We start from the raw sequence: 53264 nt of genomic DNA, 5'->3' as shown, positions 1-53264 counted from the left end.
AGAGGGCGTATGCTTTTTCAGCTTGCTCCTGCACTGATACAGGGAGTTGATTGAGCCGCTTACGGAAAGTTTTAGTGACGCTCGATTTCATTGCTTAGTCGGAAAAACTTCATCAAGTGGAACTATTTCGCCATCAGCAATTTCTTGCCGTACTGCATCAGCTAGACGATCCCACTGTTCGTCTGTTGTGGCTGCAAAGCGAACCGTCCATGCTTGTTCGTCTTTTAGTTCAGACAATAGACGAGATGCGATCGCGTCCTGCTGATCTGCGGGAAGTTTTTTGATTTCTGCAATGACCTGTTGAAGAAGTTCAGTCATAGTTCTAGAAAATAAAGATAGTGACGAATATGCATCCTCATTCTATCTGACAGGATCTTGTTACACTTAGGAGCTATGAAGGTTTGCGTTTCTCCAGAAGACTAGACGGGCGATCGTCACAGATCAAGTCACTTCAGACACGATTCGCAAAGTTTTACAATTTGTCAGGTCAAAAAAACTTGGATCTGGACAGCGGTGAACCATTCCCAGGCGGGCATTCTCGCTTGGGTGGTGGGAGATCACAGCGCGGAGACGTTCAAACCTTTGTGGCAGATCGTCTATTGCTGACATTGCTACTTCTATGTCACCGATGGGTGGAAGGCTTACACTGGCTTTATTGAGGAGGGAGATCATTTTGTCATCAAGACATACATGACGAGAACCGAAGGCGAGAATGCCCGATTACGCCACTACTCAGCCCGACTGCACCGCAAGACCTTGTGTTACTCCAAGTCGGTCGAAATGCGGAAGCATTCACTTCGCTTGCTCCTCCACTACTTAAAGTATTGGTCAATACCCGTATTCATATGATTCATCCCTTTTGTCAGCAACGCCTTCAAGAGAAACCCAGGCTATTTCCACAAAGAAGGAATCTACATTCAACCGCTGTTCATCCCCATTAATCTCACATAGGAATTCCCCATCGTAAGAAATAGTCATTTCACGTGATTCATCAGGTTTAAGTAAATTAGGGGCGAACGATATGAGAATCTTTGCCATGCTTACTTCGTTTTCCTCCTCATCAAAAGCAATAACATTAAGCATCATTTCCTTCAAAGGTTGCTGGCTATTGCTTTTAACGTCGAACCAGATTGAAAGACTATATGGAGAACAGTCAAGTTCTTCCACCTCAAAGTCAATAATCTCAAATTCTTCCACGTTCTTTTTCATTTGCCATAAAATTCTCTCTACCATTGCTTCCTCATCTTTTCGCTCAAAGCATTCAATCTCGCTCGATATATCTCGGAGTACATCTTGTATTTTGTGTAGTTGATCACTGGATATACAGGCAGCAAACAGACACTTATTGTTTTCGTTGAAAACGTACACGAAATTGCTTTGCCACTTGGTTGGAGATATGAACAAACCTATAAGCTCACTCGCAACTGGCACATAAATACCTTCGCTCCTAACGTATTGTTTAAGGCAACCACTGCCATCTTTAAATGTGATCCAATGCGATGCATTTTTTGCTTCAATGCTTTCTAAAGGCGCGTTCTTGACAATAGAGCGCTTCTTATTTATGAGTGAGAACAGGTGAGTAATAATATCCTGTGAAAATGACTTCATACAACAGTTCTCCAATGAGTTTACTCAAAGGTTCCCCATTGAGAGCGCCAACATACAAGTCTCTAATCTAAGTTTTTGTGCCTGTACAGTCTACAAGCCACCTAACTAAGCATCAGCATAAATACCAACTCAACTATCTGACTCGTCCGGTAGCGCAAAGAAATCTTCTTGTTCTTGTACAGAGGTTTCTAGTAGATCGGTGGTGCCTAGTCTGACGCTTTCGTGATAGAGGTAAGCAATATCCAATGCTTCGAGGGTGGCGCGAATGTGGGTGCGGATCGGCTGACTGCCGATCGTTCCCACCAGTTCCAATACATCCAGTTCTGCATCCCAGGCGTAGGCGGTGCCGTGGAGTTTCACTAGTCGTTCGAGTAGGGTTGCCAGATTTGCAGTTTCGAGCGGACGAATTGTCGGACAGTTGGAGCCGATCGCCGTGTCAAAAAAGTCTCGCATCACAATTCCCGCATCTGCCCCAAACTTCTCAACCGCAACTTCAGGAATTTGAGTGCGATCGTTCTTGGCGCTGGGCGTACTGGTGCCGCTAAACCAGACATCGTTTCTCAAACTAGAAGCGACTACGCCAAATGTATAGATGGGATAGGGATTTCGGCAAAACAGTTCATGTTCGCCGTCTCGACGCACGTCGCGATTTGACCAATTCAACAACCAATTGAGATTGCGATACGCCTGAAGTCGGCCAATCTTGCCCAATCGTCCAATCAGTTCCACTTCATCCAACAGCAGCACCCAACCTTTGTAACCACAGAGCGCGATCGCATCCGCCATGACTCCAAAATAGGCACTACCATGCTGAGTTGCGCGAAAATTCGTCTCAAATTTGGGCAACGGTTCGCCCCGTGCGGCTCGATGAATTCGCTTGAGTTCGGGACTGCTGAGACGAGTGCCTGTCAGGTCGCCATAGAGCAACTCTTGTTCTTCGCCTGACGTGAAAAAGTAGTCTTCAAGCACGATCGCCGGGAGTGGATGACTGTAGCGATCGCGATCGGCAATTGGACTATTCAACAAATCGCCAGCTTTGCGAGAATTCAACGCCTTGGTCAAGCCTGCCATTTTAGAATCGGGCGTGCGAATCACCGAAGCCACCCGTCCATAAAAATTCAGTAGATGGTGACAGGACACTTCTCGACTCAAAGAAACGCGGCTGACTGCATAGCCCATATCCAGTGCCACATGCTCAACTGTGGTCAGGGCATGAGTTTTACCTTGTCCATAGGGCCCCCAGGCGAGACGACCGAGCGACCGCTGTCCTTGAGAAAATTGTTCTAAATCCTGGCGAATCAGATTGGTGAGGGACGATCGCAAATCAGGCAGTTCTCTCGTCGAGACGCGCGTCGGAATGCCAGCTCTTAGCGTTTCAACAACGGCGATCGACTTTCTACGATTTGCGTCATATCTTTCCATTGGCGTTCACCTTATTGATCTATTGAGTTTAGTCGCGACCCGCTTATCCTCCCTATTTTGCTGCTTTACGCAAACGATAATCGCCCTTTAGGTTCTGGGATAGGTCGCCCTAATTCTTGAGCCGTTTCAATCCATTCTTGAATGATCACTTCTACATTTTGCACAGCCTCCTGATAAGTTTCACCATCAGCCGCACATCCGGGCAGTTCTGGCACTTCGACAATAAAGCATTGATCAACTTCACTCCAGTAGATAATGAGTTCGTACTTAATTTTCATCTTGTCCTCCAAGTTGATATTTCAAAATCACAGTGCGAACTTGTTTAACTTGGTACGCCTTTGCTTTTCCCTGCTTGGGCTGAAGATTTAGAATGTCTTCTACGCTTTCTTTAGAGAAGATATGATGGCTGCCTCGGATGCGTTCTTCAAAACCAAGGGCAGATAAAAGTTGACAGAGTGGCTCAAAGGGAATGTTGGTATCCGAGGCTCCTGACAGAATTTTGACTAGTAGCTTATCTCGCTGACTCATCTCTTCTATGGGTCTCTTTTTTCACACAGTTCTTTAAATTCATTACACTTCATCCAGCGCCATTAGCGTTGTTTCAATCACTTTGGCTTGTAGTTGACTGTATTCATAGAGATCAGGAGGTTCTCGATCGCTCACTTCATATCCTGCCTCCTCAAATAGCACTTTTAATCGAGCTTGCACTTGATCAGGAAAACTTCTGCCCTGCGCGACTAGATGAATGTCGGTATCTACAATGTCGGCCAGTGGATTGAAGCGATCGATGGGCAACAGTCCCGTTTGCAGCCGCATCCAGAGCGCTTCGTAACTTTTGAACCCACGACGATCGTCGTCGATCATGTCGCGTCGTCCTGCTAACAACAGTAGAAAGTGATCCAATAGTTCTACATCATCAATGATTTGACGAAATAGTTCGCAGGTGTCTTTGATCGCATTGGCAGTGTATTTAAAGCGGCGAGTTTCAGGATGGCGTTCGGTCATGGCTTCAAGGTCGTCGATCGCCACCACTAATCCGGTCATGCCTGCAAGGTGAAGGAGTCGGATCAGGGAATTTAACCAATAGCGCGCATTTGATTTTTGCAGTCGTTCATATAACAATGTCGCTTGTTTTTGATGACGCTCTAACTTCTCGCCAGCAAGCCATTTCAGTCCTACCTTAATGCTGTCTTCGTTACCATTGACTAACCGATTGCTGATCACATGATGGGCAAAGGCTCGAAAAGAAGATCCGAAGTCAACATCGCGCAATGTCATCCCGATCGCTCGTCTAATCTCATGCACGGCTAAGTCACGAGTCAATCCTTGATCTTCAATTAAAATTGAGAGAATGTTATCGCTATCATCATATTGTCCATATCCCAACTTTTTGATCACCAGTTGACATAAGCCACTGACTAACTTTTGTTTGTCAAGTTGTTGAACGATCGCTCGATAAAATCCAGTTAAATCATTCAACCGATATTCTCGTGCAGAGAGATAGACCGTTTGATAGCCGATCGCTTGAGCATCTTGTAATACACATCGCAATAGATGAGTTTTGCCCGTTCCCGTACCGCCAACTAGAACTTTGACCTTGCTGCCCCCATCGGCAATGTAATTGGCTAGATAATGATCGCGTAAGTGATTGAGCCAGCGATCGCGCCCCAACGTCATTGCCGCCAGCAGTTCTTCATGAACGGGAGGCTTGCCCGACAGCATGGTTTCAATATCTAACTCATCAATTTGCATCGACGCAAAATCACCCTTCAATTAAGTGAATAGCTAACGTCCCAACTCGGCTTTCTTGTCCTTGACTATTGATTAGCAATAAAGTCTTGGCCGTTTCGCGAGAAGGTTCTAAATCAAACTGGTAGCGATCGTAGCGAATTTGAGGTTGTTCTTTCAATCGCGCCAGATCGTAAGTAAATAGCGGTTCGGGATAGTCTTGTCTCACAGATTGCTTCAGCGTCAAGAGCCAATAAATCTCTTTCAGCGAAACGGAGTGTCCCCAGAGCACCTCATTGTTTTGCAGCGCCAGACGATTGAGCGTTTCATAGGCACTCAACAGCTCCCGACAGAACCGAGTCGAGTCAAATTTGCTGTTGATCACGCGGCTATATTGTCCGGAAACCCAGGTCGCAAGTTGATCAGGCGCAAAGGCTTTGGTCTGCTGCGATCGCCGTCCCATGCTCAATTTCACCACACCCTGATCGCGGCTGAAGGTTAGCTTGAAGGGCGGAAATTCATAGACGGGAAACTCACCTCTAACAGGCACTCCCGCCGCTTTGAGGGCGTTCTCAACCTCGGCTGGATACGTCTCCGACTGCACAATGTCTTGATCCGCTTGCAGGGCGTTTTGAATCACCGCTTGTTGGTCTTGCCAACGATCGTCCAGCCGAGTCAACTCCTCTGTCAGCACTTCTAAAGTTTGCGAGGAGGTTTTAAAGTCCCATTCCTTGCGAGATTTTTTGACCGCAGACCAGACTTTTACCAGTCGTTTGAAAGTGGCATCCAGTTCAGCGATCGTTGTTTTTTCTGCCTCGTCCAACGGTTCCATAATCTGAGACGGTGAGATTGAATGTCCATCATCGTATCTCAAATTGTTAATGTGCAAACGTTTTGCCTCTTCTGTCTCTGGAACTCTCAAAGCTGGGAAATCGGTGTCTTTCGACATTGCAACGACGACAACAAAGAAATTTAGGAAATGAGTAGACGGTTTTACCAATCCTGTCCTATACTGTTGGACTGTGGCTAAAATTCTGAAAGTGCGATTTCTAAGAGGAAGCAGCCAAGTTTGAGTGATAAGCGTAAGTTTGAAGCTCACAATTTGCAAGGTTTTTCGTCTCGTATGAGGGAAATTGCGAAAGAAACTTCGGGCAAAGAGGCGAAAAGTTTTCCCCGGGAATTTGTTCCCAGCCTAAGCGTTTCAACCCAACCTCAAAGCGGATACTGATTGGTTTACCTCTCAAGTCCGGGTTGGAGTAAGTACCAGAGCCAGCGTGTTCTCTAAGGTGCTTTGCCAAAACGCCCAAGTTTCCTAAAAACGCGGAATCCGCTGCCTTTCAAAACGCCGAAAGGTATGATTCTTCTGGTCTTCCGACCGTAGAATCCGTTCTGGAAAAGCGAAGCTGCGATCCAAAATCGCGGTTTTGACATGTTCAAACGGAAGTGCTGAACGGACGATCGATCGAGAAATGAACGAAGAGCTTCCGTCTCCCCTTTCATCCCTCATCCCTCATCCCTCATCCTTCCAGATGTGTAGAAAAGGAGACCAGTCAAGTGGCTGTCGGTATTCTCGGCACAAAACTCGGCATGACCCAAGTTTTTGACGACACAGGAAAAGCCATTCCTGTCACCGTTATTCAAGCTGGCCCATGCCCCATTACCCAGGTCAAAACTCCCGAAACAGATGGCTATTCAGCCCTGCAAATCGGATTCGGTGAAACCAAAGTCAAAGCCCTCAGCAAGCCCGAACTCGGACACCTTGCTAAGTCAAATTCTGCGCCCCTGCGCCATCTGATCGAACTGCGCCTCGACGCACCTCCGACCGACTACGAACTCGGTCAAGCTCTGAAAGCAGACCTGTTTGAAGCGGGCCAAATCGTTGATGTGATCGGCACCAGCATTGGGAAAGGATTTGCAGGCTACCAAAAGCGCCACAACTTCAAACGCGGGCCGATGGCTCACGGTTCCAAAAACCACCGCGCTCCCGGATCGACTGGAGCAGGCACCACCCCTGGACGAGTCTATCCTGGTAAGCGGATGGCGGGTCAGATGGGCAACGAGCAAGTCACGATTCGCAAATTGACCGTGGTGCGCGTGGATGTCGATCGCAACCTGATCTTGATCAAAGGAGCGGTACCCGGTAAGCCCGGCGCTCTGGTGCAAATTATGCCCGCTAAGAAAGTGGGTCGCTAGGGCAGGAAGGAGAAAAGACAATGGTTGATTGTGTAGTAAAAGACTGGCAGGGAGCCGAATCGGGGCAGGCCTCGATCGACCTCAAGGTTGCTAAAGCAGAAACCGCCAAAGGGGTAGTTCATAGAGCCTTGGTGCGTCAATTGGCAAACCAGCGTCAGGGTACCGCTTCCACCAAAACTCGCGCAGAAGTGAGAGGCGGCGGTCGCAAACCCTGGAGACAAAAAGGAACGGGACGCGCTCGTGCAGGTTCCAATCGTTCTCCCTTGTGGCGGGGCGGCGGTGTGATCTTTGGGCCAAAGCCTAGAGATTACACGATTAAAATGAATCGCAAAGAGCGACGGTTGGCGCTGCGGACGGCGTTTCAAAGTCGGGTTGAAGACTTAATTGTGGTGCAGGATTTTGCCGACCAGCTTTCTCGTCCCAAGACGAAAGAAATGACTCAGGCCCTGACGCGCTGGGGAGTCGAACCCGATTCTAAAGTGCTGCTGATTGTGGCTGAAAGAAACGAAACAGTTTATCTGTCTGCCCGCAATATTGAGAAGCTGAGAATGATTTCAGCGAACAACCTCAATGTTTTTGACGTGTTGAACGCAGACAAAATCGTGGCTACGGCTTCTGCTATCACGATGATTCAGGAGGTATACGGTGAGTGACTTTAACCCCCGCTATCTAGCGGATCTGATTCGTCGCCCAATTATCACAGAGAAAGCGACCCGTCTGCTGGAAGACAACCAATACACCTTTGAGGTTGCTCCCAGAGCGTCAAAGCCCGAAATCAAAGCGGCTGTCGAATTTCTCTTCGATGTCAAAGTCGTCGGAATCAACACCCTGATGCCCCCTCGCAAAGCGCGTCGCGTCGGTAAGTTTGCAGGTCATAAGCCTCAATACAAACGCGCGATCGTCACCCTGGCATCTGGGGACTCGATCACACTGTTCCCAGAAGTTTAGAATCCCTGAGAGTAGCAAGTTATGGGCATCCGAATTTATCGTCCCTATACCCCTGGCACCCGTCAGCGCACGATCCCCGATTTTGCAGAAATCACCAAAACTGAGCCTGAAAAGTCTCTAACGACTTCTAAGCACAGAGATAAGGGACGCAATAACCGGGGCGTAATCACCTGTCGTCACCGCGGGGGCGGACACAAGAAGCTTTATCGAATTGTCGATTTTCGTCGCGACAAGCTCAACGTTCCGGCACGAGTAGCCGCGATCGAATACGATCCCAACCGCAACGCTCGTCTGGCTCTGCTGTTTTATCAAGATGGTGAGAAGCGCTATATTCTTCATCCCCACACCTTGAAAGTTGGCACGGTGATTCGGGCTGGGGCAGATGCGCCGATCGAAGTGGGCAATTCTCTTCCGTTAGAAAACATTCCTCTGGGTACGATCGTTCACAATATCGAACTCGTTCCCGGCAAAGGGGGGCAGATGGCCAGAGCCGCAGGTGCTTCTGCTCAAGTGGCTGCTAAAGAGGGCGACTATGTAACGCTGAAGCTGCCTTCGACTGAAGTTCGCATGGTTCGCAAAGAGTGCTACGCGACGATCGGACAAGTTGGCAACATCGATGCAAGAAACGTCAGCCTGGGTAAAGCGGGTCGCACTCGTCACAAAGGCCGTCGTCCCCAAGTGCGCGGTAGTGTGATGAACCCAGTGGATCACCCTCATGGTGGTGGAGAAGGTCGGGCCCCGATCGGTCGTCCCGGCCCGGTGACACCTTGGGGTAAGCCAGCCCTGGGGCGCAAAACTCGCAACAAGAAGAAGGCAAGCAGTTCTCTGATTGTGCGTCGTCGTCGTAAGTCTTCCAAGCGGGGACGCGGCGGACGGGAATCGTAATTCACTTAGGGAGACCTACATATGGCACGTTCACTTAAAAAAGGCCCCTTTGTTGCCGACCATCTGATGAGCAAGATCGAAGCGCTCAATGCCAGAGGCGACAAACAAATGATCAAAACCTGGTCACGAGCTTCGACCATTTTGCCTCAGATGATTGGACATACGATCGCCGTTCACAACGGTCGAACTCACGTCCCCGTCTACGTCTCTGAACAAATGGTGGGTCACAAGCTGGGCGAATTTGCACCCACTCGGACATTCCGAGGTCATGCGGGTGGCGATAAAAAGGCACGTCGATAGGAGAAAGGCGGTTAGCGAACGGTCAATGACTGATCCGCTAACTGCTCAAGGAGAAAACTATGGCTACTGATACGACTGAAATTAAAGCGATCGCACGTTACATCCGCATGTCACCCCACAAGGTGCGCCGAGTGTTGGATCAGATTCGGGGCCGCTCCTATCGAGAAGCGCTGATCATTCTGGAATTCATGCCTTATCGCGCCTGTGATCCGGTTTTGAAGGTACTGCGATCAGCCGCGGCTAATGCGGAACACAATGAAGGACTCGATCGAGCAAGTTTGGTGGTGAGCCAAGCTTTTGCAGATGCCGGCCCTTCACTCAAGCGATTCAGACCGAGAGCGCAAGGACGGGCTTACCAAATTCGCAAGCCGACTTGTCATATCACGGTCGCGGTGGCTCCGGGTGCCGACTCCTAGTTCGCTTCCCGACTGACGACTTAAACTGCTTTTAGAGGAACGTATGGGACAGAAAATTCATCCAAATGGATTTCGGCTAGGAGTCATCAAGGAGCATGGTTCTCGTTGGTATGCTGACTTCGCCCGCTATCCTGATCTGCTCAAAGAAGATGCCAAGATTCGCCATTTCTTCATCAAGAATCCGAAAAATCTTGACAACTTGAAGAAGCCGGGAATTTCGGAAATTCGGATTGAGCGCAAAGCCGATCAGATTGACTTAGAAATTCGCACAGCTCGTCCTGGGGTCGTGGTTGGTCGCGGTGGCGCTGGGATCGAAACGCTAAGAACTGGACTGCAAGACGCTTTGGGAAATAGCGATCGCCAGATCCGCATCAATGTGGTCGAGGTGGCTCGCGTCGATGCCGATGCTGCCCTGATTGGGGAATACATTGCTGAACAGCTAGAACGTCGGGTTTCCTTCCGGCGGGTCGTGCGTCAGGCGATTCAACGCGCTCAACGGGCTGGCATTGAAGGCATCAAGATTCAAGTGAGCGGTCGCTTAAATGGGGCTGAAATTGCTCGCCCCGAATGGACTCGTGAAGGTCGTGTTCCACTCCACACGTTGAGAGCCGATATTGACTACGCCTACGTCACCGCTCAAACGATTTACGGAACGTTGGGGATTAAAATCTGGGTCTTCAAGGGTGAAATCATTCCTGGACAAGATCGCGAAATCGAGGCCGCCCCGACCAACCAACCCCGTCGTCGTCAACAGCGTCGTCGCCAACAATTTGAAGACCGATCGAACGAGGGTTAAAGGACACAGGATGAGGGATGAACCAATCCTTCTCGCTCCTCACTCCTCACTCCTCACTCCTCACTCCATAGGTACTGAGTCATGTTAAGCCCAAGAAGAACAAAATTCCGCAAACAGCAGCGCGGACGAATGAGAGGAATGGCGACTCGTGGAGCCGACCTGAACTTTGGTGATTTTGGTTTACAGGCTTTAGAGCCAAGCTGGATCACCTCTCGTCAGATTGAAGCCAGTCGTCGAGCAATGACCCGCTACATCCGTCGGGGTGGCAAAATCTATATTCGGATTTTCCCAGACAAGCCGATCACGATGCGTCCCGCAGAAACTCGGATGGGTTCTGGTAAAGGTGCGCCCGAATTTTGGGTGGCAGTAGTTAAACCCGGTCGGATCTTGTTTGAGATCGCAGGCGTTCCCGAAGCGACGGCTCGTGAGGCCATGCGTCTAGCATCCTTCAAGCTGCCGATCAAAACGAAGTTCATCACACGCGAAGCCTCGGAGGAGTCCTAAATTATGCCTCTTCCCAAATTTGAAGACGCTAAAAACTTGAGTGACCAGGAATTGGCAGATCAGATCGTTGCAGTTAAACGGCAATTATTTGACCTGAGAATGCAAAAGGGCACTCGCCAATTAGAAAAGCCTCACCAGTTCAAGCACGCAAAACATCAGCTTTCTCAATTGCTGACCGTTGAGCGAGAACGGCAGTTGAAACCGACTGAAAGCTAGAAGGCTGAACCTGAAATCATTCCCATTCATCCTTCATTATTTCAACTGGAGTATCTCAATGGCAGTAAAGGAAAGAGTTGGCTTAGTTGTCAGCGACAAGATGGACAAAACGGTGGTTGTGGCGGTTGAAAACCGATCGGCTCACCCTAAATACGGCAAGATCGTGGTGCGAACCCAGCGGTACAAAGCCCACGATGAAGAAAATAAGTGCAAGGAAGGCGATCGCGTTCGCATTCAGGAAACTCGACCCCTCAGCCGCACTAAGCGATGGGTTGTGTCTGAAATCCTGAGTACTGCCTTTAAAGGTTAAACACGAGGGACTTAGACATGATTCAACAAGAAAGTTATCTCAACGTAGCGGACAACAGTGGCGCACGTAAGCTGATGTGTATCCGTGTGATTGGTGGCGGTAATCGTCGCTATGGCGGAGTCGGTGACGTGATCATTGCGGTCGTTAAAGATGCCATTCCAAACATGGCGGTCAAAAAGTCTGATGTGGTTCGGGCGGTGATTGTCCGTACCAGACACACGATGCGTCGGGACAGCGGCATGAGTATTCGGTTTGATGACAACGCCGCCGTGATCATCAACGCGGATGGCAATCCTAGAGGCACTCGCGTCTTTGGCCCGGTAGCTCGTGAATTGCGCGACAAGAGCTTTACCAAAATCGTTTCCCTCGCTCCGGAGGTTCTGTAATGGCGACTAAACAAAAACCCGCTGTTCGTTACAAAATGCACGTCAAGAAAGGCGACACCGTTCAGGTGATTGCTGGAAGCGACAAGGGCAAAGTGGGCGAAATCCTGCAAACGATTTCTAAGACGAGCAAAGTCATTGTCAAAGGTGTAAACCTTCGCACCAAGCACGTCAAGCCTCAGCAAGAAGGTGAATCGGGTCAGATTGTGGTTCAAGAAGCCCCAATTCATAGCTCCAACGTCATGCTTTATTCCGAAAAGCAAAAAGTCGCCAGCCGCGTTTGCCACACGATCAACTCGGACGGCAAGAAAGTGCGGATGTTGAAGAAAACAGGCGAAATCATCGACTAAAGAGTTTTGAGTTCCAACGTTTAGGTTCTTTAACCTCAGCGCTCGAAACTCAAAACTCGAAACTATATCCCTGACCAAGCCCAGGGCAAGGACTCGAAACTATGGCACAACGATTAAAAGATCAGTATCAAGAAAAAATTGTCCCGAAACTCACGGAGCAATTCAACTACACGAACGTCCACCAAGTTCCGAAGGTGGCCAAAATCACGATCAACCGGGGATTGGGCGAAGCGTCACAGAATGCCAAGGCGCTAGAAGCTTCTATCAATGAGATCGCGACGATCGCCGGACAAAAACCCGTCGTGACTCGTGCCAAAAAAGCAATCGCAGGCTTCAAAATCCGAGAAGGAATGCCCGTTGGGGTGATGGTGACGCTGAGAGGCGATCGCATGTTCGCGTTTCTCGATCGCTTGATCAACCTTTCACTTCCTCGCATTCGTGACTTCCGAGGCATTAGCCCCAAAAGCTTTGACGGACGTGGCAACTACACCCTCGGTCTGAGAGAGCAACTGATCTTTCCAGAGATCGAGTACGACAGCATTGATCAGATTCGCGGGATGGACATTTCAATCATCACAACTGCAAACACCGACGAAGAAGGTCGCGCCCTGCTTAAAGAAATGGGTATGCCTTTTCGAGAAAATTGATGCAGTTTCATTAAGAGGGAACTATGGCGGCTAACGACACAATTTCAGACATGCTGACGCGCATCCGCAACGCAAGTTTGGCGCGGCATCAAACCACGGAAGTCCTATGTACCAAAATGACTCACAGCATTGCCAAAGTGCTACAGGCTGAAGGGTTTATTTCGGGCTATGAAGAATCGGGCGAAGGGGTCGATCGACGGCTCGTTCTATCCTTAAAATACAAAGGTAAAAACCGCAAACCGATTATCACAGCCTTGAAACGAGTCAGCAAACCCGGTCTGCGCGTCTATGTCAACCGGAAGGAACTGCCCCGTGTGCTGGGTGGAATTGGCATTGCAATTGTCTCGACTTCTAGCGGCATTATGACCGATCGGGAAGCTCGACGGACTGGAGTCGGCGGTGAGGTTCTTTGCTACGTCTGGTAAGTCTGGATATTATTCGTTGCTGTTTGGCTCACAGCGAATTGGACTCTAGATCTCAGGCATTAGACGTTGGACTGGATCAAGCTAAAAATCACGATCAAAGGCTAGAGTCTCAAGTCTCAAGTCCGCCGCTAACAGCTAAACGCTTCTATCAATAAAGGTAATTCAGCTATGTCTCGGATTGGTAAACGTCTCATTGATATTCCCGCCAAGGTGACGGTCAAGATCGATGGTCAGCATGTGGCGGTCAAAGGCCCCAAGGGTGAGCTTTCACGAGTGCTTCCCCCAGAAGTGATTGTGGAACAGGAAGGGACAACGGTCGAAGTCAAGCGTCGGGATGAGTCTCGTGCGGCTCGTCAGCGTCATGGTCTGTGCCGCACGCTTGTGGCCAATATGGTCGAGGGCGTATCCACGGGATTCCAGCGTCGTCTGGAGATTCAAGGCGTGGGCTATCGGGCCCAAGTGCAGGGAAGAAACCTGATCCTCAACGTCGGATACAGTAAGCCTGTTGATATTCCGCCTCCAGACGGGATTCAGCTTGCAGTGGAAGGCAACACAAACGTGATTGTCAGCGGAATTGATAAAGAAATTGTCGGCAATACAGCAGCCAAAATTCGCGCCGTTCGCCCTCCCGAACCCTACAAAGGGAAGGGAATTCGCTATGCAGGCGAAGCGGTCAGACGCAAGGTTGGTAAGTCCGGTGGTAAAGGGAAGAAATAAGCCATGAAACTGAATCGTAAAGACTCCACTCGCCGTCGTCACACTCGCATTCGTAAGCGCGTCGAAGGTACTTCAGAACGCCCTCGTCTCGCAGTGTTTCGATCAAATCAGCACATCTATGCTCAAGTGATCGATGACACGGCTCAACATACGCTGGCTTCGGCTTCGACCCTTGATCCCGAACTGAAAGAAAAGCTCGAATCATTCGCAAATCAGGAAGCTTCGGCAGAAGTGGGTAAGCTGGTAGCGCAACGCGCGATCGCCAAGGGCATTCAGTCGGTGGTCTTCGATCGCGGTGGCAATCTCTATCATGGTCGGGTCAAATCATTGGCAGACGCTGCCCGTGAAGCTGGTTTGAATTTCTAGGAGAAACTCATGGCAAAAGGTCGTAAAAGTAACAAGCCTCGTGAAGAGAAATCGGACTGGCAAGAGCGGGTGGTTCAGATTCGCCGGGTGACGAAGGTCGTCAAGGGCGGTAAAAAACTGAGCTTCCGGGCGATCGTCGTCGTCGGTAACGAGCGGGGTCAAGTCGGGGTCGGCGTTGGTAAGGCCAGCGATGTCATCGGCGCGGTTAAGAAAGGCGTTGCGGATGGCAAGAAGCATCTTGTAGAAGTCCCTTTGACCAAATCCAATTCAATTCCTCATCCAACCAATGGCAGCGGTGGCGGCGCAAAAGTAATGATGCGTCCAGCGGCTCCAGGGACTGGGGTAATTGCTGGGGGAGCCGTTCGGACGGTTCTCGAACTTGCGGGCGTGAAGAACATTCTGGCCAAACAGCTTGGTTCTGGCAATCCGCTCAACAATGCACGGGCGGCGGTCAGTGCGCTGGATGGACTGCGAACCTTCGCGGAAGTGGCTGAAGAACGGGGTGTTCCAGTCGAAAACCTCTACGCTTAGTCTCTCAAGATTGAGTCGAGAGATTAGGTCAAGAAACTTTCATTAGCACTGACTAAACACTATGAGAATCGATGATGTAGCGCCTCAACAAGGTGCAACCAAACGTGGCCGTCGAGTCGGTCGAGGCATTGCTGCTGGACAAGGTGCAAGCTGCGGCTTTGGAATGCGGGGTCAAAAGTCTCGTTCCGGTCGCCCGACTCGCCCAGGCTTTGAAGGCGGACAAACGCCTCTGTATCGCCGACTACCCAAACGCAAGTATTTCACTGTGATCAATCGGCAAAACTACACTGTGATCAATGTGGGCGACCTGGCGGAGCTTGCTGCTAACACAGGGGTTAATCTGGCTTCCTTGATGGAAGTGGGCATTGTCACTCAAGATGACGGTCCGCTGAAAATTTTGGGTGACGGAGACTTGTCTGTAGCTCTGAACGTCCAAGCGACCAGCTTTACAGAGGGTGCCCGCGCTAAAATCGAAGCAGCTGGCGGCACCTGTGAAGTCTTGGAACCCAAACCAACCTGGCATCGTGCCCCCAAGGTGAAAGCATAGCCGTTTCAACAGATCACTAAACGTCATCCTTGCCGGGGTGGCGCTTTCTAGTCTCAAAATAAGCACCTTCTGGAACTGGGCAAATCGGTCTGCTAGGCTACGAATATATGTACGAGGTGTTCTTTTATGGTCGTTAGTCGAGATAAAGCTCCAACCGCTCAGGAAACCTTTTCTCAGATGGCTCAAGCTGCCGGACTTAGAGGGCGTTTGCTCTTGACGATCGGCTTACTGATTCTGGTTCGCCTGGGGATTTATATTCCGCTACCGGGGATCGATCGGGCCGCTTTTGCTGCCAACATTTCGGGAAACTCGGCTCTCAGTTTTGTTGACTTGTTTGCTGGCGGTGGTCTGAGAACCCTGGGGATTTTTGCACTGGGGATTTTGCCGTTTATCAACGCCTCGATTATTTTGCAATTACTGACTACGGCAATCCCACAGTTAGAAGACTTGCAGAAGAATGAAGGAGAAGCCGGACGGCGCAAGATTTCTCAAATCACTCGCTATGTGGCGTTAGGGTTAGCAATTGTTCAAAGTTCGCTGTTGGCGATCGGGCTACTTCGTCCTTTTGCGCTGGATGCAGGCCCCCTATTTGTTGCTGAAACGGCATTGGCGCTGTCTGCGGGTTCAATGTTTGTGATGTGGGTTGGTGAAGTCATTACGGAGCGAGGCATTGGAAACGGGGCCTCCTTGCTGATTTTCTTAAACATCGTTTCAACCTTGCCGACTTCGTTAGGAAAAACATTTGAGTTAGCGCAGAGTGGCGATCGCAGCGTTGTGGGTGGTGTTGTGATTCTACTGCTTGTGTTCCTGGCGATGGTGATTGGAATTGTTTTTGTTCAAGAGGGCACTCGTCGAATTCCGATCATTTCAGCCCGCCGTCAGGTTGGTCGTCGCCAGTATCTAGAAAGAAGCAGCTATCTACCGCTCCGCCTTAACCAGGGTGGGGTCATGCCGATCATTTTCGCCTCTACGGTTCTGACTCTTCCGGCGCTGGTTGCTCAGGCGCTCCAAAATGCGTCCGTCAGCCAGTTTCTTGGAACTTATTTGGGGCCGACTTCTTGGGCACACAATCTTGTCTATCTTGTGTTGATTCTCTTCTTCAGCTACTTTTATGCTTCGCTTGTGGTTCAGCCCGATGAGATGTCAAAGAACTTGAAGAAGATGGGTGCAAGTATTCCAGGAATTCGTCCCGGAAAGGCGACGACTGAGTACATTGAGCGAGTCTTAAATCGGTTGACATTTCTGGGTGCGATCTTTCTAGGAGTGGTCGCGATCGTCCCTACGATCGTGGAGAGCGCAACTAGGGTTCCAACCTTTCAGGGGTTAGGCGCAACTTCACTCCTAATTCTGGTTGGGGTCGCGATTGACACGGCGAAACAAATTCAAACTTACGTCATCTCCCAGAGATACGAAGGAATGGTGAAACAGTAGTGGCTCGACTCATCTTTCTAGGCCCACCCGGAGCAGGCAAAGGTACCCAGGCAATGGTCTTGGCTTCCCTTAAACAGATCCCTCATATTTCCACAGGCGAAATTTTACGAGCGGCGGTTGCTGGGCAGACAACCCTAGGAGTCAAAGCCAAGGGATACATGGATCGGGGAGAACTTGTTCCGGATCAGCTTGTGATTGACCTGATTCGAGAACGATTGGGAGAGTCGGATGCTGAGGCTGGCTGGATTCTAGACGGATACCCGCGTAATGTAGCCCAAGCCGACTCTCTAGCAGAATTAGTCACGGAACTGGGTCAGACCCTTGATCGCGTCGTCAATTTAGACGTTCCAGACGAAACCCTGGTAGAGCGTTTGTTGAGTCGCGGACGCAAGGACGATAGCGAGAAAGTGATTCGCCGTCGCTTAGAGGTTTACCGGGAGCAAACCGCACCCCTGATCAAATACTACGAAGCTCACCAGAATTTGACCACGGTTGACGGCGATCGCCCACTGGAAGAAGTCACGACTGCCCTAAAAGAGATTGTTTAGCACAAGACTTAATGAGTCGGCCCGCTCCCAATTTCTTAGCTGCGGTGGGTTCTACCCCTTGTTTTCTGATATGGTCACCTTCCTGATATGCAGAAAGCAAATTTAATGCTCTAAACTGGAAAAGATGGTGTAAACTCTCTTGACTCCAAAAATGTTTTGTTGTAACGGAGGAAAACAGTTTGTCTAAACAAGATTTGATTGAAATGGAAGGGACGGTGGTTGACTCCCTGCCGAATGCAATGTTTCGCGTCGATTTGGATAACGGCTTTAACGTTCTTGCTCATATTTCTGGCAAGATTCGTCGCAACTACATTAAGATTTTGCCGGGCGATCGCGTCAAGGTTGAACTTACGCCCTACGACTTGACCAAGGGCAGAATTACCTATCGCTTGCGAAACAAAAAATAAAAATGGTTTTAAAAGGCTGTAGCGGAATCTACCTTTGACAAAAACTATAAAAAATTGTTAGGATGTTGTGTTTGTTGCAGTGTTGCCAAGGTTAAGGCATGAAAGTTCGAGCGTCAGTCAAGAAGATTTGTGAAAAGTGCCGCGTCATCCGCCGTCGGGGTCGTGTGATGGTGATTTGTGAAAATCCTAAGCACAAACAGCGCCAAGGTTAGTTGGTAGACTTGCCTCAGAGGAAGGGGACTTCTAGGCAAGCAGGGTAATATCTACATCCTCAAGCAATTCAGTATAGGGAGAGAGAAGCGTGGCACGGATTGCCGGAGTAGACCTTCCCCGCGATAAGCGCGTTGAGATTGGTCTGACATACATTTACGGAATTGGACTCACCAGAGCAAAAGAAGTGATCGCCAAAACAGGCGTGAACCCGGATACTCGCGTTAGAGATTTGAGCGATGCGGATGTTTCGGCCCTTCGAGAAGCGGTCGAAAGTGGTTATCAAGTCGAAGGTGACTTACGACGATTTGACAACCTGAACGTCAAACGGTTGATGGATATCGGCTGCTATCGCGGTCGTCGTCATCGTCTTGGCTTACCCGTTCGCGGACAACGAACTCGCACCAACGCCCGGACTCGTCGCGGTGGTCGTCGAACTGTGGCCGGTAAGAAGAAAGCGCCCGGTAAGAAATAAGTAGACTCCAGACTCTAGACCTGAGATTTTGGATTCGTCCAAAGTCCATCGTTTAGAGTCTGAAGTCCCTTCTCAGCACTCATTTAGAACCTTAGATCAGAGTTTAGACATGGCGAGACAACCAACCAGAAAGACTGGCCCCCGTAAGCAAAAGAAAAACGTCCCCAGCGGCGTGGCTTACATTTCATCAACGTTTAACAACACGATCGTCACCATCTCTGATACAGGTGGCGAAGTCATCTCGTGGGCCTCTGCTGGCTCCAGTGGATTCAAGGGTGCGAAGAAAGGAACACCTTTTGCGGCTCAAACTGCGGCAGAAAGTGCAGCCCGTCGCGCAATGGATCAAGGAATGCGTCAGTTAGAAGTGATGGTCAGCGGGCCGGGAGCCGGTCGAGAGACCGCGATTCGGGCACTACAAGGGGCAGGGTTAGAAATTACTCTGATTCGTGATATCACTCCGATTCCTCACAATGGCTGCCGTCCACCCAAGCGTCGTCGAGTCTAAGCGTTTGGGTTGTGTTTGCCAGCTATCCAGAAAAGGTTCGGGTTTGAGTCAAATGAGGGAAAGCCCTCACGATCAAGGAGAAGGGAGGTCACTCCGTGGCACAGTTTCAGGTTGAATGTGTAGAGTCCACAACGGACAAAGACCAGAGCCAGTACAGCAAGTTTATTTTAGAGACGCTAGAGCGGGGTCAAGGCACGACCGTTGGCAACGCTTTGCGGCGGGTTTTGCTGTCAAACCTGGAAGGAACCGCAGCAACGGCTGTTCGGATTGCGGGCGTTTCTCACGAGTTTGCCACCATTCCAGGGGTACGCGAGGATGTTCTAGACATTCTTCTCAACATGAAGAAGGTGGTCTTTAAGAGCTATTCTGCTCAACCTCAGATTGGTCGATTGCTGGTGCAAGGGCCTGCGACGGTGACGGCCGAGCAGTTCGATCTCCCGGCTGAGGTGGAGCTAGTCGATCCCGATCAATATATTGCAACGCTTTCGGCGGGTTCTACGCTGGAAATGGAGTTCAGAATTGAGAAAGGCAAAGGTTACCGAGCGGTTGACAAAAATCGTGAGGAAACCGCAGCGCTGGACTTTTTGCAGATTGATTCTGTGTTCATGCCCGTTCGGAAGGTGAATTACAGTGTTGAAGATGCGAGAGGCGGCGGTGCGACTGAGAAAGACCGTCTACTGATGGAGATTTGGACAAATGGCAGCTTAACGCCTCAAGAAGCGTTGAGTCAGGCTGCTAACATCTTGGTTGATTTGTTCAATCCCCTTAAAGACATTCCTTCTGAACCTGCCGATGATGATTTCACTGGAGAGGACGGGCCAGAAAGTCAGATTCCGATCGAAGAGCTTCAACTCTCGGTTCGCGCTTACAACTGCTTGAAGCGGGCGCAAATTAACTCAGTTGCTGACCTGCTCGACTACAGCCAGGAAGACCTGCTTGAAATAAAGAATTTCGGGCAAAAGTCGGCCGAAGAAGTGGTCGAAGCCTTACAGCAACGGTTAGGAATTACTCTGCCTCAAGAGAAATCCCAAAAGTCCAACTAAAATCCGTTTTGAGTTCTGGGTTGAGTCATTAGCCTGGAACTTAGAATTTGGAACGAAGTCCCTCTACTTATAAACTTGTTATGCGTCATCGTTGCAGAGTTCCCATGCTTGGAAAACCTGCGGATCAGCGTAAAGCGCTCTTGCGATCGCTTACCACTGAACTGATCCGCAACGGTCGAATCAAGACGACCAAAGTTCGCGCCAAGGCCATGCGCCCTGAAGTCGAAAAGATGATTACCCTCGCTAAAGACGGTTCCCTCTCGGCCCGTCGTCAAGCCATGGGATACATCTTCGACAAACAACTGGTTCACGCCCTGTTTGAGCAAGCTCCAGAACGGTACGCCGATCGCCAAGGTGGCTACACCCGGATTATCCGAACTGTTCCCCGACGCGGCGACAACGCAGAAATGGCGTACATCGAATTGACTTAACCTCATGCTCGCTGCTCAACCCCAACCAACTCAACGCATTGCCTTAGTTATTCAATACTTGGGCACTCGTTTTCATGGGTGGCAGCGTCAGCCGAATCAGCGAACCGTTCAGGAAGAAATTGAGACGGCGCTGCGATCGGTTCTTAACCGCCCAGTGGTGATTCACGCAGCAGGAAGAACTGATACAGGCGTTCACGCAGCCGCCCAAGTCGTCCATTTTGATGCCGAAACTCTGATTCCGGCTCATCGTTGGGCAGATGTTTTAAATTCTCGTTTGCCTGACGATATTCTGATTCGCGCCTCGACTTCAGTTCATTCGACCTGGCACGCTCGATTTTCTGCGGTGTGGAGACGTTACCGTTACACGCTATTTACGGATGCCCGTCCCAATCTGTTTGTCGCGCCTTACGCTTGGCACTATTACTATGAGCCGTTGGATGAGACGCTGATTCAGAAGGCGCTGAATCCGATGCTGGGTCGGCATCATTTGGCAGCCTTTCATCGTGCGGGATCGAGTCGTCCGCATTCCTGGGTGGATGTTCAGGCGGCAGAGTGTCAGCGTCAGGGAGCCTTTTTGTACATTGAAGTTCAGGCCAGCGGCTTTTTGTATGGAATGATGCGGCTGTTGGTGGGATTGCTGGTGCAGGTGGGGCGAGGAGAGCGATCGCCCGATGACTTCACCCAACTCTGGACGGCGGAACGTCGAGAAGAAGTGAAATACGCTGCCCCGTCTCAAGGCTTGTGTTTGTTGAGGGTTGGCTATCCTGACTCGCCCTTCTCGCCCGATGTCTGGTTTGATAGCCAGCCGAGGCTAGTTCTGCCAAGTCCGACCGATTTAGAGTATTGCTTGAGTTAGCTCGATCGCAAAATTTTACAAGACTGAAGAAATCATGGAAAAGACCTATCTCCCTCCTGTCGATTCTCTAGAACGCAATTGGTACGTCATTGATGCAGCCAATCAGCGCTTGGGACGACTCTCCACTGAAATCGCGATGATTTTACGCGGTAAGAACAAGCCTACTTATACCCCTTCGATGGATACAGGCGATTTTGTAATCGTCATCAATGCTGAGAAAGTGGATGTGACCGGGAAAAAACGCTTTCAGAAGATCTATCGCCGCAACTCTGGGCGTCCTGGTGGAATGAAAACCGAGACGTTTGACAAACTGCAAGCTCGAATTCCAGAGCGAATCATCGAACATGCGGTGAAAGGAATGCTGCCCAAAAATTCTCTGGGTCGCCAACTATTTACCAAGCTGAAAGTTTATGCGGGAGCGGCTCATCCCCATGCCGCCCAACAGCCTCAAGTTCTACAAATCAATACCATTCCCGGAGAAGATAGCTAATGCAAGCCACTGAAGGTCGTGTCGTTTATCTTGGCACAGGTCGCCGTAAGTCTGCGGTGGCCAGAGTTCGTCTGGTTCCGGGTGATGGAACGCTGACAGTGAACGGTAAAGCTGGAGATCTGTATCTTCAATTCAATCCTGAGTATATTTCAGCGGCAAAAGCTCCCCTGGAAACCTTGGGACTCGAAGGTGAGTATGACATTCTCGTGAATGCTCACGGGGGCGGATTGACGGGACAAGCGGATGCGATTCGTCTCGGTGTGGCTCGTGCCCTGTGTCAGCTTGACCCTGAAAACCGTAAGCCTTTGAAGACGGAAGGCTACCTGACTCGTGATCCCCGTGCCAAAGAGCGGAAGAAATACGGTCTGCGGAAAGCGCGTAAGGCTCCTCAGTTCTCGAAACGGTAGGAAGCTGGCTCACAGCAGACTGCTAAAAGCTAAAATAGATCTAGAAAGATTGGAGAAATTTCGATGCCCAAACCTGACATTCATCCCAAGTGGTACCCAGAGGCAAAAGTCTACTGTAATGGCGAAGTCGTCATGACCATCGGTTCCACCAAGCCCGAACTGCATGTTGACGTGTGGTCTGGCAATCACCCATTCTTTACCGGGACGCAAAAGATTATTGATACCGAGGGTCGTGTGGAACGATTCTTGCGGAAGTATGGCATGACGGACGACTCAGCCGGACAAGCAAAGTAGCCAAGCTAGGCGGTTTGGATTTTAGAGTTTGGATTGATGTCCGACTTCTGGATTCAATCTCTCCGATGATCGCTCCAACCGATCGTGGAGCCTAGCTGTTAACCCTACTTTTCTAGTTTCATGGCTGAATCTTACCTGATTGACAAATTGAACTCTGTTGAGCAGACTTTTAATGAGTTGACTCGGCGGATGAGTGATCCTGATACGGCTAAAAATCCGACTGAGTTTCAAGAGGTGGCAAAGGCGCGTTCTTCTTTAGAGGGAGTTGTCAACACCTATGAAACCTGGCGCAAAACGCAGCAGGATCTCGCCGATGCCCGACAAATTGTGAAAGAGTCGGGAGGCGATCACGAGTTACAACAAATGGCGACAATGGAAGCCGAAGAACTTCAGCAAAGTCTCAATGACCTGGAAACTCGCCTGAAAGTGATGCTGCTGCCCAGCGACCCGAACGATGACAGAAACATCATGTTGGAAATTCGGGCTGGCACAGGTGGCGACGAGGCCAGCATTTGGGCGGGTGATTTGCTGCGGATGTATTCTCGCTATGCGGAGACGAAGCGCTGGAAAGTGAAGCTGGTGAGTGAATCTCTAGCAGACATGGGCGGCTTTAAGGAAGCGGTTCTGGAGATTCAGGGCGATCGCGTCTACAGCGAACTGAAATTTGAGGCGGGAGTTCACCGAGTCCAGCGGGTTCCTTTAACCGAAGCGTCGGGACGAGTTCACACGTCAACCGCAACGGTGGCAGTGATGCCGGAAGTAGACGAAGTGGAAGTTCACATTGACCCCAAAGATATTGAATTGACGACAGCGCGATCGGGTGGCGCGGGTGGTCAGAACGTCAACAAAGTAGAAACTGCCGTTGATTTACGACACAAGCCAACTGGAATTCGGATTTTTTGCACTGAGGAACGATCGCAACTGCAAAACCGCGAACGAGCGATGCAGATTCTCCGAGCCAAACTGTATGAACTGAAGCTGCAAGAACAGCAAGAGGCAGTGACCTCGCTGCGGATGTCTCAGGTGGGGACGGGATCGCGATCGGAAAAGATTCGTACCTACAACTACAAAGATAGTCGCGTCACAGATCACCGTTTGGGCAAAAACTTTTCGCTGCCGCCTGTGTTGGAGGGCGACCTGGAAGAGTTGATTCAAAGCTGCATTTCTCAAGACCAGCAAGAGCGACTAGAAGCCTTGGCAGCAGAGAGTGGAAACCAAGCAGCGGTGAGTTGATGGTTCAAATTACTGCCATCACTGATGCCATTACAACTTTAGCCGAAGCTGAAAATCAGTTTGGGTTGAGGCGGACTGAAGATGAGCAGTTCTTTAAAGAGTGGATTGAAGGGTTACCTGATCTGACGGATGTCGATCGGGAAGCTTTGGACACGCTTCGACGAAGATATGTGTATCACCGTACTGATGGCGACTTATTAGAAGGGACTGTCTCTTTGCTGATGGCTTCGCCACTTTTGGCTGTAGCAGGATTTTATGATCCGCCGTTTAAGGTGAAAGCAGAGCCAACGGTTCAGATCACGTTAGATGATGATGAAGAGGTTTTGCGGGGGCGGATCGATGTCTTGGTGATGCAAAACCAGTTCTGGGTTGTAATTTTAGAATCCAAGAAAACGACTCTTGCTATCTTGGCTGCTTTACCTCAAGCGCTGACCTATCTCATGGCAAGTCCTCACCCTGATCAACCTGGCTTTGGCATGATTACGAATGGAGATGACATTCTTTTTGTAAAGCTAACTCAGGGTGAGGTTTCCCAATATTCACTTTCGCGGGTGTTTGCGCCTTTTACGTCATCGAGAGAACTATATAACGCAACGCAAGTTCTGAGGCGAATTGGTCAGGTAATCATCTAGGAATGATATTAGTAAGCGATCGTTCTAACTTTTTGAAGTGGGACGATCTCATCGTTTATCAACAATGAACGCTAAATGTTAAGCAGTTTCTTAAATCGTTCGTCGTCTCTAATCGAGTCAAAGTCTGAATCAGTTTGTGCCATTGTTCTATATTTGCCATCTGGCGTAAGTTTACTTGCTTCTTTCAAGCTTTCAACTGCTAGTTCGATTTCAATTTCTAACGAAAGATAACACGCTTTGTTATACCAAGCCCTAGCGTAATCAGGTTTGATCTCAATAGCCTTCTCGCATGACAGAATTGCTTCTTTAGGCTGCTTTGACCATCTAAGAGCAGAACCTCTTTCAACCCATGCAGAATAGTGATTAGGATCTATTTGAATAACTTTTTCATGAGCGATAACTGCTTCTTTATATCGTCTCAACCTTCTCAATGCCTTGCCTTTACCAAACCAGGCATCAAGGTAGTCGGGTTTCATTTGAGCGGCTTTTTCATAGGAAGCAAGTGCGTCATCATATCGAGACTCAAAGTAAAAAGCTTGTCCCTGCTTGATATGGTCTTCTGCTGTGAACAACTGCGGAATTGCGGACAGAAGATTAAGTTGTGAGGTAAACTTTTGAAGTTCTTGTTGTCGCTTGGGTGTGCTTTGAGATTCTTCAAAACTGAGTGTTTCTTGTATTGATGGCAGTATTACTGAAAGCCCATGTAAAATTTCTTCTTTCTTGATGGAGCAATCTAGCATCAGTTCCTCGAAATCTTTGCTAAATGCCTCTTTTTGATTATTAAATTCTGACCTTACTCCATTTTCTAGCTGTGCTTCTACTACGTGTTTAAGATTTTCATCAATCTGCTCTTTGAATTGCTTTTTTAACTGATTCTCTAGATCACGCATTATGCTTTGACGAAACGCCCACAGTACAAGCGCCGCTACAAGTGACAGTATTGTGAGAGCAGTAGATAGTCTTCCAAACGCTTGGTCAATCCGTTGGTCAACCTGTTCTCGCGCAATCTTATACGCTTCCGACCGAATGTTCTCAAACTGAGTTTTTTCAAGCTCTTTTTCCAACCGAATGTTCTCAAACTGAGTTTTTTCAAGCTCTTTTTCCAACCGAATTGAAGTTGTAGAACTGGGTGTTGGTTGTTGCGGTGAGGTAGTTGGCTTAGGTTGAGCCATCACAGAACCAGCAGACAGCAAGCAAAGTGAAATTGTCAAAGCGATCCGGGGTTGGATTCTCATAACAAATTGGGTAGCAACTAAAATGCTCTACATGCAGAAAACTCAAGTTCCCGCAAAAAACTAGAATCAAGAAAATCTTGTGATCTAATGCGGGGGCAAATCCATAATTGGCGACAACAGCAGACTCACAATTTCTAGCGAATACCGTCAAATTTTGGGACTTCAAGCTTGGAGATGATGCATCGCTCCAATCGTTCGCATAGAAGTTTTCAATCAATACCGAGACTCCGTGAACAGTAGAATGTCACTATTCAGAACTACTATTTTTGTTAGAAGCTGCACAGAACTGAGGAAAAACGGCTATGCCACTGATTACAACGGGCGGTCAACTGATCAAGGATTTAGAAAAATTTGGCGCGATCGCAGCCTACGTTCCCCTAGAAGGTGGGTTTGAAGGGCGCTATCGGCGGAGAATTCGCGCATCAGGCTACAGTTCGCTCAGCATTACTGCCAGAGGGTTGGGCGATGTGGCAATGTATCTGACTGGCGTGCATGGCGTGCGTCCGCCTCATTTGGGCAAGAAGAGTTCTGGGTCTGGGGCAGCGGTTGGAGAAAGATATTTCATTCCCCCGATCGTCAGCACTCAGATTGATAACCTACCTGCCAAATCCAAAGGGCTGCTCTTGTGGATCATTGAGGGACACATTCTCTCCAATCAGGAACTTGAATATTTGGCGAATTTGCCGACGATCGAGCCTCGCCTCAAAATTGTGATCGAAGTGGGCGGAGAACGTTACTTCCGTTGGGCACCGCTCAAAGATACGACCCCTTGCGGGTAACTCGAAGAGATCGCCGCTTAAGTCCACGCCTAAATTAGAATATCTCACTTCAAAATCCCACCTTTTCACGACACATTCAACGGTCAAAGAAAGGGTGGGATCATTCTGTAGTAAGAAATTTTGGCGATCAGGTCGTAATTTTCAAATTCGCGCATTAGCATAAAGGAGTGACTGATCTCCTACACCCCTTACGATCTCTAAGCGAAGGTCACTGGTTTAAGCTCATTTGTGGAGCGAGTTTCCAACACCTTCCAGCCATTCGGAGTCTGACGCTGGCATATGCCCTTGCGGGGGCTGACTGTATCGATGTCGCGGCTGACCCTGCAATCATTTCGACTGCGCGAGAAGCACTGGCAGTCGCAGACAATCTTGCTGAAATGGCGAAGCAAAAAGGCTTTGCGGCAGGAAAATCACCCTGGCTGATGGTGAGCCTAAATGATGGCGAAGACCCGCACTTCAGGAAAGCAGAGTTTCAAGTGGCAAATTGTCCGAGTGATTGCCCAAAACCCTGTGAAACCGTTTGTCCGGCTGAGGCGATCGTCTTTCAAAACCAGTTCTCCGGTGTGATCGATGCGCTTTGTTATGGCTGTGGTCGCTGTATTCCCATTTGTCCGATTCAAAATATTTCTGCCCGATCGTACGTCTACACTCCGGAAGTCATTTCGCCTCTGATTTTGCAGGCGGGTGTGGATGCGATCGAGATTCATACTCAGACTGGACGGTTAGAAGATTTCAAACGACTGTGGAAAGCAATTTCTCCCCAGATTCATCACCTCAAGCTTCTAGCAATTAGCTGCCCGGATGGGGAGGGTTTGATTGATTATTTGTGGGCCTTGCATGAAGTCATTGCGCCTTTGTCCTGTGCGCTAATTTGGCAAACAGACGGTCGGCCGATGAGTGGCGATATTGGAGATGGGGCGACGCGAGCCTGCATCAAACTGGGTCAAAAAGTTCTTGCTGCCAATCTGCCGGGATATGTGCAACTGGCGGGCGGCACGAATGCTCACACGGTTCCTAAGCTGAAAACTTTAGAGCGGTCGTCAGATAAAAATGGTACAATTGTACTAAGAAAGATTTCAGGAATTGCCTACGGAAGCTATGCGCGGAGCCTGTTACTACCCGTTCTCAACCAACTCGAAGTCATGGAAACTGCTCAAGTAGATTTTGCCAGCGTTCGTCAACACAGCGGAGTTTTGGGAACTGCTTCTGCGATCGACCGTGAGGGTTTTACACGGATGCGATCGGCTACCCGGCTCGAAGCGACTCCTGACCTTCTCTGGCAAGCCGTTGAGTTAGCGCACACCTTGATTTCCCCGCTCAAATCATCTGCTCAAAAAAAATGATCCCTTCTTAATCATTCAAGTGCTTCACGATACATCTATTCACGGCAAAAATTCCTTACGCTAACTCACAGGCTGTTTTGCTGTTCTCTTTCTCAAGCTGTTTCACATACTGTCATGGTGAATCATCGCAACTTACACTCCTCCGATACGGTCAGTTCTGAATCTTTGAATCACGCCTCACCGTCTGCCAACGGGTATCCGTCACCCGCTCTCACAGACCCCTCTAAAAGCCCCTTTGCGGAAACCATGCAAACTGACGATCTTGAAAAGCTTTTAAGCATTCTGCCGGATCAGATTCGTGAGCAACTAGACCACCATCCTCAGCGAGACAGCCTGGTAGAAGTTGTGATGGATCTCGGTCGTCGCCCCGAAGCTCGATTTCCTGGCAAGGCAGAATATTTGTCTGAAACGCTGATTTCTCAGGGCGATCTAAATGAAAGCATTGCCAGAGTTGGAGATTTTGGTGGAGACAATCGCGCGGGCATTGAGCGAACTTTACATAGAATCAGCGCTATCCGCAATCGGCGCGGCGAAGTGATTGGTCTGACCTGTCGGGTGGGTCGAGCCGTGTTTGGCACGATCGGCATGATTCGTGATCTGGTGGAAAGTGGGCGATCAATTCTCATGTTGGGTCGTCCTGGAGTGGGCAAAACTACTGCCCTGAGAGAAATTGCCCGCGTTCTGGCTGACGAGTTAGAAAAGCGAGTGGTAATCATTGACACGTCTAACGAAATTGCGGGCGATGGCGATGTGCCGCATCCAGCTATCGGTCGTGCCCGTAGAATGCAAGTGTCGCGTCCTGAACTTCAGCATCAGGTGATGATCGAAGCGGTTGAAAACCACATGCCTGAAGTGATTGTGATCGACGAGATTGGCACTGAATTAGAAGCGCTGGCCGCCAGAACGATCGCAGAACGAGGCGTTCAACTTGTCGGTACGGCTCACGGCAATCGTCTCGATAATCTGGTTAAGAACCCGACCCTCTCGGATCTCATTGGCGGCATTCAATCCGTGACGTTGGGAGACGAAGAAGCGAGACGGCGCGGCAGTCAAAAAAGTGTTTTGGAACGCAAAGCCCCGCCCACCTTTGATATCGCGGTTGAAATGACCGAGCGGCAAAAATGGGTAGTTCACGAACATGTTGCGGAGACGATCGATAGCATTCTCCGAGGCAGACAGCCCACACCAGAAGTCAGAACGGTGAACCCAGACGGCAGCGTCACGGTTACTCATGAGTTGCCTACCGTTCCAGAAGTGCCTGCGGCTCGATCAAAAAATGGCGTTCGCAACAATCCGCTTTCGTTAGCGCCCAATCCGCAGGAAGGGTTTTTCACGCCTCCGATTCAAGGACGCGGCTGGCGATCATCGGGCAAGCTGAAACCGATCGCAACTCCCACCGCCGAGCAGCAAACCTTTGAGCAACTGCTGAATGCTTCTCTCAATCAGATTGACTATCAGAGGACTGATCTGGCTGAGATGCAATCTGAGGAAGGCGTTTATATTCCCGGCCCTAACGGTGAAGAATTGCCGCTGCATATCTATCCTTATGGGGTCAGTCGTCATCAGTTGGATCAGGTGATTCGGACGCTGAACTTGCCGATCGTCCTCACCAAAGATATCGACAATGCGGATGCGGTTCTGGCTCTGCGATCGCACGTCAAAAACCACTCAAAGCTGCGCCACCTGGCAAAATCGCGTCAAGTTCCCATTCACACGCTCAAAGCTAGCAGCATTCCTCAAATCGCCCACTCGCTGCGACGCTTGTTAAACATGGACGACCCGGCCCTTCCTGATGAAGCAGAACTCAATCTGTTGGCGCGGGGAGATAGTGAAGATGAAATCGAGGCCTTAGAAGAGGCCAGACTGGCGGTTGAGCAGATTGTGATTCCCAAAGGTCAGCCGGTCGAACTGTTGCCGCGATCGGGAATCGTTCGCAAGATGCAGCATGAGCTAGTCGAACACTATCACCTAAACTCGCGCAGCTTTGGAGAAGAACCCAACCGTCGGCTGCGAATCTACCCGGCTTGATGTTTTGAGTGTTGGGTTTTAATTCAAGCAAGTCGCTGTTAGACTCAAAATTCTGGCAGGCTGTTCAGCCATTAAAACTCATCACTCAAATTTTTTCTTCCCATGCTTGAGTTCATTCGATCGGATCTCTCCCAACTTGCTGCATACACTCAACATACAGGCGATGCTCACCTGCCCGAAGCCCTCGATCGCTTGGATGTAAATGAGAGTCCGTTTGACTTATCCGATGAGTTAAAACAAAAACTCGGCTGGATGTATCAACAAATTGAAAATAACCGCTATCCCGATGGTGGCTATGAGGGACTGAAAGACGCGATCGCAGAATATGTCAATGAATCTGGCAGCGCTGTGACTTGGGAGAACATTTCGATCGGCAATGGTTCCGATGAGTTGATTCGCTCTCTGTTGATTGCCACCTGTCTGAGGGGCGAAGGGTCGATTTTAGTCGCTGATCCCACGTTTTCAATGTATGGAATTTTGGCGCGGACGTTGGGAATTGCGGTCACGACAATCGGACGTACCCAAACCTTTGCAATGGACTTGACGGCGGCTGAGGAGGCGGTTAGCAAGGCACTCGATTCCAAAGGAACTGCTTCCTCAACTCCTCCCATTCGCGTAGTTTTTGTCGTCCATCCCAACTCGCCTACTGGAAACGCGCTCACAGAGACAGAATTGGACTGGCTACGGAGCCTACCGCAAAGTATTCTCGTTGTGGTTGACGAAGCTTATTTTGAATTTAGTCAGACTACGGTAGCGAGTGAGTTGTCACAGCGTCCAAATTGGGTGATTTTGAGAACCTTTTCAAAGGCGTTTCGGCTAGCGGCGCATCGAGTTGGATATGCGATCGCCCATCCTGATCTGATTGCAGCCCTGGAAAAAGTTCGTCTGCCTTACAATCTGCCCAGTTTTTCGCAAGCGGCGGCATCGGTGGCGATCGCTCATCGACAAACGCTCCTCTCTACGATTCCGCTGATTCTTGCAGAACGAACTCGTCTCAGTCAAGCGCTTTCCCAACATCTATACCTTCAGATCTGGAATAGTGACGCTAACTTTGTCTATCTGCGCCTCAAAGAGACCGGAGATTCTGCTCAAATGGCAGCAATTTGCCAAACCCTCAAGGCTCAAGGCACCCTAATTCGGCATACAGGCGGCGGATTGCGAATCACAGTTGGAACGCCTTTAGAAAACCAAAGAACACTCGATCGTTTTGCCGCCCTGGGTTACTAATTTCTCGTTTTATCCTCATCCAAACTGCTAGGACTATGGCGCGCGGCATAGATTGTGTGAGGTAATACTCCGACGAGTAGCGCAAAAGCTTCGTCTGGAAGTTGAGCCGTCGTTTCTGCGCCAAAATAGTTCTCAAACTGATTCAAAATCATCTGGGCGCGTTGCAGCGGTGCCGGGTTATCGGTCAACTGCTGGGTTAGCTTGATCCATTGCCGCCGAATTAGATAAGCTTTTTGTCGATCGTCCTGCTCTCTGGGGTCAACCAGTGACAGATCCCCCACGGGCAAAATTCCTTCACAATCTAAATCAAAAAAGCTGCCAACCGCTGCGCCTGGCCCCGCAAACTCAGCATGAAATCGCTTATAGATAATTAGCCCGTTTCGCCTACGGCTATTGACTATCAGCAATTTTCCACTCTTTAGCTGGTTCAAAGAAATATCAGACACGCTCGACTGTTCAATAACGTCCTGATAACAGTTCAGGCTCTCGTTTTTCATACCGCTAGAAGCCTTGAGAGCTATTGACACGGCTATGTCACATAGAGGAGCAAAAATCTATCCAGCACTGCGATCTCTTCGAGTTACCCACAGGGGGGCAAGTGATCGGACAACTTACAACCTATCCCAACCCAACTTGGTTTGTTGGACGCGCACACCTAGGATCACTATAGGCTATCAAAATTCCTTCAGAAACCGTACTAGAAACCAGATTGCATTCCCGTACTTTTACTGACTCCTCAGTTAAGCTTAAATGACGGAGGAACTTACTGTGTAATCGCAACTTGAGCCTTGCCACTACATTCTAGGGTAGTGACCCCAGATCAGGAGATTTTGAGAAGCAATAACTTTGAAGTAGGGATGAAGATTGTGCAAGGCGTTTGAGAAATCCCCAGCAAAGGCTTCATGAAGCTAGATGTAAATTCTGAGAAATCATGATCGTAAGCCCATTGAAACTCACAGTCATAGCAGCTTGCGATCTCGTAAATTCTTATGCAGGAAGAGTCTTCGCGGCTGACCAAACCACCAAAAGCTCCAGCTTGGATCAGCGTCTTCTACCCGGTAGTCACTTTTAAAATAAAGCTGTCGCGCCTGGTGATTATTTTCAAGAACATGCAGATAAATGTCTTGAAATCCCCATGCTAAAACTGCGCGATCGCAGGCCGCCAATAGCTGTCGAGCCACTCCCTTACGCCGACTCTCTGGATGCACTGCCAGATTTGATAAGTAAGCATATTGAGACGTGCGCGGCTGCCACGGATTTGCAGAGCGTAGACCAATCTCCACCGTGCCAACGTGATAGCCCTCCTGTCCTTCACTAGCGCAATCGAGAGCAACCAGGCAGAGGTAATGGGAAGGAGCCGACTTTAGCCGATTCCGCAAGTCTTCATAGATTCCCATTCTCATGATTGGGATCAACCAGCGCATAAAGTCAGGCTGCAAATGAAAGCTTTCTGCCAGAATGCCCGAAATCTCAGCCAGATCTTGCGGCTGGACAGCACGAATGACAAACCGTGAAGATGAAGATTGCCCTGAAGGGTCTTTTTCGCGAGATGAAGGGATAGTCACAACCAACTCAAAGCGGCGCAGTATTGGAATTATCCTAAATCAGGTTGAGCAGAAACGTTAATCCGCCCTTTTGGACTTTAGGCAAAAAAAGACCTGCCTAGCCAAGATTTCAGACGCTAGACAGGCAATGCAAATGAAACAAACTCAGTTATTTACCAATGCGAGGCGGCTCCCGAAAGGCGATCGCAAAGAACAAAACGCCGATCGCGAGGGCAATAATCAAAATGTAAGCAACGCTTTCCATAATCGAAGCTCCTGGCTTATTTAATGGTTAATACTGGACAGAAAACAGGCTTGGCCGTTCATGAAACTCATATCCTGACCAAACCTGTCTCTTTCACAAACCTAAATTTGCTCTTGTCGGCGAGTAGATTTGTCTCCCAACTTCTGGAAGAAGCCCCACTCGACTTGTTCTTCGGCAAGGTCGGGGTCAATCCCAGCAAACACATCCCGGAAGATGGTGCGAGAACCGTGCCAGATATGCCCAAAGAAGAACAATAAAGCAAAGACCGCATGTCCAAAGGTAAACCATCCTCTAGGACTGGTGCGGAAAACCCCATCAGAGTTCAAGGTTTCACGATCGAATTGGAAGGGTTCGCCCAATTGAGAAGCCCGTGCATAGCGCTTCACGACTGCGGGGTCAGAGAAGGTTTGACCATTTAAAGCGCCTCCGTAGAAGGTCGCAGTCACACCAGCTTGCTCAAAGCTGTACTTTGACTCAGCCTTACGGAACGGAATATCAGCCCGAACTACGCCGTCTGCGTCTGTTAAGACAATCGGGAAGTTCTCAAAGAAGTTAGGCAAGCGACGCACAAAAAGCTCTCTGCCTTCGCTGTCTTTGAAGATGGGGTGACCCAACCAGGATTGAGCAATCCCGTCGCCTTTGTTCATCTGACCTGTACGGAACAATCCTCCCTTGGCAGGGCTGTTACCCACATAGTCATAAAACGCCAGCTTGTCAGGAATCCCTTGCCAGGCAGTTTCTTCGCTTACGCCGTCCGCAACTTGGGTTTGAACGCGCCGATTGATCTCCTGTCTAAAGTAGCCACTATCCCATTGATAACGGGTTGGCCCAAACAGTTCGATCGGAGTCGTCGCATTTCCGTACCACATGGTGCCCGCTACAATAAATGCAGCAAAGAACACCGCAGCAATACTGCTCGACAGCACCGTTTCGATATTCCCCATTCTCAGCGCTTTGTAGAGTCGCTCAGGAGGACGCACGCTGAGGTGGAACAGACCTGCAATGATGCCGACAATCCCCGCTGCGATATGGTGAGCCACAACACCGCCAGGATTGAATGGATTAAAGCCGGCCGGCCCCCATTCAGGCGCAACGGGTTGAATGCTTCCAGTTAGACCAAAAGGATCAGACACCCACATCCCAGGGCCAAATAGCCCAGTTAGGTGAAATGCCCCAAACCCAAAGCAAAGTAACCCAGACAAAAACAAGTGAATCCCAAACATTTTGGGCAAATCCAAAGCGGGTTCGCCTGTGCGGGGATCTCTAAATAGTTCTAAATCCCAATAAACCCAGTGCCAGCAAGCTGCTAAAAACAGCAGACCTGATAGCACAATGTGAGCGATCGCAACGCCTTCAAACGACCAAAAGCCAGGATCAACCGCCGTCTCACCTGTGATGCTCCAGCCGCCCCAAGAAGAAGTCACGCCTAGACGCGCCATGAAGGGCAACACGAACATGCCTTGCCGCCACATGGGGTTGAGCACTGGGTCGCTAGGATCAAAGATCGCTAGTTCGTACAGCGCCATCGAACCCGCCCAGCCTGCAACCAGAGCGGTGTGCATCAGGTGAGTTGCGATCAACCGTCCCGGATCATTAATCAAGACGGTATGGACTCGATACCAGGGTAGTCCCATTGACTACGCTCCTCCTCTAAATTGTGTCTACTGCAACGCTTCTTTCAGCATTTTGTTAAAGTGCCAGTTACTGGTAAATTTACCAGAGTTTAGGGCGACTTCTAACTTGTAATTCACGCCCTCAGCCCCTCTTATCAGAAGAGCATGAATTGTTTGACAAGGCGATCGTAAAAATGAAAGTGTATAAAGAAGTGTAACCAGTGTTAGAGCCTATTGCAAGCAGATTAGAAATCTCTGAACCGTGGATGGGAATTGAACCTCAGCTTCTTAACATTTGTTCATCTTTGTCAACAATAAGTTACAACTTAAATAGCAGCTTCTTTACTCGGTTTACACACCATACTCTTCCAAAAGGTTAAAGCTATGCAGCCAACAGATCAGGATCTCCAATCCGTGGATGAGATTCAGCCCGCTATCGCTGAGGAGGCTTCAGAGCCTGTCAAATCAACGTTTAAATCCGCCAGCATTCAGTTCATAAAAGAGAACAAAGAAGTCATGGCAGCGGATGGCGCAAATCTGCGAATCAAGGCGATCGAGCATGGTATTGATCTCTACACCTTTAAGGGCAAGCTGGTTAACTGTGGTGGCTATGGTCAGTGTGGCACCTGCGTTGTTGAGGTGGTCGAAGGTCTAGAAAACCTCTCGCCGCGCACAGACTTTGAGGCCCGAAAACTCAAGAAAAAGCCCGAAACCTATCGACTGGCTTGTCAGGCAACCGTGCACGGCGCTGTGAGCGTCAAAACCAAGCCTTAGTGTTATTCTAAGAGGTGTCACTGCCGAGATTTAGATAGGGATAGAGTTTATGCAAGTCAACGATTTGGGATTTATCGCAAGCATTCTATTCGTCCTGGTGCCGAGTGTTTTTCTGCTGATTCTTTACATCCAAACGGCAAGTCGTCAGCCGAACGATTAATTCTCGTCTCACTGACCAAGGCTGTTTTAAGGAGCGCTGGAGACTTAAGTTCTTCAGCGCTTTTTGATGGAAATGTTTATGAGAGAGTGAACCATCTTGTTAAGGTAAGTTAAGAATTTGTCTCAGATTCTCGATCGCCCTCCGCCTGTCCATCCGACTCCTCTTCCTGGAGCACATTGTTCAAAAAAGCGTGCAGTCTCATGCGGTGAATGTACGGCCAGCCGCCCTGAGCTTCGATATCCTTGAGAAGTGAATAGAGCGCTCGACGATTGTTGGGCAGAGATTCTTGAAACAGCCCCTCACAGATTTCTCGGTGTAACCCTTCCAGCACTCTTAACAGCGCCAAAAGCTCCAGGCTATCTCCTTGGGCCATCTGGGCCAATTCTCTAATTTGGCTGGTAACTTGCTGAAGCTCAGAAGGCACCTGTGACTCAAACGCCTGATCCCGTTCCATTTAGTCTTACCTCTAAAAATATTTTGCCAATCTGGTGTGGCGTTACAAACACTTAACAGCTTAATCAGGTGTGGTTCGTTTGTTTGCTGAATCGTCCCTAAGTTCCTGCAAATCTTGCCGATTTTCTGCAAACTCATCTCCAGTCGTTTCTGGATTATTAAAAAGTTTACTAAAGTCTGTAAAATGCTATGAGAGGTTCTGCCTGAGCTAATCCAGAGCTTATAGTAATTTCGATGCGACCTGGCAGCAGTTCACTGAGTTCTGGTAGCAGTGCTGATCAGCGACTAGCCCCGAATTGTGATAACAGGATTTTTACATTGACTACTTTGAGGTTGACCATGAGGTATCGCGCTTTACTCGTCACACTTTTGGCACTGTGCCTGAGTGTATTAACCGCTTGCAGTGAGGCCCCGGCCGCCAGCACTGAAGCCCTGACCTACGACCAAATTAGAGGGACTGGTCTAGCCAATAGCTGCCCTCAGCTAGAAGAAACTTCGCGGGGAGCGATCGCGCTTGACAGCAGCAAGTCCTACAGCCTTACAAGTCTGTGCTTGCAGCCCACTAGTTTCTTTGTGAAAGAAGAATCGGCAAACAAGCGTAAAGAAGCTGAATTTGTTCCAACTAAGGTGATGACTCGCTACACCTCGTCGATCGATGCGGTGTCTGGCAGCCTAAAGCTGAATTCAGATGGCAGTTTGACCTTTAAGGAAGAAGATGGCCTTGACTTTCAGGCGATTACCGTTCAACTCCCCGGCGGAGAGCGGGTTCCTTTCTTGTTTACCATCAAAAGATTGGTTGCCAACAGTCAGCCTGGTCAAAGCAGCATTACGACTTCGACTGACCTCGTAGGGGAGTTTGAGGTTCCTTCTTATCGGACTTCTAACTTCTTAGATCCCAAAGGTCGTGGTTTGACCACAGGATACGACAATGCGGTTGGCCTGCCTTCTCAAGCTGACGCTGAAGAACTGAGAAAGGAGAACGTCAAGCAGTTTCAGCTAGACAAAGGCAAGATTGCTCTGAGCGTTGCTAAAATTGACAGCTCTACGGGCGAAATTGCTGGAACGTTTGAAAGTGAGCAGCCCTCTGACACAGATATGGGGTCTAAGGCTGCCAGCGATGTGAAGATTCGAGGACTGTTCTACGCACGGGTTGCACCAGCGGATCTTTAACAGCTTGCTTTAAGCTAGAAGGAAAAACGAAGGGGGGCGATCGCGCCCCTTTTTTTGCAAGCTTTTTTCATCAAAAATTCATCTCACGATTCTCTCCTAAAAGTTAAACTGGTGAGTCAATTCAAGAATCAATTTTTTCACTCAAAAGATGTAGCAAGATTTAAAGACCGCCTAAAAATAGTTTCAGTAGAAATTCAGTTGTAAGTAATTAATCTAGAGAATAAGTTTGATTTGTTACTTAACGAACGAAGTTAGCTGGCGTTAGAAATCACCTGCCTGTTTGTTGGATTAAAGTTGAAAAAATTCGCCACTTCACCAGGATAGATCTTTTAATTTTTTCTAAATTCCTGTAGCCTTCTGAAAGTAATGCTTGGGATCACAGCAGTTTTTGAATAAATCTCAGAACTGAGTCAGCACGTTTAGTAATCTGCTCTACCAACTGAATCTTCGTCATGTCGAACCTAGTCACAAGTGAATTGAGGAGTGAAAGCTTACAGCTATTACGGGAGTTTCAGAAGTCGCCATCTTCTCAGACTCGTAACCAACTGGTCGAGCTTAATTTTGGATTGGTTAGAAAAGAAGCTCATCATTGGATTCACCAATGCACCGAGAGTTATGAAGACTTGCTGCAAGTTGGCTGTATTGGGTTGATTAGAGCGATCGAGCGTTTTGATATGTCGAAGGGTCACGCCTTTAGTTCTTTCGCTATTCCCTACATTCGAGGTGAAATTCAACATTATCTGCGTGACAAAAGTCCTTCGGTTCGCATTCCTCGTCGCTGGCAGGCGCTTCAACGTCAAGCAGTCTGGGTCGCACGTGACCTACATGGAAAACTGCGCCGCAACCCAACGGATGCTGAGGTGGCTAATGCTTTAGAGATCTCTCTACCAGAGTGGCAGGAAATTAAATTAGCTTGCCAGAATCGATCGTTGCTTAGTTTAGACGCTCCGGTTGGAGATGAAGAAAACGGCACCGCTTCGCTAGGTGACATGGTGCCAGACCATCAGTATCGAAGCTTTCAACTTGCTCAAGAAGATCAAATTCGTCTACAACAGGCGCTTGTGCAGCTAGAAAAGCGAACTCAGCAGATTTTAGAGTTTGTTTTCCTTTACGATTTGACGCAAAAAGAAACGGCTGAACGATTGGGAATCAGTGCTGTAACGGTTTCTCGGCGCGTCAAAAAGGGGTTGGAGTCTCTGCAAAAACTCATGGTTGGCGGCGACGATTAGAACAAGGAAGGTGAGAGTCCGACAAGGTTAGTCTCTTGCCTTCTCCTCAAAGACTTCTGTTACTCCTGTTCTAGAGGTCGATCGTGCTACCCCAATTGAAGCTGCTTAATAGCCATTTCAACCCGTTGCCCGATCGCTTCCCAAGAATACTGATCTCGCACTAATTCGTAGGCGGACTGTGCTAACTGTTGACCCAGTTCAGGATTTGACCAAAGTTGATCAATCGCCGCTACCATACTTTCTGGATCGTCAGCGATCAGCAGGTGTTGATTGGCGATCGCGTCTAAGCCTTCAGCCCCTTTGCGAGTACTGACGACGGGACATCCTGCCGCAAACGCCTCCAAAATCTTTAAGCGAGTACCCCCGCCCTGCTGCAACGGCACCACCATCAGGCTGGCTGCACCGAGATAAGGACGCACATCAGGAACTTTGCCCGTGACAACAATCGTCGGATCGTGTTTTGCCTCAGTTTGCATTCGCTCAGTGGGACTGTGACCGACCAATAAAAGCTGACAATTAGGATACTTTTGCCGCAGTTTGGGATAAATCGACTCCAGAAGCCAGTCCACCGCCGCTATGTTGGGTGAGTAGGAGAGTTGTCCTAGAAACAAAATGCTTTGCTGTCCCTCCACTTTCAGCAATTGAGGGATCTCGGCTTCTCCTGTGCGGGCTGAGTCGTAGGAAATAACGTTAACGCCGTTAGGAATGATTGCGATCGGGGCAGTCTTCCCATACAACTCCTTCAACAGATCGGCATCTCGCTGACTACAAGCCCAAACTTGATCCACCTGTCGGGTAAAATTTCGCTCGATCGCTTTGAGTTGAGGCAGTTGACGACTGACTTTGAGACGAGTTCGTAGGGTTCGACCGGACTGAAACTTGTCGGCAAACAGAGAAGCTTCTACATTGTGTTCAACCAGAATTGTGTGACAGTTGTGCTGTTTGACGATCGCCAGATAGCGATACATCCAAACTTCTTCAAAGATCACCAAGTCGGGCTGAAAGCGAGCCAGCAACTGATCTAATTCTTGGGCGGCGGAGTCTGCGTAGGCCCAATCTGCGTCAGGATGCCCCAAAGGGCGAAGCCACCAAACTTTGCGCTGAAGCTGTTCGAGGGGTGATCGAGGTCGATCAATGTTGTAGTGACTCCACACATCAACTTTTGGCATTGACGCTTGGGTAGGCTGCCAACGACAAGCTGAAAACACTGCCACTGAGCCAAATCGGGCCATGACGTTGATGTTTTGCCAAATGCGAAGCGACAATCCCCCAATCGGTGGGTAAGGAGGATTGCGGACAATGAAAAGCGTTTTTAGAGGGGCCGTATTCACAGCAGTGAGCCTCCAACAATCGCGATATGAAAATTACTCGCTTAGTATGGACAGGGTTGTAGGCAAAGCTGCGAATATTGAACTTAGACTAGATAAAGAATCATTTCGATCGAAAGCTCACGATTGCAGCGCTTGCAAATCTTTAGACAGGACTTGTCCCCACTTTGCCGCCAGACTAACTTGAGTAAAGGGCACTTGAATAGAGTTGCCTTCAGCTAGAACGAATTCTAGAGCGATCGCTTTTCCTTTTTGGGGCGGGATGTTCACATCGATTAACTGTCCATCTACCCGCAAGTAAATTTCCTGAACATCTTTGAGAGAAAACGTTTTCAGATCAGCGGGTTCTTGTCGAGTCGGCTTTCCCCAAGTCAAGTCGCTGCCATTTTGCCCCAACACCGCATAGAGATCATATTTAGCCCGCTGAAATTTATCGGCCCAGATGCGATAGGCCTCTACTTTCTGATACTCGGTGCGCCCTGCCCAAGCCAATCCGATAAATAAAGCAAGCAAGGGCAACCAGAGAAGTCCACGTTCCATAAAAATCTTGAGTGGGAGGTCGTCCTTCATCCTATCGAGATTGTGAAGAACTGTGCGATCGTCCCCTCTGCATCCCTCGATTTATCTAACCTCTTAACTCAAAACTCTCTCCTCTGAGCTATCTTTGATCAAACACGACCACAGATAGGTGTCATGAGAAAGCTACTCATTTTGGGCTTGTTGTTTTTTGTGGGATTGGGTTGGTCGATCGCCACGTTTCAAGGATTGTCCGCACAAGGAACCTACGATCGGATCGTTCTGGACTTTCGAGAAGAAGTGGGGTCAGCGCAGATCGAAAATCAGATCCAGGCGATCGCTCAACAGTTCAACGTTCAGCCCAGTCTGAATAGTCAATTCTCAGAAGCTGACCACCTCTACACGGTCAAGGGCGACCAGAAGCTGCTCAATGCTCTAAAGCGCTCTAAAGTTGCTAAGTACACCGAATATATTGAGCCAGATTACGTCTATAGCATTCCTGAACCGAAAGGTTTTGAGAAAGTTGTCGGCAAAAATTCTCAATCGATTCAACCGACCACTCAGGCACCCAACGATCCGCTCTACAGCCAACAGTGGAATTTGCACAGCCTGGGAGTTGAAACCAGTTGGCAGGAAACCAAGGGCAGTGGGGCGACGGTTGCGGTCATTGATACTGGCATTTCTCAAGTGCCCGATCTCAAGGAGACCAAGTTTGCGGACGGATATGATTTTGTCAATGACCAAACGGATGCCAGCGATGACAATGGGCATGGAACCCACGTTGCAGGTACGATCGCTCAGTCCACCAACAATGGATTTGGCGTTGCGGGGATTGCTTACGAAGCAACCTTGATGCCGCTAAAAGTTTTGAGCGCGGGCGGCGGCGGGACGGTTGCAGACATTGCCGAAGCGATCCGGTTTGCGGCCGATCATGGGGCTGATGTAGTCAACATGAGTTTGGGCGGTGGCGGAGAAAGTTTAGTGATGCAGGAAGCGATCGACTATGCCCATAAAAAAGGCGTGGTGATCATTGGTGCGGCTGGCAATTCTGCTCAAAATTCTGCCTCTTATCCAGCCCGCTATCCCCATGTGATCGGCGTGGCTGCGCTGGATGCGTCAGGACAAAAAGCTCCCTATTCTAACTTTGGCGCAGGGGTGAATATTTCTGCTCCGGGTGGCTCCACGGCTGGGGAGAATGAATCGGGTGGAATTTTGCAGAATACGATCGACCCTTCTACCGGAGAATCTATCTTTGCGGCTTATCAAGGGACGAGCATGGCGGCTCCTCACGTCGCTGGCGTTGCGGCTCTGGTCAAAGCAGCCGGAGTCAAAGATGCAGATGAGGTTGCAGAGGTTCTAATTCAGTCAGCCAGAAAGGTACAGGATGATGAATTAAACCACTTTGGAGCAGGCAAGTTAGACGCGGCGGCGGCGGTGAAGCTGGCCCTCAAAGGCAAAATTACCTTCAACGATTTCTTCCGGTGGCTGCGGGACAATGGCTATCTCAACCCTCGGTTTTGGATCGATGGCGGCGTGATCGCGCTAGGGCCCAAAGTTCTCATGATGTTGGGGTCTTATCTGCTGGCGTTCTTTTTGAGAAACTACTTTCCGTTTACCTGGAGTTGGTCGATGGCGAGTGGGCTGGTGGCTGGGAGTTCGGGGCTGTTCTTTCTCAAAGGCTTTTACCTGTTCGATGCGCCTCAATTTCCGATGCGGATTCTCGGTAGCTCTCTGCCGGAGTTGGGGAGCGCAGTTCAGGGTAGTGGTGTGTTGAACCCGATTACCGCGAGTGTGCTGATTCCTTTAGGTCTGGTGGTTTTGCTCTTGGGTCATGCTCAGTGGAAATGGTTTGCGATCGGCTCCACGTTGGGCGTTTCTGCTTGTCTTGCGGTGAGTGCGGCGATCGATCCTCAACTGCTGTGGCTGGGAGACGGTACGATCGCTCGTCTGTTCCTGATCGTCAATGCCTTGCTATGCTTTGGGTTAGCTCGTCTTGCCAGCAAACCAGAGGAGAAATTTTCATGAGCATCACCGTTAAAGGCACGATCGATCGCAAAGGATTTGGCACAGGCACCTGGGCGATCGATGCCGAAGAAGGGCAAACTTACGAACTGCACAAGCCACCCAAAGACATTCAAAAAGCGGGTCTGAAGGTGAAACTAGAGGGCGACATTCGAGAAGATGTGATGACGATCGCGATGATCGGCCCAGTTTTAGAAGTGAAGAAGTTTGAGCTAATCAAGTAGTCAGCCTTCAAACCAAAGAATCTGGGGCGTGAGGTGGTTTCTGCAAAAGAATCTACGGCGCTGCTGATTGAATGACTCTGTGAGTGTTGACGATCCTTTCGCCCCCTAAATCTCCCCAATTCTGGGGGACTTTGATTTCAGAAGGTTCTAGCGTTGGGGTAGAGGGTAAAGTCTCTCTTGGAAATGCCCCGTTCAAATCTTCATCTCAGGAAGGGGGGACGACGAATATCAGAGGGTTTGGTTTTGACGACTTCGCCGATAAAGCGTTTGAGGGCCTTTTCTCGATTTTTCATGAAGGCCGCCCAAAAGCCAGGGTGAAACTCCTCCATCGTCTTCGCCAAGGCCCAAACGTCTACAGCCAGGATGTTGTACAGCGTTTCGTCTTCTTTTCTAAGCGATTTGATCTGGTCAGACACCGATTTTTTGGCGGGAACCCGATGACCTTCGTTATTCAACACAGGAGATGCTCCAGGCTAGAGATGAGACAATGATGATACTGAAATTTCTTCGTCCATCATAGTCGTTTTTGATACCTCACTGGGGAAATTGGGCGACTCATTACGGGTGACTCGAAGCGTCGCTTCCGTTTTGTGCAAGTGGGACTAAAAAGCGGCGGCGTTCCTGTGATATTTAAGGTGAGAGATCTGGAAAATGGAGCAATGCTCAACTGTCGCCAATACTTGCCCCAGAAACAGGGATAATTAAATCTGAGAGCGTTCTAAATTCAGAAGATTACTCCTATGTTCCGTCGAATTTCTCTGGCAGTTTTGGGCTTGTCTGTAGGTGGCGTGATCACGATCGTGGGTTTCACAGCTTACTTTCTAGACTATGCCACCCTCAATCTTGCAGGCTTTTTTTACGGCATTCCCTTGTTGCTGGGAGGTTTGGCGCTCAAGGCTTCTGAGTTGGAACCAGTCCCCGTTACTAAGCCGACTTCTCCAGAGGTCAAGGCGCTACAAACTCAGCAAGCCACGCCTACCCAAAAGCAAATTTTCAAGGATGTGACTCGGTTTCGCTATGGTCAGGAGGCGCATTTAGACTTGGCACTTGAGCGTTTGGGCTTGAGTCCGACTGATCAGGAGCGTCCTGTTTTGAAGGGGATTCGGGAAGAGAGCCTGGATGGGGCGTATGCGCTGGTTTTGGAGTTTGATTCGCCGCTGATTCCGTTTGAGACTTGGCAAGAAAAGCAAGCTAAATTGACGACTTTCTTTGGCCCTGGTCTTCAAGTCAAGGTCGAGAGCCACGCAGAAGACAAGGTAGAAATGGCGATGATTGCGACTCCTGAGACAGCAAGTTGAGGTGACTGGAGAGAGGCGATCGTTTTCTCGGTGGGGGAGGCGATCGCATCAACTCCTTAGACGTTCGGATGCAGAAGAACTTCATACATCGGAGCGAAGGGTTTTCCAGGAGGTGTAAAGGGTTTTTTGGGTTGCCTGGTTTTGTTTAACTCGCTCTAGTAATCCAGGAATTGCCAACAGTTCTTGAGTTGCAGCTTCGCTTTCGGCGTTTGTCACATCAAGTTGGCTTTTCAACTCTGCTACTGATGAACCGATCGCCGTATCCGTATCCTCTATTGGGGAATCATTCATAATTTGTGAGTTACCTTCGATCTGCTGGTTGATGGCGATCGCCATACCACCGTTGATTGATTGAACACATTCCTATCTTACAAAATCAGCCAATAGAAGACGTTCAAAGCCTCTGTACATCATTAATGATTTCACGCTGGCTCAACCTTGAACACCAACAGAACAAGCTTTAAATTGCATCCCAACCGATGACTCAGGCAGCATAATGGTTAAAGTAAGCGGCGGCGCGTAACCCCGAAACGAAGCACAAAAAACTTTACACCGATCGCTCCGCGTTGTTATGCCGCCGCAATGCATCTTGACTAATCTGAAACAACTTGGCTCTTTGCTTTAGCGACTCGTCTCCCCCAAGGCTTCAGAACTGAAATTCCAATGATGACAAAGAGAAAGAGAACTTGAATAATCGTTCCGAGCAACACGCCTTTAGCATCAAACTCGTAGAGCGGATTGTCAAGGGCTTGTAATCCCTCTTGCCCAGAAAGTCTAGCAGCAACATTGCCCCACGGAAACAGCCAGAACGTACCAAAAATGACCAACCCAGTCGTCAACACCCACTTTGTAATCACCCAGTAAAACTTGGTAAAGCCATAATTTGTCACCCAACAAAGCAATGTGGCTGTCACGACCGAGCCAATGGCGGAGGGAATCACAATCCAGTCATCAAGCAGAGTAATTGCAGAATCAAGCGTATGCAATACTTCTGCATGGGTCGAATGTGTATTCCTTAGTGATAAAAGAAACATACTCAAAACGGCTCCTGTCCACAAAGTAGCAAACCCAACGTGTGCTGAAAGTAGCCAGTTTTTTTGATTGACGCTCAGTTTCGGCATTTTTCCTCCTAGATTGTTGCAACTGAAAGTCGTAAAGATCTAAATCTGCATGAAGTCACATCAAGCAAGAAGATCAATACATGAATAATCAATATATTAAGTAACTTCTAAAAGATCAACATCAAAGTGCTGCTGTTACTAGAGAAAATTCTCAACAATTTGATCGAGAAGCCTCAAAACAGTTTCCTGCTCTGCTTCAGACATATTATTTGTTGCCCTCTTTATCGTCTCTGCGCCAAGTGGCGGTAGCGCCTTCATAAGCTGCTTTCCTTCATCCGTCAGCCAGACTCGAACAATCCGACGGTCATTAGAGTCGCGTTCTCGGTAGACGAGGTTACGATCCTCCATGCGATCCACAACTCCGGTCAGCGTCGCGCCTAACTGCTTCAATTTGTCGGCAATTCCTGTCGTTGAGAGTCCGTTTTCCTCCCACAAACAACATAAGACAAGGTAGTGAAACGGAGTCAGACCATAAGGTTCAAGACGCTCTAAAAAATCGCGGTACATCAGTTGAGAAGCAAGTTTTAGCTTGTATCCCAAGTTGTAAGGAGCTAGAGCGTACCGCCATTGTTGAAGGAACTCTGCATTGGGGGATGAACCAGGCATTTAATTTGGAGGGGTCTGCTTAAGCAGATAGTTAATGCGTTAACTATTCTACGATGCTCATTGAGCCAACTTCTCTCAGACTACAGCCTACCATCGGACTATCAGCCGATCGCTTGATAAAGCGTATCCCGTTGTTGAGAAGGTCGATCGAGACTGGCGATCGCTTCCTTCAAATCTTCGACTTCCATACAGGTGCCGCCTTTTGCGCCCGCCATCGTAGTGATATGCTCTTCCATCAGAGTGCCGCCGATGTCATTGCAGCCCCATTTGAGCGCTTCGATCGCCCCTGGCAGTCCCAGTTTGACCCAGCTTGGCTGATGGTTGGGAATCCAGTGACCTAGAAAAATCCGGGCGACGGCCGTGAGTAATAGCGCATCTGAGAGAACGGGCTGATCGCGTCCGACTCGACGACGTAGCGGTTTGGGCGCTTCTTGACCGACAAAAGGCAGCAAAATAAATTCGGTAATGCCCGTGTAGCCGTGAGATTTGGCAGACTGTTGGAGCGATCGCAGTTGTTCAAAGTGTCGAATCTGCTGCTCTGGAGTTTCGATATGTCCCGAAAGCATCGTGCTGGTGGTGGGCAACCCTTGCTGATGCGTGGTGCTGACGACTTCGAGCCAGGTTTCGCTATTGATTTTTTCGGGGCAAAGCACCTTTCTCACCTGGTCGTCGAGAACTTCGGCCGCCGTTCCGGGCATCGAGCCAACGCCTGCATCTCGGAGCGCTGCGATCACTTCCGTATAGGTCAGACCATCTTCTCTGGCAATAAACTGCACTTCTTGAGGCGAGAAAGCATGAAGGTGCAAATTGGGAAATTTGGTCTTGATCGTCTCGATCAGTTTCAGATAATAAGGCAGCATGGTTCCGTTTAGCGTTGCCTGCGGATTTAAGCCGCCCTGCATACAGATTTCTGTCGCGCCTTGCCTCACGCCATCTGTTGCCTTTTCTAAAATCTGTGCCCAGTCGAGCCAATACGCGCCTTCATCCCCGCTGTCTCGCCGAAACGCGCAAAAACTGCAATGCTGCTCACAGATATTCGTGAAGTTGATATTCCGATTGACCACATAGGTCACGGTTTCGCCAGATTGCTGTTGTCTGAGTCGATCGGCCGCCTGACGAATTTGTTCGATCGGCTCCGCCTCCGTCTGCCTCAAAAGCGTCACTCCTTCCTCAACCGAGAGATCACCCCCCGCCAACGCCCGTTCCAAAATCCTTTCAACCACGTCTTTTATCCCTTATCCTTCCCCTGGCGCTCCTAACATGCGTAGGACACGATCGACATCATCCAAATCTCCCACAATCCGCCGCACCGGGCGAGGATAGACCTTCACTAGAGTGGGCGTTGCCGAAACCTGATCAGATTCTGCCTGTTCGGGATGTCTGAAGATGTCGATTACCTTTAGTGTATAAGGAGAGCCAAGGGATTCCTCAAGCAATTGGTGCAGGCTTTGGAGAATTCGCTGCGTTGCAGGACTGTAGCCCGACACAAACAACCGCAAAACATAGCCCTGAGTGTAAGGCTGTGGAAATAGCCCAGACGAAGTTTGAGACGGGTTGACCTGGGTGGAAGGGTGCCCTTCGAGCCGGACGACGAGATCGTGATTCTCCCAGAGTTGGGGAAACTGATGGCGATAGGTGGCCAGTAAAGCTGGCTCACACAATCCTTCGGGGAGGGGTGCAACCTGCCAATTGACTTGCTCTGATTCAAACACTGCATTCAATAACGCTCGATAGCGAAAGACAGCGGGGTAAGCTTCGGCAAAGGTTCTTACCTGTTGAGATTTTGAATCAAACCAGCGATCGAGGGTTGCTGTATAGCAAGGCACCAAAAAATGGGGTGGTTCTGATAGTTCCAAAATTTCTTGAAGGGCCGCGCACAAGTTGAGGTGCCATCGTCCTTGTTTGCCGGGGTCAATGCAGTACACCAAATCTCCACCGGGCGTAAACAGAGCGATGCCTTTAAAAATGGATGGAATGGAACGCCTGAGATGAGGGTTCAAGGGCGGCTGAAGAAATTAGATAGATTCAATGTCTCACACAACGAAAGTCTAATCTATTCCTCCTCAGAAAGGGATGATTCTAGAATCACCACAAAATCAACTGCGCTGCCGGATTAAAAAATTGCCGACATAGCCCTTGAGTGATCAAAACTGTGGTTAATAGGGTTGAGAACGCCAACATGAATAGAATCAAAACCTGATAAGCCGTCGCTTGAATCGGGTCTGCGCCTCCCAATAGCTGTCCAGAGATGAGATCAGGAACCGTTGCGAGGCCGACGATCGCCATCGAATTCAGAGTCGGCAACACGCCCGATCGAATCGCCTCTCGACGATAGTGAGAAACCGCTTGCTGAGGAGTCGCTCCCAAACTTAAGTGAGTCTCAATTTCTAGCTTGCTGGAATTTAAGGTATTGACGAGTCGTTCTCCCGCGATCGCCGCTCCATTCATCGCATTGCCCAAAATAATCCCAGTTAGCGGAATAATCACCTGGGGCGCATACCAGACTTCGGGCTGCACAATCAAAAAGTTGGCGTATCCCACTGTCAGAGCCACACTCACCAACAGCGACCCCCCGATTAACGGCACCAACTGCGGAATTTTTTGGCTGATCCGATTGCGAGTGACGATCGTGACCACTACACCCATCGCCAGCAAAAACACCAAAACAGCCCAGGGACTATTGAGCGCAAACACGACCGCGATCAAGTAGCCGACCACGACGAGTTGAGCGATCGTGCGACCTGTTGCCACAATCAAGTTGCCTTCGAGTCCGAGTTTTTGCCAGATAGAAAGGGCGATCGCCGCCACGATCAGACCGATCGCCAGCAAGAGTTGAATGGGTGAGTTCATAGAGTCTCGATGAGAACGTGATTAGCCTTTTACGCCGCTGCCTGATTCGGTGGGGACGATGTAGTGTTGGGCGACGAGAAAGAATAGAAGAATGGGGGCGATCGAGATCACCGATCCGGCTGCAATTAGTCGCCAATCGAGGGTGAAGGTTCCCGCCAGGTTAGCAACGCCCAACGGTAGGGTGTAAAGTTCGGGACGATCCAGCACGATCAACGGCCACAAAAAGTCGCTCCAGGAACCGATAAAGACAAAGATTGCCAGCGTCACCAAAGCCGGACGAATTGAGGGAATCATCACATGCCACCATATCCCCAACTCGGTGCAGCCATCCATTCGAGCCGCTTCTTCAAGTTCTTTGGGCACCCCCTGAAAGGCCTGTCTAAGCAGAAAGATGCCAAATGCTGAAGCGATCGCTGGAAAGATCACGCCCAGATACGTATTTCTCAACCCCAACTGTACTGCCAACACATATAGGGGAATCATCACAATTTGAAATGGAATCAAAATCGTAGAAACAATCAAACTAAAGATAACTTCTCGACCTCGAAACGTTAATCTCGCCAACGGATAAGCAGCCAGCGAACAGAACAGCAAATTTAACACCACCGTCAACACAGAGACGACCGTACTGTTAAACAAATATTGCCCAAACGGATTACTCTGCCAAACCGTCACAAAATTCTCAAACGTCGGCTGACTGGGAATCAACTGAGGCGGAAACTGAAAGATATTCTCACTCGGAGACTTGAGCGACGTACTGACCAGCCAGATAAGGGGAATGAGCATCACCAGCGCGATCGCCCCCAACACCGCATAAAGGGAGAGCGATCGCCAAAATTGAGAAGTTCGACGCATAGCGGCAGCAAATCAGGGGTGGATTGATCTTACCGATATTTTGCGTGTGACTTCCCTGATCCGTGGCTTATTTGGTGGCGACGACGGCCAGATTCCAGGCAAACCGTTTGACGAGGGGCAGCTTTTTGAGCGAGCGATCGAGCTTTTCTAATCTCAGATAGGTTTTCTCCAGGCGCTTTTGTTCGACGATGATTTTTTTCCAGTAGCGCTCCTCGTTGGGATTGACTTTCTCGATCAGATAGAACTGCAAGAAAATCCACAGCGTCGCGATCCAAAAGGTGTCATAGCTGGTTTGAGAGTAGAGCGATCGAATGTAGTTGACCAGATCGATATCCAGGGGCGTTTCGTCCTCGGTTCTGACTTTGGTGGCGATGCGTCGATAGACGTTGATTACGGGATTGTGCTTGAGCGGGTCCCAAAAACAGGCTTTGCCCCCTGGCTTGAGAACGCGGTGCATTTCTTTGAGAGTCAGACGCGGATCGGGAATGTGGTGCAGCAGATTGGAGGCGTAAATGATATCAAACGTGTTGTCAGGAGAGTCGATCGCCATTGCATTAATCGTTCGTCCCTCGACCTTGACGTGATTAGCTTCAGCCAGCTTTAAGGCAACCTCCACCATCCCAGGAGAATAGTCAGTCGCCACACAGTTTGCGCCCAGTTTTGCAAAGTAGACGCTGTTTTCACCCGCGCCACAGCCCAAATCGAGTAAATATTTGCCGCGCACATCGCCAAGCTGTCGGAGAATAAAGCGATTTTCGGGAGCCGTACAAGCCTCAAAGTAATCAGCGACTCGAATGCCATCTACCTCGATCGTGCTGGCCCACTGATCATGAAAGTCTTGCTCTTTACGTAAAACATCGTCTTGCATAGGCTTCAAAAATAAAGGGCAGACAATTGAATATCTACCCCACAAAATATCATTGATGTCTCCAAATTTGTGATGCGCCGCAAGGAATGGCTACCAAGTTTTTCCCATGACCAATGACCTACGACCTGAGTTGCATTCGGGGCAAAATCATGAACTCTTACGCACCGATCGCTTCTTCGGCTCCACACTCACCCTGAGTCGGGCTAATACATTTTCCACTCCTCTATGCGCCTGGGTCAGATGAATCGGGTCGTTCATCATAACAAAAAGAAAATTCCCAGCCAACAGCATGGACTCGATTTCAAAAACCGCCTGATCAACGTCCGTGTTGGGATCTATCTCTCCCAAGTCCTGCGCCTCAAGAATGCACTGCCTCAATAAGGTCAGCCAATTGCCCAATACCTCAACGACTCGATCGCGCGCCGCACCAGGACGGGTGCCAAGTTCCGCAGCGACTGAGGCAAAAAAACATCCACCCGGAAAAACTCTGCGTTCGAGATGTGAAAGAAATGAACTCGCTAATGTCTTGAGCCGCTCTGTTCCAGCTTGCGCCCTCGTTGCAGGCTGAAGCACGTCATTCTCAAAAATTGTGGCTGCCGTTTCGATCGTCGCCAACTCTAATTCTTCCTTAGATTTGAAGTGCGCGTAGAGTCCACTTTTGCTCATCCCAATTTCGGTAGCCAGGTCTCCAAGCGATAAGCTAGTTAATCCCTTCGTGGTTGCCAGCCTGGCCGCTGTGAGCAGAATAGTGGCACGACTAGACTGCCCCTTCGAGCGAATGGGTTGATTGCCTTCTGAGCTGCCTTCTGAACTGATAGTGGATAACAAATCAACGTTCATAACATAAAGTAACATTCGTATATTGACAATAGCACGAACGGTCGTCATAATCGAGACAAGTAAAAGAACGAACGGTCGTTTTTATATGCTGCTCTTTACAACAGTTCCAACCTATAAACTGGAGAAAAGCTATGCCTTTAGTGAATGTGAAACTGATAGAAGGCGTTTTTACGTCATCGCAAAAACAGGACATGATCCGCAAACTGACTGACACGATGGTGTCGATCGAAGGTGAGAACATGCGCCCCGTGACGTGGGTGGTAATCGAAGAGGTTAAGAGCGGCGACTGGGGAGTGGGTGGCAATCCCCTCACAACTCATGATGTGCAGGCACTTGCAGCGGGCAAATCCAAAGTCAATGACTAACCCCTGCGTTACAGTAAACCCGACCATCTCGTCGTTACGATTGCAAACGTCACCTCCCGTGAGTCGGGTTGCTGGAATTAAAACTAAATAACACCGAATTTTGTCGGTTGGGTAGAGATTTACGAACCCCAACGATCGCTGGGGTATTAAGTTTCATACTTCAACCCAACCGCAAAGTTATTTAATTTGCGACCCTTAGACCTGCCCCTGAGTCGAGACGGCTTCGGAATTCTCAACAGGTTGCAGCGCCGCATACAAACGATTGAGCGCATTGACATAAGCCTGAGCCGACGCGACGATAATGTCGGTATTGCCTGCGTGACCTGAGAAAATGCGATCGCCATACTTAATCCGAATTGTCACCTCGCCGATCGCATCAATGCCTGCTGTGACAGACTGCACCGAAAATTCAATCAACTGATTGGGCACATTGATCACCCGATTGATCGCTTTATAAACGGCATCCACGGGCCCGGTTCCCGTAGCAGCATCGATCAGTTCTTCGCCTTCAGGCGTTCGCAGACTCACCGTTGCCGTCGGAAAGGCGCGATCGCCACAAGACACCTGCACCATTTCCAATTTGAACAGTTCGGGAACTTGTTGAACTTCGTCGTTGGCGATCGATTCCAGATCCCAATCGGTGACTTCTTTTTTCTTGTCGGCCAGTTCTTTAAAGCGCAAAAAGGCTTTATTCAACTCGTTGTCAGACAAATCAAAGCCCAATTCCTTGAGCCGAGTGCGGAAAGCGTTGCGCCCAGAGTGCTTGCCCAAGATAATTTGATTGCTCGTCAAGCCGATCGACTGAGCATCCATAATCTCGTAGGTTTGCTTGTTTTTGAGCATTCCATCCTGATGAATGCCCGACTCGTGCGCGAAGGCGTTGGCACCGACGATCGCTTTATTCGGCTGCACCAGCATTCCGGTCAGATTGGACACCAGCCGCGACGTTTTGTAGATCTCCTGGGTGTTGATGTTGGTCAGAGGCGCTTCGGACTCAACAGGACGACCTAAAAAGGGATTGAAGTATTGACGACGAACATGCAGCGCCATCACCAATTCTTCGAGAGCAGCGTTTCCGGCTCGTTCGCCAATACCGTTGATCGTGCATTCCAACTGTCTCGCGCCGTTTTTGACCGCTTCTAAGAAACAGGCCACTGCTAACCCCAAATCGTTGTGACCGTGAACGGAAATGATCGCCTGATCGACATTGGGAACGTTTTCACGAATGCCGCGAATCATGTCGCCAAACTCACTCGGAGTCATATAGCCCACCGTATCGGGAATGTTGATCGTCTTGGCCCCAACGGCGATCGCCCGCTCCAACACTTGATAGAGAAACTGAGGATCAGATCGCGCTGCATCCATTGGTGAAAACTCAACATCATCGACAAAAGATTTGGCATAAGCGACCATTTCTTCGGCGATTTCTAGCACTTGCGATCGAGACTTTTTCAACTGATATTCCAGATGAATGTCTGAGGTGGAAATAAAGGTGTGAATTCGCGGATGGGCGGCGGGTTTGAGCGCTTCGGCGGCCGCTTTGATGTCAGCGGGAATTGCGCGTGCCAAACTGCAAATGATCGGCCCATCCTCAGTCCCGACGGTTTGGGCGATCCGTTCGACGGCTTCAAAATCTCCAGGACTGGCGTAGGCAAACCCCGCTTCGATCACGTCCACTCCAAGTCGTGCCAGTTGCCGAGCGATCGCCAGCTTTTCATCCACATTGAGCGTTGCGCCAGGGCACTGTTCACCGTCGCGCAAGGTGGTATCGAAAATGATGATCCGGTCTGGAGATGGAACGTTCATAGATCGAATAAGTTTGGTAGTAAGAATTTTGTGGCAGTTGCGCCATTCCAACTATTCTAGTACCCGCCTTTTGACATTAAACCGTCAGCTTTGGAATTGTTGAAGAGGAGACAGAGGTGATTATCTCAATGATTCTCTCTGAGTAAACGTTTAGACTCAACCAGATATCCCCGAACGAGTGGCTCTGACGCGCTATCAGGGTGCCTTTCAAGACCTTGGACGCAGCGTAAAAATCTTTTATGGCTTCTTATGGATCAACTCGTTAACGAGGCTTATTAACGAAAAGAGGTCGATCTTGATAATATGGTGTTGCAAACAATTCAGTATTAGCGGAACCGATAACAATGGTCAGAGGGATTAGAGCGGGTCAATATGTGGAACAGATGAGAGGATACAAGGCTTTCATCCCTAACCCACTACCGCCCATTCCTGAAGTCACCGAGATTTTGCGGAAAGCCCCGCTCCTTGAGGACGGGGATGCAGAGCAACGG

At 49.4% G+C, this 53264-nt stretch carries 71 protein-coding genes and 1 pseudogene (1 of these 72 running past the window's edge); 45 read left to right on the top strand and 27 right to left on the bottom strand.

Features of this window, described 5'->3' with window-relative positions; translation table 11 throughout:
• Both ACKFKH_RS17050 and ACKFKH_RS17045 read right to left on the bottom strand, forming a co-directional pair.
• On the bottom strand, nucleotides 1-91 hold the start of the coding sequence (locus tag ACKFKH_RS17050) for a ParE family toxin-like protein (protein WP_446859519.1). It extends 182 nt beyond the left edge of the window; the window shows 91 of its 273 coding nt (coding positions 1-91); it begins with the start codon at nucleotides 89-91; its stop codon lies off the left edge, out of view.
• A complete protein-coding gene (locus ACKFKH_RS17045) occupies nucleotides 88-318 on the bottom strand; it encodes a hypothetical protein (protein ID WP_446859518.1) in 231 nt (76 codons plus the stop codon). Before ACKFKH_RS17045 ends, ACKFKH_RS17050 begins: the two co-directional genes overlap by 4 nt.
• A 174-nt stretch (nucleotides 319-492) precedes the next feature.
• On the opposite strand from ACKFKH_RS17045, the pseudogene ACKFKH_RS17040 reads away from it, so the two are divergent.
• Nucleotides 493-849, top strand: a pseudogene (locus tag ACKFKH_RS17040) (IS1 family transposase); the annotation flags it as partial.
• Here ACKFKH_RS17040 and ACKFKH_RS17035 read toward each other — a convergent pair.
• From ACKFKH_RS17035 to ACKFKH_RS17010, 6 genes are all read right to left on the bottom strand, one after another.
• Nucleotides 829-1608 (bottom strand): hypothetical protein, encoded by a 780-nt coding sequence (locus tag ACKFKH_RS17035; protein WP_446859517.1) that lies wholly within the window; start codon nucleotides 1606-1608, stop codon nucleotides 829-831. The pseudogene ACKFKH_RS17040 and the gene ACKFKH_RS17035 overlap by 21 nt on opposite strands.
• Before the next feature lie 129 nt (nucleotides 1609-1737).
• On the bottom strand, nucleotides 1738-3030 hold the full coding sequence (locus ACKFKH_RS17030) for a BREX system ATP-binding domain-containing protein (protein WP_446859516.1): 1293 nt from the start codon (nucleotides 3028-3030) through the stop codon (nucleotides 1738-1740).
• 65 nt (nucleotides 3031-3095) lie between these two features.
• Nucleotides 3096-3308 carry a type II toxin-antitoxin system HicB family antitoxin gene (locus tag ACKFKH_RS17025; RefSeq protein WP_446859515.1) on the bottom strand — a complete coding sequence of 71 codons (213 nt, stop codon included), beginning with the start codon at nucleotides 3306-3308 and terminating at the stop codon, nucleotides 3096-3098.
• Nucleotides 3298-3558, bottom strand: coding sequence for a type II toxin-antitoxin system HicA family toxin (locus tag ACKFKH_RS17020; protein WP_446859514.1), 261 nt, complete (start codon nucleotides 3556-3558; stop codon nucleotides 3298-3300). Before ACKFKH_RS17020 ends, ACKFKH_RS17025 begins: the two co-directional genes overlap by 11 nt.
• Nucleotides 3559-3600: 42 nt before the next feature.
• Nucleotides 3601-4782: a BREX system ATP-binding domain-containing protein gene (locus ACKFKH_RS17015; RefSeq protein ID WP_446859513.1), complete on the bottom strand. Its 1182-nt coding sequence runs from the start codon at nucleotides 4780-4782 to the stop codon at nucleotides 3601-3603.
• A 10-nt stretch (nucleotides 4783-4792) separates the two neighbouring features.
• Entirely contained in the window at nucleotides 4793-5707 is a 915-nt protein-coding gene (locus ACKFKH_RS17010) for a hypothetical protein (protein WP_446859512.1), read from the bottom strand.
• A gap of 605 nt (nucleotides 5708-6312) precedes the next feature.
• Here ACKFKH_RS17010 and rplC point away from each other — a divergent pair.
• From rplC to ACKFKH_RS16850, 32 genes are all read left to right on the top strand, one after another.
• On the top strand, nucleotides 6313-6951 hold the full coding sequence (rplC, locus tag ACKFKH_RS17005) for a 50S ribosomal protein L3 (RefSeq protein ID WP_446859511.1): 639 nt from the start codon (nucleotides 6313-6315) through the stop codon (nucleotides 6949-6951).
• A 20-nt stretch (nucleotides 6952-6971) separates the two neighbouring features.
• A complete protein-coding gene (rplD, locus tag ACKFKH_RS17000) occupies nucleotides 6972-7604 on the top strand; it encodes a 50S ribosomal protein L4 (protein ID WP_446859510.1) in 633 nt (210 codons plus the stop codon).
• Nucleotides 7597-7899: a 50S ribosomal protein L23 gene (locus ACKFKH_RS16995; protein WP_446859509.1), complete on the top strand. Its 303-nt coding sequence runs from the start codon at nucleotides 7597-7599 to the stop codon at nucleotides 7897-7899. The genes rplD and ACKFKH_RS16995 overlap by 8 nt, the downstream gene beginning before the upstream one ends.
• A gap of 21 nt (nucleotides 7900-7920) precedes the next feature.
• Nucleotides 7921-8784 carry a 50S ribosomal protein L2 gene (rplB, locus tag ACKFKH_RS16990; RefSeq protein ID WP_446859508.1) on the top strand — a complete coding sequence of 288 codons (864 nt, stop codon included), beginning with the start codon at nucleotides 7921-7923 and terminating at the stop codon, nucleotides 8782-8784.
• Between the two features lie 21 nt (nucleotides 8785-8805).
• Nucleotides 8806-9084: a 30S ribosomal protein S19 gene (rpsS, locus tag ACKFKH_RS16985; protein WP_446859507.1), complete on the top strand. Its 279-nt coding sequence runs from the start codon at nucleotides 8806-8808 to the stop codon at nucleotides 9082-9084.
• A gap of 59 nt (nucleotides 9085-9143) precedes the next feature.
• The gene (rplV, locus tag ACKFKH_RS16980; RefSeq protein ID WP_446859506.1) at nucleotides 9144-9500 is read left to right on the top strand and encodes a 50S ribosomal protein L22; all 357 of its coding nucleotides are present in this window, start codon (nucleotides 9144-9146) and stop codon (nucleotides 9498-9500) included.
• Between the two features lie 43 nt (nucleotides 9501-9543).
• Complete coding sequence (gene rpsC, locus ACKFKH_RS16975) at nucleotides 9544-10296, top strand: 30S ribosomal protein S3 (RefSeq protein ID WP_446859505.1); 753 nt, start codon at nucleotides 9544-9546, stop codon at nucleotides 10294-10296.
• 81 nt (nucleotides 10297-10377) lie between these two features.
• The gene (gene rplP / locus ACKFKH_RS16970) at nucleotides 10378-10800 is read left to right on the top strand and encodes a 50S ribosomal protein L16 (protein WP_446859504.1); all 423 of its coding nucleotides are present in this window, start codon (nucleotides 10378-10380) and stop codon (nucleotides 10798-10800) included.
• A gap of 3 nt (nucleotides 10801-10803) precedes the next feature.
• Nucleotides 10804-11016, top strand: a complete 213-nt coding sequence (gene rpmC / locus ACKFKH_RS16965; RefSeq protein ID WP_446859503.1) for a 50S ribosomal protein L29 — start codon at nucleotides 10804-10806, stop codon at nucleotides 11014-11016.
• 58 nt (nucleotides 11017-11074) lie between these two features.
• Entirely contained in the window at nucleotides 11075-11326 is a 252-nt protein-coding gene (gene rpsQ, locus ACKFKH_RS16960; protein WP_446859502.1) for a 30S ribosomal protein S17, read from the top strand.
• Nucleotides 11327-11343: 17 nt separating this feature from the next.
• Nucleotides 11344-11712: a 50S ribosomal protein L14 gene (gene rplN / locus ACKFKH_RS16955; RefSeq protein WP_446859501.1), complete on the top strand. Its 369-nt coding sequence runs from the start codon at nucleotides 11344-11346 to the stop codon at nucleotides 11710-11712.
• A complete protein-coding gene (gene rplX, locus ACKFKH_RS16950; protein ID WP_446859500.1) occupies nucleotides 11712-12059 on the top strand; it encodes a 50S ribosomal protein L24 in 348 nt (115 codons plus the stop codon). Before rplN ends, rplX begins: the two co-directional genes overlap by 1 nt.
• 101 nt (nucleotides 12060-12160) lie before the next feature.
• Nucleotides 12161-12706 carry a 50S ribosomal protein L5 gene (gene rplE / locus ACKFKH_RS16945; protein ID WP_446859499.1) on the top strand — a complete coding sequence of 182 codons (546 nt, stop codon included), beginning with the start codon at nucleotides 12161-12163 and terminating at the stop codon, nucleotides 12704-12706.
• Nucleotides 12707-12729: 23 nt separating this feature from the next.
• Nucleotides 12730-13131 carry a 30S ribosomal protein S8 gene (gene rpsH, locus ACKFKH_RS16940; RefSeq protein WP_446859498.1) on the top strand — a complete coding sequence of 134 codons (402 nt, stop codon included), beginning with the start codon at nucleotides 12730-12732 and terminating at the stop codon, nucleotides 13129-13131.
• Between the two features lie 168 nt (nucleotides 13132-13299).
• A complete protein-coding gene (gene rplF, locus ACKFKH_RS16935) occupies nucleotides 13300-13848 on the top strand; it encodes a 50S ribosomal protein L6 (protein WP_446859497.1) in 549 nt (182 codons plus the stop codon).
• Nucleotides 13849-13851: 3 nt separating this feature from the next.
• A complete protein-coding gene (gene rplR, locus ACKFKH_RS16930; protein ID WP_446859496.1) occupies nucleotides 13852-14214 on the top strand; it encodes a 50S ribosomal protein L18 in 363 nt (120 codons plus the stop codon).
• A gap of 9 nt (nucleotides 14215-14223) precedes the next feature.
• Nucleotides 14224-14745, top strand: coding sequence for a 30S ribosomal protein S5 (gene rpsE / locus ACKFKH_RS16925; RefSeq protein ID WP_446859495.1), 522 nt, complete (start codon nucleotides 14224-14226; stop codon nucleotides 14743-14745).
• Nucleotides 14746-14806: 61 nt separating this feature from the next.
• Nucleotides 14807-15292: a 50S ribosomal protein L15 gene (gene rplO / locus ACKFKH_RS16920; RefSeq protein ID WP_446859494.1), complete on the top strand. Its 486-nt coding sequence runs from the start codon at nucleotides 14807-14809 to the stop codon at nucleotides 15290-15292.
• A gap of 126 nt (nucleotides 15293-15418) precedes the next feature.
• Entirely contained in the window at nucleotides 15419-16723 is a 1305-nt protein-coding gene (gene secY / locus ACKFKH_RS16915) for a preprotein translocase subunit SecY (protein WP_446859493.1), read from the top strand.
• Entirely contained in the window at nucleotides 16723-17271 is a 549-nt protein-coding gene (locus ACKFKH_RS16910; RefSeq protein WP_446859492.1) for an adenylate kinase, read from the top strand. The genes secY and ACKFKH_RS16910 overlap by 1 nt, the downstream gene beginning before the upstream one ends.
• Nucleotides 17272-17450: 179 nt before the next feature.
• Nucleotides 17451-17678: a translation initiation factor IF-1 gene (infA, locus tag ACKFKH_RS16905; protein ID WP_446859491.1), complete on the top strand. Its 228-nt coding sequence runs from the start codon at nucleotides 17451-17453 to the stop codon at nucleotides 17676-17678.
• Between the two features lie 98 nt (nucleotides 17679-17776).
• Nucleotides 17777-17890, top strand: a complete 114-nt coding sequence (gene rpmJ, locus ACKFKH_RS16900; RefSeq protein ID WP_073069333.1) for a 50S ribosomal protein L36 — start codon at nucleotides 17777-17779, stop codon at nucleotides 17888-17890.
• Nucleotides 17891-17979: 89 nt separating this feature from the next.
• Nucleotides 17980-18363, top strand: coding sequence for a 30S ribosomal protein S13 (gene rpsM, locus ACKFKH_RS16895; RefSeq protein WP_446859490.1), 384 nt, complete (start codon nucleotides 17980-17982; stop codon nucleotides 18361-18363).
• A 109-nt stretch (nucleotides 18364-18472) separates the two neighbouring features.
• Nucleotides 18473-18868, top strand: coding sequence for a 30S ribosomal protein S11 (gene rpsK, locus ACKFKH_RS16890; protein WP_446859489.1), 396 nt, complete (start codon nucleotides 18473-18475; stop codon nucleotides 18866-18868).
• 95 nt (nucleotides 18869-18963) lie between these two features.
• Complete coding sequence (locus ACKFKH_RS16885; protein WP_446859488.1) at nucleotides 18964-19911, top strand: DNA-directed RNA polymerase subunit alpha; 948 nt, start codon at nucleotides 18964-18966, stop codon at nucleotides 19909-19911.
• A 104-nt stretch (nucleotides 19912-20015) separates the two neighbouring features.
• Complete coding sequence (gene rplQ, locus ACKFKH_RS16880; protein ID WP_446859487.1) at nucleotides 20016-20342, top strand: 50S ribosomal protein L17; 327 nt, start codon at nucleotides 20016-20018, stop codon at nucleotides 20340-20342.
• Between the two features lie 4 nt (nucleotides 20343-20346).
• Nucleotides 20347-21198 carry a tRNA pseudouridine(38-40) synthase TruA gene (truA, locus tag ACKFKH_RS16875; protein WP_446859486.1) on the top strand — a complete coding sequence of 284 codons (852 nt, stop codon included), beginning with the start codon at nucleotides 20347-20349 and terminating at the stop codon, nucleotides 21196-21198.
• 34 nt (nucleotides 21199-21232) lie between these two features.
• The gene (rplM, locus tag ACKFKH_RS16870) at nucleotides 21233-21688 is read left to right on the top strand and encodes a 50S ribosomal protein L13 (RefSeq protein ID WP_446859485.1); all 456 of its coding nucleotides are present in this window, start codon (nucleotides 21233-21235) and stop codon (nucleotides 21686-21688) included.
• Entirely contained in the window at nucleotides 21688-22095 is a 408-nt protein-coding gene (gene rpsI / locus ACKFKH_RS16865) for a 30S ribosomal protein S9 (RefSeq protein WP_446859484.1), read from the top strand. The genes rplM and rpsI overlap by 1 nt, the downstream gene beginning before the upstream one ends.
• A gap of 63 nt (nucleotides 22096-22158) precedes the next feature.
• Nucleotides 22159-22389 (top strand): 50S ribosomal protein L31, encoded by a 231-nt coding sequence (gene rpmE, locus ACKFKH_RS16860; RefSeq protein WP_446859483.1) that lies wholly within the window; start codon nucleotides 22159-22161, stop codon nucleotides 22387-22389.
• 120 nt (nucleotides 22390-22509) lie between these two features.
• Nucleotides 22510-23622: a peptide chain release factor 1 gene (prfA, locus tag ACKFKH_RS16855; RefSeq protein ID WP_446859482.1), complete on the top strand. Its 1113-nt coding sequence runs from the start codon at nucleotides 22510-22512 to the stop codon at nucleotides 23620-23622.
• Nucleotides 23622-24254, top strand: coding sequence for a type I restriction endonuclease (locus ACKFKH_RS16850; protein ID WP_446859481.1), 633 nt, complete (start codon nucleotides 23622-23624; stop codon nucleotides 24252-24254). The genes prfA and ACKFKH_RS16850 overlap by 1 nt, the downstream gene beginning before the upstream one ends.
• Nucleotides 24255-24325: 71 nt before the next feature.
• Here ACKFKH_RS16850 and ACKFKH_RS16845 read toward each other — a convergent pair whose 3' ends face one another.
• A complete protein-coding gene (locus ACKFKH_RS16845; RefSeq protein ID WP_446859480.1) occupies nucleotides 24326-25426 on the bottom strand; it encodes a tetratricopeptide repeat protein in 1101 nt (366 codons plus the stop codon).
• A 365-nt stretch (nucleotides 25427-25791) separates the two neighbouring features.
• On the opposite strand from ACKFKH_RS16845, the gene ndhN reads away from it, so the two are divergent.
• The 4 genes from ndhN to ACKFKH_RS16825 all read left to right on the top strand — a co-directional run bounded on the left by ndhN (nucleotide 25792) and on the right by ACKFKH_RS16825 (nucleotide 30866).
• A complete protein-coding gene (gene ndhN, locus ACKFKH_RS16840) occupies nucleotides 25792-26268 on the top strand; it encodes an NAD(P)H-quinone oxidoreductase subunit N (RefSeq protein ID WP_446859479.1) in 477 nt (158 codons plus the stop codon).
• Nucleotides 26269-26435: 167 nt separating this feature from the next.
• Entirely contained in the window at nucleotides 26436-27611 is a 1176-nt protein-coding gene (ldpA, locus tag ACKFKH_RS16835) for a circadian clock protein LdpA (RefSeq protein ID WP_446859478.1), read from the top strand.
• 246 nt (nucleotides 27612-27857) lie between these two features.
• Nucleotides 27858-29639: a R3H domain-containing nucleic acid-binding protein gene (locus ACKFKH_RS16830; protein WP_446859571.1), complete on the top strand. Its 1782-nt coding sequence runs from the start codon at nucleotides 27858-27860 to the stop codon at nucleotides 29637-29639.
• Between the two features lie 102 nt (nucleotides 29640-29741).
• Complete coding sequence (locus tag ACKFKH_RS16825; protein WP_446859477.1) at nucleotides 29742-30866, top strand: histidinol-phosphate transaminase; 1125 nt, start codon at nucleotides 29742-29744, stop codon at nucleotides 30864-30866.
• On the opposite strand, the gene ACKFKH_RS16820 is transcribed toward ACKFKH_RS16825, so the two are convergent.
• The 4 genes from ACKFKH_RS16820 to psbB form a co-directional block, all read right to left on the bottom strand.
• The gene (locus ACKFKH_RS16820) at nucleotides 30863-31312 is read right to left on the bottom strand and encodes a hypothetical protein (protein WP_446859476.1); all 450 of its coding nucleotides are present in this window, start codon (nucleotides 31310-31312) and stop codon (nucleotides 30863-30865) included. The genes ACKFKH_RS16825 and ACKFKH_RS16820 overlap by 4 nt on opposite strands.
• 513 nt (nucleotides 31313-31825) lie before the next feature.
• Nucleotides 31826-32431 carry a GNAT family N-acetyltransferase gene (locus tag ACKFKH_RS16815; protein ID WP_446859475.1) on the bottom strand — a complete coding sequence of 202 codons (606 nt, stop codon included), beginning with the start codon at nucleotides 32429-32431 and terminating at the stop codon, nucleotides 31826-31828.
• A 148-nt stretch (nucleotides 32432-32579) separates the two neighbouring features.
• Nucleotides 32580-32675: a photosystem II reaction center protein T gene (locus ACKFKH_RS16810; RefSeq protein WP_068816370.1), complete on the bottom strand. Its 96-nt coding sequence runs from the start codon at nucleotides 32673-32675 to the stop codon at nucleotides 32580-32582.
• Nucleotides 32676-32776: 101 nt separating this feature from the next.
• The gene (gene psbB / locus ACKFKH_RS16805; protein ID WP_446859474.1) at nucleotides 32777-34309 is read right to left on the bottom strand and encodes a photosystem II chlorophyll-binding protein CP47; all 1533 of its coding nucleotides are present in this window, start codon (nucleotides 34307-34309) and stop codon (nucleotides 32777-32779) included.
• 363 nt (nucleotides 34310-34672) lie between these two features.
• Here psbB and ACKFKH_RS16800 point away from each other — a divergent pair, with 363 nt between their 5' ends.
• Both ACKFKH_RS16800 and psbM read left to right on the top strand, forming a co-directional pair.
• Nucleotides 34673-35062 carry a 2Fe-2S iron-sulfur cluster-binding protein gene (locus tag ACKFKH_RS16800; RefSeq protein WP_446859473.1) on the top strand — a complete coding sequence of 130 codons (390 nt, stop codon included), beginning with the start codon at nucleotides 34673-34675 and terminating at the stop codon, nucleotides 35060-35062.
• Between the two features lie 49 nt (nucleotides 35063-35111).
• Complete coding sequence (gene psbM, locus ACKFKH_RS16795; protein ID WP_446859472.1) at nucleotides 35112-35222, top strand: photosystem II reaction center protein PsbM; 111 nt, start codon at nucleotides 35112-35114, stop codon at nucleotides 35220-35222.
• Between the two features lie 109 nt (nucleotides 35223-35331).
• On the opposite strand, the gene ACKFKH_RS16790 is transcribed toward psbM, so the two are convergent.
• Nucleotides 35332-35676: a hypothetical protein gene (locus ACKFKH_RS16790; RefSeq protein ID WP_446859471.1), complete on the bottom strand. Its 345-nt coding sequence runs from the start codon at nucleotides 35674-35676 to the stop codon at nucleotides 35332-35334.
• Nucleotides 35677-36014: 338 nt separating this feature from the next.
• Between ACKFKH_RS16790 and psbO the strand changes: the two genes are divergently transcribed.
• Nucleotides 36015-36845, top strand: coding sequence for a photosystem II manganese-stabilizing polypeptide (gene psbO / locus ACKFKH_RS16785; protein ID WP_446859470.1), 831 nt, complete (start codon nucleotides 36015-36017; stop codon nucleotides 36843-36845).
• 452 nt (nucleotides 36846-37297) lie between these two features.
• Nucleotides 37298-38074 carry an RNA polymerase sigma factor SigF gene (locus ACKFKH_RS16780; RefSeq protein ID WP_446859469.1) on the top strand — a complete coding sequence of 259 codons (777 nt, stop codon included), beginning with the start codon at nucleotides 37298-37300 and terminating at the stop codon, nucleotides 38072-38074.
• 86 nt (nucleotides 38075-38160) lie between these two features.
• Here ACKFKH_RS16780 and ACKFKH_RS16775 read toward each other — a convergent pair whose 3' ends face one another.
• Together ACKFKH_RS16775 and ACKFKH_RS16770 are read right to left on the bottom strand one after the other, a co-directional pair.
• Entirely contained in the window at nucleotides 38161-39405 is a 1245-nt protein-coding gene (locus ACKFKH_RS16775; protein WP_446859468.1) for a glycosyltransferase family 4 protein, read from the bottom strand.
• 117 nt (nucleotides 39406-39522) lie between these two features.
• Nucleotides 39523-39942: a hypothetical protein gene (locus ACKFKH_RS16770; RefSeq protein WP_446859467.1), complete on the bottom strand. Its 420-nt coding sequence runs from the start codon at nucleotides 39940-39942 to the stop codon at nucleotides 39523-39525.
• A 153-nt stretch (nucleotides 39943-40095) separates the two neighbouring features.
• On the opposite strand from ACKFKH_RS16770, the gene ACKFKH_RS16765 reads away from it, so the two are divergent.
• Together ACKFKH_RS16765 and ACKFKH_RS16760 are read left to right on the top strand one after the other, a co-directional pair.
• Nucleotides 40096-41943 carry a DUF5942 domain-containing protein gene (locus tag ACKFKH_RS16765; RefSeq protein WP_446859466.1) on the top strand — a complete coding sequence of 616 codons (1848 nt, stop codon included), beginning with the start codon at nucleotides 40096-40098 and terminating at the stop codon, nucleotides 41941-41943.
• Complete coding sequence (locus tag ACKFKH_RS16760) at nucleotides 41940-42164, top strand: hypothetical protein (RefSeq protein WP_446859465.1); 225 nt, start codon at nucleotides 41940-41942, stop codon at nucleotides 42162-42164. Before ACKFKH_RS16765 ends, ACKFKH_RS16760 begins: the two co-directional genes overlap by 4 nt.
• A gap of 200 nt (nucleotides 42165-42364) precedes the next feature.
• On the opposite strand, the gene ACKFKH_RS16755 is transcribed toward ACKFKH_RS16760, so the two are convergent.
• Entirely contained in the window at nucleotides 42365-42622 is a 258-nt protein-coding gene (locus ACKFKH_RS16755) for a hypothetical protein (protein ID WP_446859464.1), read from the bottom strand.
• A gap of 282 nt (nucleotides 42623-42904) precedes the next feature.
• On the opposite strand from ACKFKH_RS16755, the gene ACKFKH_RS16750 reads away from it, so the two are divergent.
• On the top strand, nucleotides 42905-43462 hold the full coding sequence (locus ACKFKH_RS16750) for a DUF2854 domain-containing protein (protein ID WP_446859463.1): 558 nt from the start codon (nucleotides 42905-42907) through the stop codon (nucleotides 43460-43462).
• Nucleotides 43463-43543: 81 nt separating this feature from the next.
• Here the strand turns inward: ACKFKH_RS16750 and ACKFKH_RS16745 are convergent, their stop codons facing one another.
• The 9 genes from ACKFKH_RS16745 to ACKFKH_RS16705 form a co-directional block, all read right to left on the bottom strand.
• Nucleotides 43544-43798 (bottom strand): hypothetical protein, encoded by a 255-nt coding sequence (locus ACKFKH_RS16745; RefSeq protein ID WP_446859462.1) that lies wholly within the window; start codon nucleotides 43796-43798, stop codon nucleotides 43544-43546.
• A 257-nt stretch (nucleotides 43799-44055) separates the two neighbouring features.
• Nucleotides 44056-44583 carry a hypothetical protein gene (locus ACKFKH_RS16740; protein WP_446859461.1) on the bottom strand — a complete coding sequence of 176 codons (528 nt, stop codon included), beginning with the start codon at nucleotides 44581-44583 and terminating at the stop codon, nucleotides 44056-44058.
• Nucleotides 44584-44721: 138 nt separating this feature from the next.
• Nucleotides 44722-45189, bottom strand: a complete 468-nt coding sequence (locus ACKFKH_RS16735) for a MarR family winged helix-turn-helix transcriptional regulator (protein ID WP_446859460.1) — start codon at nucleotides 45187-45189, stop codon at nucleotides 44722-44724.
• Nucleotides 45190-45290: 101 nt separating this feature from the next.
• Nucleotides 45291-46412: a 7,8-didemethyl-8-hydroxy-5-deazariboflavin synthase subunit CofH gene (gene cofH, locus ACKFKH_RS16730; protein ID WP_446859459.1), complete on the bottom strand. Its 1122-nt coding sequence runs from the start codon at nucleotides 46410-46412 to the stop codon at nucleotides 45291-45293.
• Between the two features lie 12 nt (nucleotides 46413-46424).
• Nucleotides 46425-47189, bottom strand: coding sequence for a circadian clock KaiB family protein (locus ACKFKH_RS16725; RefSeq protein ID WP_446859458.1), 765 nt, complete (start codon nucleotides 47187-47189; stop codon nucleotides 46425-46427).
• Nucleotides 47190-47274: 85 nt separating this feature from the next.
• Nucleotides 47275-48039, bottom strand: coding sequence for an ABC transporter permease (locus ACKFKH_RS16720; protein ID WP_446859457.1), 765 nt, complete (start codon nucleotides 48037-48039; stop codon nucleotides 47275-47277).
• Nucleotides 48040-48060: 21 nt separating this feature from the next.
• Nucleotides 48061-48894 (bottom strand): carbohydrate ABC transporter permease, encoded by an 834-nt coding sequence (locus tag ACKFKH_RS16715; RefSeq protein WP_446859456.1) that lies wholly within the window; start codon nucleotides 48892-48894, stop codon nucleotides 48061-48063.
• Nucleotides 48895-48961: 67 nt separating this feature from the next.
• Complete coding sequence (locus ACKFKH_RS16710) at nucleotides 48962-49762, bottom strand: class I SAM-dependent methyltransferase (RefSeq protein WP_446859455.1); 801 nt, start codon at nucleotides 49760-49762, stop codon at nucleotides 48962-48964.
• Nucleotides 49763-49909: 147 nt separating this feature from the next.
• The gene (locus ACKFKH_RS16705) at nucleotides 49910-50602 is read right to left on the bottom strand and encodes a TetR/AcrR family transcriptional regulator (RefSeq protein WP_446859454.1); all 693 of its coding nucleotides are present in this window, start codon (nucleotides 50600-50602) and stop codon (nucleotides 49910-49912) included.
• A gap of 131 nt (nucleotides 50603-50733) precedes the next feature.
• Here ACKFKH_RS16705 and ACKFKH_RS16700 point away from each other — a divergent pair, with 131 nt between their 5' ends.
• The gene (locus tag ACKFKH_RS16700; protein WP_446859453.1) at nucleotides 50734-50967 is read left to right on the top strand and encodes a tautomerase family protein; all 234 of its coding nucleotides are present in this window, start codon (nucleotides 50734-50736) and stop codon (nucleotides 50965-50967) included.
• A gap of 195 nt (nucleotides 50968-51162) precedes the next feature.
• Here ACKFKH_RS16700 and ACKFKH_RS16695 read toward each other — a convergent pair whose 3' ends face one another.
• Nucleotides 51163-52773 carry a 2-isopropylmalate synthase gene (locus ACKFKH_RS16695; RefSeq protein WP_446859452.1) on the bottom strand — a complete coding sequence of 537 codons (1611 nt, stop codon included), beginning with the start codon at nucleotides 52771-52773 and terminating at the stop codon, nucleotides 51163-51165.
• Nucleotides 52774-53264 lie beyond the last annotated feature (491 nt).

The organism is Phormidesmis sp. 146-20, from assembly GCF_052939475.1.
This window is presented reverse-complemented; position numbering and strand designations above follow the sequence as displayed.

Bases quoted from the DNA above. Each gene is read 5' to 3' on its own strand.
- ACKFKH_RS17045 (WP_446859518.1), bottom strand. From the start codon at position 318: ATGACTGAACTTCTTCAACAGGTCATTGCAGAAATCAAAAAACTTCCC.
- ACKFKH_RS17035 (WP_446859517.1), bottom strand. From the start codon at position 1,608: ATGAAGTCATTTTCACAGGATATTATTACTCACCTGTTCTCACTCATA.
- ACKFKH_RS17030 (WP_446859516.1), bottom strand. From the start codon at position 3,030: ATGGAAAGATATGACGCAAATCGTAGAAAGTCGATCGCCGTTGTTGAA.
- ACKFKH_RS17025 (WP_446859515.1), bottom strand. From the start codon at position 3,308: ATGAAAATTAAGTACGAACTCATTATCTACTGGAGTGAAGTTGATCAA.
- ACKFKH_RS17020 (WP_446859514.1), bottom strand. From the start codon at position 3,558: ATGAGTCAGCGAGATAAGCTACTAGTCAAAATTCTGTCAGGAGCCTCG.
- ACKFKH_RS17015 (WP_446859513.1), bottom strand. From the start codon at position 4,782: ATGCAAATTGATGAGTTAGATATTGAAACCATGCTGTCGGGCAAGCCT.
- ACKFKH_RS17010 (WP_446859512.1), bottom strand. From the start codon at position 5,707: ATGTCGAAAGACACCGATTTCCCAGCTTTGAGAGTTCCAGAGACAGAA.
- rplD (WP_446859510.1), top strand. From the start codon at position 6,972: ATGGTTGATTGTGTAGTAAAAGACTGGCAGGGAGCCGAATCGGGGCAG.
- rplB (WP_446859508.1), top strand. From the start codon at position 7,921: ATGGGCATCCGAATTTATCGTCCCTATACCCCTGGCACCCGTCAGCGC.
- rpsS (WP_446859507.1), top strand. From the start codon at position 8,806: ATGGCACGTTCACTTAAAAAAGGCCCCTTTGTTGCCGACCATCTGATG.
- rplV (WP_446859506.1), top strand. From the start codon at position 9,144: ATGGCTACTGATACGACTGAAATTAAAGCGATCGCACGTTACATCCGC.
- rpsC (WP_446859505.1), top strand. From the start codon at position 9,544: ATGGGACAGAAAATTCATCCAAATGGATTTCGGCTAGGAGTCATCAAG.
- rplP (WP_446859504.1), top strand. From the start codon at position 10,378: ATGTTAAGCCCAAGAAGAACAAAATTCCGCAAACAGCAGCGCGGACGA.
- rpmC (WP_446859503.1), top strand. From the start codon at position 10,804: ATGCCTCTTCCCAAATTTGAAGACGCTAAAAACTTGAGTGACCAGGAA.
- rpsQ (WP_446859502.1), top strand. From the start codon at position 11,075: ATGGCAGTAAAGGAAAGAGTTGGCTTAGTTGTCAGCGACAAGATGGAC.
- rplN (WP_446859501.1), top strand. From the start codon at position 11,344: ATGATTCAACAAGAAAGTTATCTCAACGTAGCGGACAACAGTGGCGCA.
- rplX (WP_446859500.1), top strand. From the start codon at position 11,712: ATGGCGACTAAACAAAAACCCGCTGTTCGTTACAAAATGCACGTCAAG.
- rplE (WP_446859499.1), top strand. From the start codon at position 12,161: ATGGCACAACGATTAAAAGATCAGTATCAAGAAAAAATTGTCCCGAAA.
- rpsH (WP_446859498.1), top strand. From the start codon at position 12,730: ATGGCGGCTAACGACACAATTTCAGACATGCTGACGCGCATCCGCAAC.
- rplF (WP_446859497.1), top strand. From the start codon at position 13,300: ATGTCTCGGATTGGTAAACGTCTCATTGATATTCCCGCCAAGGTGACG.
- rplR (WP_446859496.1), top strand. From the start codon at position 13,852: ATGAAACTGAATCGTAAAGACTCCACTCGCCGTCGTCACACTCGCATT.
- rpsE (WP_446859495.1), top strand. From the start codon at position 14,224: ATGGCAAAAGGTCGTAAAAGTAACAAGCCTCGTGAAGAGAAATCGGAC.
- rplO (WP_446859494.1), top strand. From the start codon at position 14,807: ATGAGAATCGATGATGTAGCGCCTCAACAAGGTGCAACCAAACGTGGC.
- secY (WP_446859493.1), top strand. From the start codon at position 15,419: ATGGTCGTTAGTCGAGATAAAGCTCCAACCGCTCAGGAAACCTTTTCT.
- rpmJ (WP_073069333.1), top strand. From the start codon at position 17,777: ATGAAAGTTCGAGCGTCAGTCAAGAAGATTTGTGAAAAGTGCCGCGTC.
- rpsK (WP_446859489.1), top strand. From the start codon at position 18,473: ATGGCGAGACAACCAACCAGAAAGACTGGCCCCCGTAAGCAAAAGAAA.
- rplQ (WP_446859487.1), top strand. From the start codon at position 20,016: ATGCTTGGAAAACCTGCGGATCAGCGTAAAGCGCTCTTGCGATCGCTT.
- truA (WP_446859486.1), top strand. From the start codon at position 20,347: ATGCTCGCTGCTCAACCCCAACCAACTCAACGCATTGCCTTAGTTATT.
- rplM (WP_446859485.1), top strand. From the start codon at position 21,233: ATGGAAAAGACCTATCTCCCTCCTGTCGATTCTCTAGAACGCAATTGG.
- rpsI (WP_446859484.1), top strand. From the start codon at position 21,688: ATGCAAGCCACTGAAGGTCGTGTCGTTTATCTTGGCACAGGTCGCCGT.
- rpmE (WP_446859483.1), top strand. From the start codon at position 22,159: ATGCCCAAACCTGACATTCATCCCAAGTGGTACCCAGAGGCAAAAGTC.
- prfA (WP_446859482.1), top strand. From the start codon at position 22,510: ATGGCTGAATCTTACCTGATTGACAAATTGAACTCTGTTGAGCAGACT.
- ACKFKH_RS16850 (WP_446859481.1), top strand. From the start codon at position 23,622: ATGGTTCAAATTACTGCCATCACTGATGCCATTACAACTTTAGCCGAA.
- ACKFKH_RS16845 (WP_446859480.1), bottom strand. From the start codon at position 25,426: ATGGCTCAACCTAAGCCAACTACCTCACCGCAACAACCAACACCCAGT.
- ndhN (WP_446859479.1), top strand. From the start codon at position 25,792: ATGCCACTGATTACAACGGGCGGTCAACTGATCAAGGATTTAGAAAAA.
- ACKFKH_RS16830 (WP_446859571.1), top strand. From the start codon at position 27,858: ATGCAAACTGACGATCTTGAAAAGCTTTTAAGCATTCTGCCGGATCAG.
- ACKFKH_RS16825 (WP_446859477.1), top strand. From the start codon at position 29,742: ATGCTTGAGTTCATTCGATCGGATCTCTCCCAACTTGCTGCATACACT.
- ACKFKH_RS16810 (WP_068816370.1), bottom strand. From the start codon at position 32,675: ATGGAAAGCGTTGCTTACATTTTGATTATTGCCCTCGCGATCGGCGTT.
- psbB (WP_446859474.1), bottom strand. From the start codon at position 34,309: ATGGGACTACCCTGGTATCGAGTCCATACCGTCTTGATTAATGATCCG.
- ACKFKH_RS16800 (WP_446859473.1), top strand. From the start codon at position 34,673: ATGCAGCCAACAGATCAGGATCTCCAATCCGTGGATGAGATTCAGCCC.
- psbM (WP_446859472.1), top strand. From the start codon at position 35,112: ATGCAAGTCAACGATTTGGGATTTATCGCAAGCATTCTATTCGTCCTG.
- ACKFKH_RS16790 (WP_446859471.1), bottom strand. From the start codon at position 35,676: ATGGAACGGGATCAGGCGTTTGAGTCACAGGTGCCTTCTGAGCTTCAG.
- psbO (WP_446859470.1), top strand. From the start codon at position 36,015: ATGAGGTATCGCGCTTTACTCGTCACACTTTTGGCACTGTGCCTGAGT.
- ACKFKH_RS16780 (WP_446859469.1), top strand. From the start codon at position 37,298: ATGTCGAACCTAGTCACAAGTGAATTGAGGAGTGAAAGCTTACAGCTA.
- ACKFKH_RS16770 (WP_446859467.1), bottom strand. From the start codon at position 39,942: ATGGAACGTGGACTTCTCTGGTTGCCCTTGCTTGCTTTATTTATCGGA.
- ACKFKH_RS16765 (WP_446859466.1), top strand. From the start codon at position 40,096: ATGAGAAAGCTACTCATTTTGGGCTTGTTGTTTTTTGTGGGATTGGGT.
- ACKFKH_RS16760 (WP_446859465.1), top strand. From the start codon at position 41,940: ATGAGCATCACCGTTAAAGGCACGATCGATCGCAAAGGATTTGGCACA.
- ACKFKH_RS16750 (WP_446859463.1), top strand. From the start codon at position 42,905: ATGTTCCGTCGAATTTCTCTGGCAGTTTTGGGCTTGTCTGTAGGTGGC.
- ACKFKH_RS16745 (WP_446859462.1), bottom strand. From the start codon at position 43,798: ATGGCGATCGCCATCAACCAGCAGATCGAAGGTAACTCACAAATTATG.
- ACKFKH_RS16740 (WP_446859461.1), bottom strand. From the start codon at position 44,583: ATGCCGAAACTGAGCGTCAATCAAAAAAACTGGCTACTTTCAGCACAC.
- ACKFKH_RS16735 (WP_446859460.1), bottom strand. From the start codon at position 45,189: ATGCCTGGTTCATCCCCCAATGCAGAGTTCCTTCAACAATGGCGGTAC.
- ACKFKH_RS16720 (WP_446859457.1), bottom strand. From the start codon at position 48,039: ATGAACTCACCCATTCAACTCTTGCTGGCGATCGGTCTGATCGTGGCG.
- ACKFKH_RS16715 (WP_446859456.1), bottom strand. From the start codon at position 48,894: ATGCGTCGAACTTCTCAATTTTGGCGATCGCTCTCCCTTTATGCGGTG.
- ACKFKH_RS16710 (WP_446859455.1), bottom strand. From the start codon at position 49,762: ATGCAAGACGATGTTTTACGTAAAGAGCAAGACTTTCATGATCAGTGG.
- ACKFKH_RS16705 (WP_446859454.1), bottom strand. From the start codon at position 50,602: ATGAACGTTGATTTGTTATCCACTATCAGTTCAGAAGGCAGCTCAGAA.
- ACKFKH_RS16700 (WP_446859453.1), top strand. From the start codon at position 50,734: ATGCCTTTAGTGAATGTGAAACTGATAGAAGGCGTTTTTACGTCATCG.
- ACKFKH_RS16695 (WP_446859452.1), bottom strand. From the start codon at position 52,773: ATGAACGTTCCATCTCCAGACCGGATCATCATTTTCGATACCACCTTG.